Annotated in this window: 39 protein-coding genes; 24 read left to right on the top strand and 15 right to left on the bottom strand. The window is 67.2% G+C overall.

The features are described from left to right. Nucleotides 1-303 precede the first annotated feature (303 nt). Together ACOZHM_RS17295 and ACOZHM_RS17290 are read right to left on the bottom strand one after the other, a co-directional pair. Nucleotides 304-1,728 (bottom strand): amino acid permease, encoded by a 1,425-nt coding sequence (locus tag ACOZHM_RS17295; RefSeq protein WP_421570560.1) that lies wholly within the window; start codon nucleotides 1,726-1,728, stop codon nucleotides 304-306. 4 nt (nucleotides 1,729-1,732) lie between these two features. Continuing rightward, nucleotides 1,733-3,208: an amino acid permease gene (locus ACOZHM_RS17290; protein WP_421570559.1), complete on the bottom strand. Its 1,476-nt coding sequence runs from the start codon at nucleotides 3,206-3,208 to the stop codon at nucleotides 1,733-1,735. Between the two features lie 213 nt (nucleotides 3,209-3,421). Here ACOZHM_RS17290 and ACOZHM_RS17285 point away from each other — a divergent pair, with 213 nt between their 5' ends. Then, nucleotides 3,422-4,006: an NUDIX hydrolase gene (locus tag ACOZHM_RS17285; protein WP_421570558.1), complete on the top strand. Its 585-nt coding sequence runs from the start codon at nucleotides 3,422-3,424 to the stop codon at nucleotides 4,004-4,006. On the opposite strand, the gene serA is transcribed toward ACOZHM_RS17285, so the two are convergent. Further along, a complete protein-coding gene (gene serA / locus ACOZHM_RS17280; RefSeq protein ID WP_421570557.1) occupies nucleotides 4,007-5,248 on the bottom strand; it encodes a phosphoglycerate dehydrogenase in 1,242 nt (413 codons plus the stop codon). 209 nt (nucleotides 5,249-5,457) lie between these two features. On the opposite strand from serA, the gene ACOZHM_RS17275 reads away from it, so the two are divergent. From ACOZHM_RS17275 to ACOZHM_RS17260, 4 genes are all read left to right on the top strand, one after another. Continuing rightward, complete coding sequence (locus ACOZHM_RS17275) at nucleotides 5,458-6,846, top strand: FAD-binding oxidoreductase (RefSeq protein ID WP_421570556.1); 1,389 nt, start codon at nucleotides 5,458-5,460, stop codon at nucleotides 6,844-6,846. 62 nt (nucleotides 6,847-6,908) lie between these two features. Next, the gene (locus tag ACOZHM_RS17270; RefSeq protein WP_421570555.1) at nucleotides 6,909-7,205 is read left to right on the top strand and encodes a DUF2388 domain-containing protein; all 297 of its coding nucleotides are present in this window, start codon (nucleotides 6,909-6,911) and stop codon (nucleotides 7,203-7,205) included. Further along, nucleotides 7,205-8,995 carry a DUF4105 domain-containing protein gene (locus ACOZHM_RS17265; protein ID WP_421570554.1) on the top strand — a complete coding sequence of 597 codons (1,791 nt, stop codon included), beginning with the start codon at nucleotides 7,205-7,207 and terminating at the stop codon, nucleotides 8,993-8,995. Before ACOZHM_RS17270 ends, ACOZHM_RS17265 begins: the two co-directional genes overlap by 1 nt. Before the next feature lie 152 nt (nucleotides 8,996-9,147). Further along, entirely contained in the window at nucleotides 9,148-9,879 is a 732-nt protein-coding gene (locus ACOZHM_RS17260) for an MliC family protein (protein ID WP_421570565.1), read from the top strand. 18 nt (nucleotides 9,880-9,897) lie between these two features. Here ACOZHM_RS17260 and ACOZHM_RS17255 read toward each other — a convergent pair whose 3' ends face one another. From ACOZHM_RS17255 to ACOZHM_RS17225, 7 genes are all read right to left on the bottom strand, one after another. Beyond that, nucleotides 9,898-10,440 carry a hypothetical protein gene (locus ACOZHM_RS17255; RefSeq protein WP_421570553.1) on the bottom strand — a complete coding sequence of 181 codons (543 nt, stop codon included), beginning with the start codon at nucleotides 10,438-10,440 and terminating at the stop codon, nucleotides 9,898-9,900. Then, nucleotides 10,437-11,003 (bottom strand): elongation factor P-like protein YeiP, encoded by a 567-nt coding sequence (gene yeiP / locus ACOZHM_RS17250; RefSeq protein WP_421570552.1) that lies wholly within the window; start codon nucleotides 11,001-11,003, stop codon nucleotides 10,437-10,439. The genes ACOZHM_RS17255 and yeiP overlap by 4 nt, the downstream gene beginning before the upstream one ends. Nucleotides 11,004-11,041: 38 nt before the next feature. Next, entirely contained in the window at nucleotides 11,042-11,812 is a 771-nt protein-coding gene (locus ACOZHM_RS17245; protein WP_421570551.1) for an SDR family NAD(P)-dependent oxidoreductase, read from the bottom strand. Between the two features lie 76 nt (nucleotides 11,813-11,888). Beyond that, on the bottom strand, nucleotides 11,889-14,453 hold the full coding sequence (locus tag ACOZHM_RS17240; protein WP_421570550.1) for a sensor domain-containing protein: 2,565 nt from the start codon (nucleotides 14,451-14,453) through the stop codon (nucleotides 11,889-11,891). Beyond that, the gene (locus tag ACOZHM_RS17235) at nucleotides 14,450-15,343 is read right to left on the bottom strand and encodes a hydroxymethylglutaryl-CoA lyase (protein ID WP_421570549.1); all 894 of its coding nucleotides are present in this window, start codon (nucleotides 15,341-15,343) and stop codon (nucleotides 14,450-14,452) included. The genes ACOZHM_RS17240 and ACOZHM_RS17235 overlap by 4 nt, the downstream gene beginning before the upstream one ends. A 190-nt stretch (nucleotides 15,344-15,533) precedes the next feature. After that, a complete protein-coding gene (locus ACOZHM_RS17230; protein WP_421570547.1) occupies nucleotides 15,534-15,920 on the bottom strand; it encodes a VOC family protein in 387 nt (128 codons plus the stop codon). 13 nt (nucleotides 15,921-15,933) lie between these two features. Further along, the gene (locus ACOZHM_RS17225; protein ID WP_421570546.1) at nucleotides 15,934-16,722 is read right to left on the bottom strand and encodes an enoyl-CoA hydratase-related protein; all 789 of its coding nucleotides are present in this window, start codon (nucleotides 16,720-16,722) and stop codon (nucleotides 15,934-15,936) included. A gap of 115 nt (nucleotides 16,723-16,837) precedes the next feature. Between ACOZHM_RS17225 and ACOZHM_RS17220 the strand changes: the two genes are divergently transcribed. The 9 genes from ACOZHM_RS17220 to recJ all read left to right on the top strand — a co-directional run bounded on the left by ACOZHM_RS17220 (nucleotide 16,838) and on the right by recJ (nucleotide 28,232). Beyond that, nucleotides 16,838-17,092, top strand: a complete 255-nt coding sequence (locus ACOZHM_RS17220; RefSeq protein WP_421570544.1) for a FeoA family protein — start codon at nucleotides 16,838-16,840, stop codon at nucleotides 17,090-17,092. Next, nucleotides 17,089-18,942: a ferrous iron transport protein B gene (gene feoB / locus ACOZHM_RS17215; protein ID WP_421570543.1), complete on the top strand. Its 1,854-nt coding sequence runs from the start codon at nucleotides 17,089-17,091 to the stop codon at nucleotides 18,940-18,942. The genes ACOZHM_RS17220 and feoB overlap by 4 nt, the downstream gene beginning before the upstream one ends. Next, on the top strand, nucleotides 18,942-19,196 hold the full coding sequence (locus tag ACOZHM_RS17210) for a DUF6587 family protein (RefSeq protein ID WP_421570542.1): 255 nt from the start codon (nucleotides 18,942-18,944) through the stop codon (nucleotides 19,194-19,196). The genes feoB and ACOZHM_RS17210 overlap by 1 nt, the downstream gene beginning before the upstream one ends. 324 nt (nucleotides 19,197-19,520) lie before the next feature. Beyond that, nucleotides 19,521-20,249: a 4-hydroxy-tetrahydrodipicolinate reductase gene (gene dapB, locus ACOZHM_RS17205; protein WP_421570541.1), complete on the top strand. Its 729-nt coding sequence runs from the start codon at nucleotides 19,521-19,523 to the stop codon at nucleotides 20,247-20,249. A 226-nt stretch (nucleotides 20,250-20,475) separates the two neighbouring features. Next, complete coding sequence (carA, locus tag ACOZHM_RS17200; protein WP_421570540.1) at nucleotides 20,476-21,606, top strand: glutamine-hydrolyzing carbamoyl-phosphate synthase small subunit; 1,131 nt, start codon at nucleotides 20,476-20,478, stop codon at nucleotides 21,604-21,606. Nucleotides 21,607-21,674: 68 nt separating this feature from the next. Next, the gene (gene carB / locus ACOZHM_RS17195) at nucleotides 21,675-24,917 is read left to right on the top strand and encodes a carbamoyl-phosphate synthase large subunit (RefSeq protein ID WP_421570539.1); all 3,243 of its coding nucleotides are present in this window, start codon (nucleotides 21,675-21,677) and stop codon (nucleotides 24,915-24,917) included. Between the two features lie 8 nt (nucleotides 24,918-24,925). Next, nucleotides 24,926-25,390: a transcription elongation factor GreA gene (gene greA / locus ACOZHM_RS17190; RefSeq protein ID WP_313342909.1), complete on the top strand. Its 465-nt coding sequence runs from the start codon at nucleotides 24,926-24,928 to the stop codon at nucleotides 25,388-25,390. Nucleotides 25,391-25,397: 7 nt separating this feature from the next. Further along, the gene (locus tag ACOZHM_RS17185; RefSeq protein WP_421570538.1) at nucleotides 25,398-26,318 is read left to right on the top strand and encodes a phosphoglycerate mutase; all 921 of its coding nucleotides are present in this window, start codon (nucleotides 25,398-25,400) and stop codon (nucleotides 26,316-26,318) included. Between the two features lie 180 nt (nucleotides 26,319-26,498). Beyond that, entirely contained in the window at nucleotides 26,499-28,232 is a 1,734-nt protein-coding gene (recJ, locus tag ACOZHM_RS17180) for a single-stranded-DNA-specific exonuclease RecJ (RefSeq protein ID WP_421570537.1), read from the top strand. A gap of 21 nt (nucleotides 28,233-28,253) precedes the next feature. On the opposite strand, the gene ACOZHM_RS17175 is transcribed toward recJ, so the two are convergent. Continuing rightward, nucleotides 28,254-29,318 carry a DUF1176 domain-containing protein gene (locus tag ACOZHM_RS17175; protein ID WP_421570536.1) on the bottom strand — a complete coding sequence of 355 codons (1,065 nt, stop codon included), beginning with the start codon at nucleotides 29,316-29,318 and terminating at the stop codon, nucleotides 28,254-28,256. A gap of 149 nt (nucleotides 29,319-29,467) precedes the next feature. On the opposite strand from ACOZHM_RS17175, the gene ACOZHM_RS17170 reads away from it, so the two are divergent. The 6 genes from ACOZHM_RS17170 to ACOZHM_RS17145 all read left to right on the top strand — a co-directional run bounded on the left by ACOZHM_RS17170 (nucleotide 29,468) and on the right by ACOZHM_RS17145 (nucleotide 39,722). After that, nucleotides 29,468-32,404, top strand: a complete 2,937-nt coding sequence (locus tag ACOZHM_RS17170) for a VIT domain-containing protein (RefSeq protein WP_421570535.1) — start codon at nucleotides 29,468-29,470, stop codon at nucleotides 32,402-32,404. A 45-nt stretch (nucleotides 32,405-32,449) separates the two neighbouring features. Then, complete coding sequence (locus ACOZHM_RS17165) at nucleotides 32,450-33,370, top strand: LytTR family DNA-binding domain-containing protein (RefSeq protein WP_421570534.1); 921 nt, start codon at nucleotides 32,450-32,452, stop codon at nucleotides 33,368-33,370. 55 nt (nucleotides 33,371-33,425) lie between these two features. Next, a protein-coding gene (gene prfB, locus ACOZHM_RS17160; protein ID WP_421570563.1) for a peptide chain release factor 2 occupies nucleotides 33,426-34,551 on the top strand; the annotation gives its coding sequence in 2 pieces (ribosomal slippage) (nucleotides 33,426-33,500 and nucleotides 33,502-34,551; 1,125 coding nt in all). 95 nt (nucleotides 34,552-34,646) lie between these two features. After that, nucleotides 34,647-36,164, top strand: a complete 1,518-nt coding sequence (gene lysS, locus ACOZHM_RS17155) for a lysine--tRNA ligase (protein WP_421570533.1) — start codon at nucleotides 34,647-34,649, stop codon at nucleotides 36,162-36,164. 206 nt (nucleotides 36,165-36,370) lie between these two features. Continuing rightward, the gene (locus ACOZHM_RS17150; RefSeq protein ID WP_421570532.1) at nucleotides 36,371-37,510 is read left to right on the top strand and encodes an HD domain-containing phosphohydrolase; all 1,140 of its coding nucleotides are present in this window, start codon (nucleotides 36,371-36,373) and stop codon (nucleotides 37,508-37,510) included. A gap of 22 nt (nucleotides 37,511-37,532) precedes the next feature. Beyond that, nucleotides 37,533-39,722, top strand: coding sequence for an ATP-binding protein (locus ACOZHM_RS17145; RefSeq protein WP_421570562.1), 2,190 nt, complete (start codon nucleotides 37,533-37,535; stop codon nucleotides 39,720-39,722). Nucleotides 39,723-39,789: 67 nt separating this feature from the next. Here ACOZHM_RS17145 and ACOZHM_RS17140 read toward each other — a convergent pair whose 3' ends face one another. After that, nucleotides 39,790-40,659 (bottom strand): crotonase/enoyl-CoA hydratase family protein, encoded by an 870-nt coding sequence (locus ACOZHM_RS17140; protein ID WP_421570531.1) that lies wholly within the window; start codon nucleotides 40,657-40,659, stop codon nucleotides 39,790-39,792. A 488-nt stretch (nucleotides 40,660-41,147) separates the two neighbouring features. Between ACOZHM_RS17140 and ACOZHM_RS17135 the strand changes: the two genes are divergently transcribed. From ACOZHM_RS17135 to ACOZHM_RS17120, 4 genes are all read left to right on the top strand, one after another. Next, nucleotides 41,148-41,678 carry a hypothetical protein gene (locus ACOZHM_RS17135; RefSeq protein WP_421570530.1) on the top strand — a complete coding sequence of 177 codons (531 nt, stop codon included), beginning with the start codon at nucleotides 41,148-41,150 and terminating at the stop codon, nucleotides 41,676-41,678. A 590-nt stretch (nucleotides 41,679-42,268) separates the two neighbouring features. Further along, the gene (locus tag ACOZHM_RS17130; protein ID WP_421570529.1) at nucleotides 42,269-42,664 is read left to right on the top strand and encodes a hypothetical protein; all 396 of its coding nucleotides are present in this window, start codon (nucleotides 42,269-42,271) and stop codon (nucleotides 42,662-42,664) included. A gap of 80 nt (nucleotides 42,665-42,744) precedes the next feature. Further along, nucleotides 42,745-43,230, top strand: a complete 486-nt coding sequence (locus tag ACOZHM_RS17125) for a hypothetical protein (RefSeq protein WP_421570528.1) — start codon at nucleotides 42,745-42,747, stop codon at nucleotides 43,228-43,230. 229 nt (nucleotides 43,231-43,459) lie between these two features. Then, entirely contained in the window at nucleotides 43,460-44,023 is a 564-nt protein-coding gene (locus ACOZHM_RS17120) for a hypothetical protein (RefSeq protein WP_421570527.1), read from the top strand. 190 nt (nucleotides 44,024-44,213) lie between these two features. Here the strand turns inward: ACOZHM_RS17120 and ACOZHM_RS17115 are convergent, their stop codons facing one another. The 3 genes from ACOZHM_RS17115 to ACOZHM_RS17105 all read right to left on the bottom strand — a co-directional run bounded on the left by ACOZHM_RS17115 (nucleotide 44,214) and on the right by ACOZHM_RS17105 (nucleotide 47,060). Next, nucleotides 44,214-45,890, bottom strand: a complete 1,677-nt coding sequence (locus ACOZHM_RS17115) for a long-chain fatty acid--CoA ligase (RefSeq protein ID WP_421570526.1) — start codon at nucleotides 45,888-45,890, stop codon at nucleotides 44,214-44,216. Nucleotides 45,891-46,029: 139 nt separating this feature from the next. Further along, on the bottom strand, nucleotides 46,030-46,689 hold the full coding sequence (locus ACOZHM_RS17110) for an AAA family ATPase (protein WP_421570525.1): 660 nt from the start codon (nucleotides 46,687-46,689) through the stop codon (nucleotides 46,030-46,032). After that, nucleotides 46,689-47,060, bottom strand: coding sequence for a type II toxin-antitoxin system Phd/YefM family antitoxin (locus ACOZHM_RS17105; protein ID WP_421570524.1), 372 nt, complete (start codon nucleotides 47,058-47,060; stop codon nucleotides 46,689-46,691). The genes ACOZHM_RS17110 and ACOZHM_RS17105 overlap by 1 nt, the downstream gene beginning before the upstream one ends. Nucleotides 47,061-47,254 lie beyond the last annotated feature (194 nt).

The following is a 47,254-nucleotide window of genomic DNA, read 5'->3' as shown; positions in this document are numbered from 1 at the left end:
CTCTTCCCCTTGTTGACGCCCCCCGCCCCCCGGGGGGGGGGGGGGGGGGGGGGGGGGGGCCCCCCCCCCCCCCCCCCCCCCCCCCCCCCCCCCCCCCCCCCCCCCCCCCCCCCCCCCCCCCCGACACATTGAGGCGAGTGCCAGCATTTTGGGTGAGGTGGAAAAAGCAGAGCCGGCCTTTGGCCGGCTCCCGAGCGTGATGACCAACGGTATGCGTGGCTCCTGCCACGCACCCTTCGGGCCGTCGCTCTGCGACGTTGAAAACGGCTCCTGCCGTTTTCTGCATCACCTAGCGAGTGTGCCTTAGCCGCGCAGGCGGCTGTGCTTCATGCTGTAGCCGAAGTAGATGGCGAAGCCGACGACGGTCCAGACGCCCATCAGCATCCAGTTGTGCAGGGTCATGGCCGATAGCAGGGCCAGGCAGCTCAGGACGCCCAGGCTGCAGATCAGCCAGGCCGCCGGGATGCGGAACGGGCGGGGCAGGTCGGGCTGGGTGCGGCGCAGGATGAGGACGCCGGCACAGACCGCCGCGAAGGCGATCAGGGTGCCCATGGAGGTCAGCTCGCCCAGCACGTCCAGCGGGAACAGCGCCGCCAGCAGCGCGATGCCGATGCCGGTGATGACGGTGTTGATGTGCGGGGTGCGGTACTTCGGGTGGATGCGGGTGAAGACCGGCGGCAGCAGGCCGTCGCGGGCCATGATCATGAAGATGCGCGGCTGCGCGATGACCATCACCAGCACGACGGAGGACAGGCCGATCAGGGCGCCGATCTCCACCACGACCCGCAGCCAGCCCAGGCTGGGATGCGCGGCCACGGCCGTGACCACCGGCTCGTCGGTGCCCAGCATGGTGTACGGGACCAGGCCGGTCATGACCGCCGCCATGGCGATGTACAGCACGGTGCAGACCACCAGCGACAAGAGCATGCCGATCGGCATGTCGCGCTGCGGGCGGTGCGATTCCTGGGCGGCCACCGACACCGCTTCGAAGCCGATGTAGGCGAAGAACACCATCGCCGCGCCACGCAGGACGCCCTCGAAACCGAACTTGCCCGGGCCTTCGTTGGCCGGAATGAACGGGGTCCAGTTGGCCGGGTCCACGTACTTCCAGCCGACCGCGATCACCAGCACGATCAGGCCGGTTTTCAGGATCACCATCGCCATGTTCATCGCCGACGACTTGCTGATGCCCACGTAGCAGAGCCAGGTGAGCAGCAGCACCAGGATCGCCGCCGGCAGGTTGGCGATGGCACCGGTGGGGCGCAGCTGCCCATCCAGCGGGGCACTGACCAGCGCCGAGGGCAGGTAGATGTCGAAGTGGCTCAGCAGGCTGAGGAAGTAGCCGGTCCAGCTGACCGCCACCGCCGAGGCAGATACCCCGTATTCCAGCACCAGCATCCAGCCGATGAACCACGCCGCCAGCTCGCCGAAGGTCGCGTAGGTGTAGGTGTAGGCACTGCCGGAGACCGGCACCATGGCGGCGAATTCGGCATACGCCATGGCGCAGAACGCGCAGCAGATGGCCGCCAGCACGAACGACAGCATGATGGCCGGGCCGGCGTGATTGGCCGCGGCCTGCCCGGTGATGACGAAGATGCCGCCACCGATGACCGCGCCGATGCCCAGCGCGGTCAGGCCCCAGGGGCCCAGGGTGCGGCGCAGGCTCAGCCCGTTGGCGTCTTCATGGGCGGCGTGCGGGTGCTTGGTGGCCCACAGTTGTTTCAGCATGGGATCACGACACCTTGTTGAGCTTGCTGTGGCGGATGCCGTAGCCGAAGTAGATCAGCAGGCCCAGCACGGTCCAGCCGACGAACAGGTGCCAATGCACGACGAACGCCTGCCAGAACAGGAACAGGCAGGACAGCGCGCCCAGCGGGCAGATCACCCACACCAGCGGCACGCGGAACGGACGGGTCAGTTCGGGGCGCGTGTAGCGCAGGACCAGCACGCCGATGCAGACCGTGGCGAAGGCCAGCAGGGTGCCCATCGAGACCAGCTCGCCCAGTACGTTCAGCGGCATCAGGCCGGCCAACGCGGCGGCGAGAACGCCGACCACGATGGTGGCCCAGTACGGGGTGCGGAAACGCTTGTGCACCTTGCCGAACAGCTTCGGCAGCAGGCCGTCGCGCGAGATCGTGTAGGCGATGCGGGTCTGGCCCATCATCATCACCAGCACCACCGAGGACAGGCCGGCGATGGCGCCGATCTCCACCGCGGTCTTCAGCCAGGACAGGCTGGCATACGGTTCGAGCGCGGTGGCCACCGGCTTGTCGGTGCCCAGCAGGTGGTACGGCATCATGCCGGTCAGCACCGCGCACACGATGATGTAGACGATGGTGCAGACCGCCAGCGAGCCCAGCAGGCCGATCGGCATGTTGCGCTGCGGGTCCTTGGTTTCACCGGCGGCGGTGGAGACCGCGTCGAAGCCGATGTAGGCGAAGAACACGATGGTGGCCGCGCGGAACACGCCGCTCCAGCCGAACTCGCCCGAGACGCCGGTGTTTTCCGGGATGAAGGGGGTCCAGTTGGCGACGTCGATGTGCTGGGCGCCAAAGCCGATGAACAGGCAGATCACGGTGACCTTGATCGCCACGATGATCGCGTTGATGAAGGCCGATTGGGTCACGCCCACGTACAGCAGGCCGGACACCGCCGCCACGATCAGCACCGCCGGCAGGTTGAACAGCTTGCCGGAGGCGATGAACTCATGGCCGGTCCAGGCGATCGGCGCCGAACTGAGCGCGTCAGGGAAGGGCATGTGCAGCGTGGTGGTGATGAAGCTGATCAGGTACGCCGACCAGCCGACCGCGACCGAGGCCGAAGCGAACAGGTATTCCAGCACCAGGCACCAGCCGATGAACCAGGCCATGCCTTCGCCCAGGGTGGCGTAGGAATAGGAATAGGCGCTGCCGGAGACCGGCATCATCGCGGCGAACTCGGCGTAGCACAGGCCCGCCAGGGCGCAGGCGAAGCCGGCGATCACGAAGGACAGCATCACGGCCGGGCCGGCATGGTTGGCGGCCGCCTGGCCGGTCAGCACGAAGATGCCGGCGCCGATGACCGCGCCGATGCCGAGCATGATGAGGTGTTTCGCCGTGAGGGTCCGTTTCAGTGTGGCTTCGCCGTCCAGGCTGCCCTCGACCGGTTCACCGGCATCCACGTGTCCGGCAGGTTCGACCGGTTTGACCCTCAACAGAGACTTCAGCATGCAATGCTTCCCGTAGAGCGGGGCTCGGCCCCGCTGAAAATGGTGAACAAAAAGGTAGGTGAACGATGCGTTGCCGCGCACCTTGATGAACCGCCGCGCCGCCCCCAATGGGACGACCCGCTGTACCTTAGCCAAAGCTTAAGCCCGCGCACAAGCGCAAATGCAGCATCGGCCAGCGATAATCGACAAATCCCGCCTTCTGCCACGCCTACCATGTCCCCAAACCCTGAATCCGTTGTAGGGCTTGACGCCGAGCTGCGCACCCAGCTGGCCGATTACGCCGCCCGCCACCCGCACGACGCCGCGTTGGCTGACGAATTCGGCACACTGCTGGACGATCCTGAGAACCCCTTCCTGCGCAGCCGCCTGTCCGGCCACTTCACCGGCAGCGCGTGGCTGGTCAGCGCCGACGGCGCCCGGGTCCTGCTCACCCACCACCGCAAGTTGAACCGCTGGCTGCAGCTGGGCGGGCATGCCGATGGCGAGCGCGACCTGGCCCGGGTGGCGCTGAACGAGGCCGAGGAAGAGTCCGGGCTGACCGGGCTGGTGCTGGAGGACGGGGCGGTCCTGTTCGACATCGACAAGCACTGGATTCCGGAGCGCCACGACGTGCCGGGCCACTGGCACTACGACGCCCGCTATGTGGTGCGGGCGCTGGGCAGCGAGGCCTTCGCGATCAGCGAGGAGTCGCTGGCGCTGGCTTGGCGCGAGGTGACCGATGTGGCCAACGCCGCCATCGAAACTCCGGACGGCGACGATTCGCTGCCGCGCATGGCCAAGCGCTGGCTGGCGCGCTGATCAGTACAGCACGCGCGTGCGCAAGGTTCCCGGAATGGCCGCCAGTTCTTCGCGAACGGCGGCGGCCTGTTCCTCGCTGGCGGTGATGTCGATCACCACGTAGCCCACCTTCGGGTCGGTGCGCAGGAACTGGCCGTCGATGTTGACGTTGTGGCGCGAGAAGGTCTCGTTGACCCGCGACAGCACGCCCGGCACGTTCTGGTGGATGTGCAGCAGGCGCAGGCTGTCTTCGTGCTCGGGCAGGGTCACTTCCGGGAAGTTGACCGCCGACAGCGTGCTGCCGTTGTCGCTGTAGCGCACCAGCTTGGCCGCCACTTCAATGCCGATGTTGTCCTGCGCTTCCAACGTGCTGCCGCCGACGTGCGGGGTGAGGATCACGTTGTCGTGCGCGGTCAGCGGCGACACGAAGGCGTCGCCGTTGCCCTTGGGTTCGACCGGGAACACGTCCAGCGCGGCGCCGCCGATGTGGCCCGAACGCAGCGCCGCATCCAGTGCATCGATGTCGACCACCGTGCCGCGCGCGGCGTTGATGAGGTGCGCACCGGCGCGCATGCGGGCCAGCTGCGGCGCGCCGATCAGCCACTGCGTGGCCGGCGTCTCCGGCACGTGCACGGTGACGATGTCGGCACGGGCCAGCAGGTCGTCCAGGTCGATGGCGGCGCGCGCATTGCCCAGCGACAGCTTGGTCTCGATGTCGTGGAAGATCACCTGCATGCCCATCGCCTCGGCCATCACGCCGACCTGGGTGCCGATGTGGCCATAGCCGATGATGCCCAGCGTCTTGCCGCGCACTTCGTGGCTGCCTGCAGCGGATTTCGACCAGCCACCGCGATGGCATTCGGCATTCTTCTGCGGAATCCCGCGGGTCAGCATGATCGCTTCGGCGATCACCAGTTCGGCCACGCTGCGGGTATTGGAGTAGGGCGCATTGAAGACCGGAATGCCGGCCAGCTCGGCCGCCTCCAGGTCCACCTGGTTGGTGCCGATGCAGAAGCAGCCGACCGCCATCAGGCGCTTGGCATGGGCCAGTACCTCGGCGCTGAGCTGGGTGCGCGAGCGGATGCCCACGATGTGGGCCTCGGCGATGCGGGCCTTGAGCTCGTCCTCGGGCAGCGCCTTGCTGTGCAGTTCGATCTGGGAGTAGCCGGCGGCGCTGAAGACATCGATCGCAGACTGGCTCACCCCCTCCAGCAACAGCACGCGGATATCCTGCTTGGGGAATGAGGTCTTCTTCGGCGACATGGGCGAGCGGCAGCATGTTGGACGGGAGCTGCCCACTATGCCAGATCGGGCCCGGGATGGTGCGGTGCGCCATGGGGGGGCGGACGGTTTCAGATGGTACTAACGTCGCACCACTAACAACGTCGCACCACTAACAGTGGCGCGCTACCCGGTCGCACGACCAACAGGCGTGCGCTACCCTTGGCGATTACCCCGCCGCCTTTGCTCACATGACCGACCCGCGCCTTGAATTGCTCCTGCAGGACTGCCCCGGGCTGCGGCTCACCACCGAGCCGGCCGAGCTGGAACACTACGGCCGCGACTGGACCCGGCGCTGGACGCCGGCGCCGCTGGCGATCGCGCTGCCAAACAGCGTCGAGCAGGTTCAGGCCATCCTGCGCTGGGCCAGCGCGCAGGGCGTGGCGGTGGTGCCGTCGGGCGGCCGCACCGGCCTGAGCGGCGGCGCGGTGGCGGCAAACGGCGAGCTGGTGTTGAGCCTGGAGCGCATGAACAAGCCGTTGGCCTTCGATGCGGTGGACCGCACGCTCACCGTGCAGGCCGGCATGGCGCTGGAGGCGGTGCACAACGCGGCGCGCGAGCACGGGCTGATCTACCCGGTCGACTTCGCGGCGCGGGGTTCGTGCTCGATCGGCGGCAACATCGCCACCAATGCTGGCGGTATCCGCGTGATCCGTTACGGCAACACCCGCGAGTGGATCGCCGGGCTGAAGGTGGTCACTGCCAGCGGCGAGCTGCTCGAACTGAACAAGGGGCTGATCAAGAACTCCAGCGGCTACGACTTCCGCCAGCTGCTGATCGCCTCGGAGGGCACCCTGGGCGTGATCGTCGAGGCCACGCTGAAGCTCACCGATCCGCCGCCGGCCAGCAACGTGATGCTGCTGGCGCTGCCCTCGTTCGAGGTGTTGATGCAGGTGTTCGCCGCGTTCCGCGAGCGCATGCAGTTGCAGGCCTTCGAGTTCTTCACCGACCGTGCGCTGGAACACGTGCTGGCGCATGGCGCGCAGGCGCCGTTCGCCGAGGTCCACCCGTTCTACGTGGTGACCGAGTTCGCCGCAGGCGACGAGGCGCAGGAAGCCGCCGCGATGGCCGCCTTCGAGGCCTGCCTGGAACAGGGCTGGGTCAGCGATGGCGTGGTCAGCCAGAGTGACGCACAGGCCGCGCAGCTGTGGCGCCTGCGCGAGGGCATCACCGAGGCCGTGGCGCGCTACAAGCCGTACAAGAACGATGTGTCGGTGCGGATCTCGGCCATGCCCGCGTTCATGGCGCGCACCCAGGCGCTGATCGGCGAGGCGTACCCGCACTTCGACGTGGTCTGGTTCGGCCACATCGGCGACGGCAACCTGCACATCAATGTGCTCAAGCCCGACGCCACCGATGACGCGCAGTTCCTGCAGCAGTGCGAGCACGTGACCAAGCTGCTGGCGCAGGTGCTGAAGGACTTCGATGGCAGCATCTCCGCCGAACATGGCATCGGGCTGGTCAAGAAGGGCTACCTGGACAGTACCCGCGGCGAGGCGGAAATCGCGCTGATGAAGGCGGTCAAACGCGCGTTTGACCCCCAAGGGCTGCTGAATCCCGGCAAGGTATTCGACCTGTAGCAGGCGACAGAAATTCACGCAGCCGATACGCTCTGCGCTTTCCTGTCTTGAATGACCCGAACATGATGCGATCGATCCTGCTCCTCGCCGTGCTTGCGCTGCCGCTGTCCGCCCTCGCGTCCAGCTTCGCCGGTTCTTCGGCCGGTTCCGCCTCCGGCGCGTCGTCGGCCGGCTCGTCCAGCTCGGACGACGACAAGGTGGTGGTCGACGCCCGCGAAGATGCGGCCGCGTTCGTGGCGACCGACGGTGCCATCCGCGGTGCGCGCCTGGAGGCGGCCCTGCTGCACCTGCGTGAAACCGGCGCCGCCCAGCGCGATGCCAGCGACATGCAGTTGGCCCAGGCCCTGCTGGCCCGCTGATGCGACCCCGCCGCTGGGCCCTGCGCCGATGCGCGGCGGTCCTGGCGGCATTGCTGGCCGCCCCGGCCGCCCATGCCGCCCTGCAGCTGCAGTTGCAGGCGGACGGTCTCGGCCCCGAGCAGGTCACGAAGGCCAACGCCGTGCTGGACGCGGCGCCCGCGCTGTTGCCTACGACTTGGCAGGCACGCTTCGCCGCTCCCGTAATGCTGTCATGGTCGGACCGGCTGCCCGATGCCGTGCACGGACGTGCCCGGCAGGGTGCCATCACCCTGCGCCGCAGCCTGCTCGACGAGGTAGAGCCCGGCCAGCCGCTGCCGCGCGCGGTGCAGGCCGCGCTGATCCATGAGCTGACCCACGTGCTGGATCGCGCTCCCGGCGGTCGCTGGTCGTACAGCGCACGCTGGCGCGACCTGGCCGGCTGGCAGCAGCGTCCGTGGCGGCTGGGCCGCGGCGCGAATGCATTCACCGAGCGCAGCCCCGATCCCTACGAACGGCACAACCCGGCCGAGTACCTGGCGGTCAATGCCGAGCATTACCTGCTCGACGCCGATTACGCCTGCCGGCGCCCGGCGCTGGCGGCGTGGTTCGCCGAGCACATCGGCCCCGGACCGCAGTCGTCGTGCGACCCGCGTGTCGCGCTGGTGCAGGCAGGCGATGTCACCGGCGAGGCGTCGTTGCTGGAGTTGGATCCGCAGCGGGTGTACGCGGTGGACTACCTGCTGGCCGAAGGCAACGATCAGCTGATGAGCCGTTGGGGCCACAGCATGCTGCGGCTGGTGATCTGCGCGCCCGGACGGCCGCGCGGTCCGGACTGCCGGCTGGATCTGGCCCACCACCGGGTCTTGTCGTTCCGTGCCTTCGTCGGCGACGTGCAGATCTCCAGCTGGCGCGGGCTGACCGGCGCGTATCCGTCGCGGCTTTTCGTGCTGCCGCTCAACCAGGTCATCAACGAATACACCCAGCTGGAGCTGCGCGGCCTGGTGTCGGTGCCGCTGGCGTTGCAGCCGGACGACATCGCCACGCTGCTGGAACGGGTAGGGCAGGTGCATTGGAGCTACGACGGGCGGTACCGGTTTGTCAGCAACAACTGCGCGGTGGAAACCGGCAAGCTGCTGCAGGAAGGCGTGCCGCGTTGGGCCGACCCCGGGCTGAACCGGCTCAGCCCGACTGGCCTGCTGCGTCGGCTGGAGCGCCAGGGTCGCGCCGATGGCACGGTGCTGGACGATCGGCGCGAGGCGATGCGCATGGGGTACTACTTCCCCTCGGCGCAGGCGCACTACCAGCAGCTGTTCGATGTAGCGCGCGCGGAGCTTGCACTGCCGACCGCGCAGGTGACCGCGTGGTTGCAGCTGCCCGCTACGCAGCGTGCGGCATGGGCAGAACGCGGCGGGTTACGCGCCACCTCGGCGCTGCTGCTGCTGGAGCAGGCGGCGCGCAACCGGGAAGAGCTGCGCGCGCGCGACGGGCTGAAGCGAGCATTGGACGATCCACGCGGTGACGGCGATGCCGCGCACGCGGCATTGCTGGCCTTGCTGGATGACGCCGGCCAGCTGGTCAATCCGGCCGGACTGGTTGGCGGTGATGGATATGGGCTGCCGATGGTGCAAGAGCGGGTCATCGCTGCCGACGCCACACGCCAGATCAGCGCGCGTGGCATCCCGGCGTGGACGGCATTGCAGGCGCAGTTGCGCGCGCAGCTGCCGGCGCACCAGCAGCAGGAGCTGACGACCATCGATGGCACGCTGGTGCGTCTCGGCAATCGAATGCGCCAGCTCGCGCGGGGACCGTAGAGCCACGCCCTGCGTGGCTGCGCGGTGCCCGGCGAAAAACAGCCACGCAGGGCGTGGCTCTACGGCGAAACATCAAAACCGCGTTTCACCCCCGCTAACATGGCGGGCGCTAGCATCTCCGGTTGAACCAGAACATCGGCAAGGAGTCGAACATGCGTGCATCTCCCTTGATTCTCAGCGTCGCCATCGTCACTGGCCTGGCAGCGTGCCAGCCGGCTCAGCAGGCGGAAAGCGCGAACCCAGGCGCCTCGGCGACGGGCAGCGAAGCGCCGCCGCCCGCGGCTGCTCCCACCTCCGACGAACGCGTCTATGCGTTCCAGTGCGGCGATCTCGTGGTGCGGGCGACCTATCGCGGGCAGGACTCCGCCACCGTGGTGGTGGGCGACCGCACTTTCGTAATGGCCAATGAAACCGCCGCCTCAGGTGCGAAATACGGCGACGGGCAGGGCAACACGTTCTGGACCAAGGGCACCACCGAAGGCACGCTGGCGCTCAAGGGCGAGCCCGACCGCGCCTGCACGGGGTCCGGCAAGGAAGGCGAGGTCGCCCTGGCCACTACTGATGCCGCGCCGGCGTTCCGGGCGACCGGCAACGAGCCCGGCTGGCTGGCCCAGGTCAGTGCCGGTCCCAAGCCGCAGCTGCACGTGGAAACCGGCTACGGCGAGCAGAAATTTGAGGTCGCCGCACCCACCCAGGGCAAGGATGGCTGGTCGGGCAAAGCCGCCGACGGGACGGACATCAACGTCAGCTTCCAGCGCACGGTGTGCGAGGACAACATGAGTGGGCAGAAATTCGGCGCCACCGTGATGCTTACTGTCGGTACCCGTCAGTACCACGGTTGCGGCGATTTTGCCGGTGCCCCAGCGCTGGCGGCCAGGCCGTAATACCTTGCCCGCGCAGGCTCAGTCCTGCGCGCGGCACGGATCCGGCGCGACCAGGGTGAAGAGGTCGTAGCGGTTGCCGATGTCGATCAGCGCGCCGCGGATCGAGCAGTCGTCCCGGTGCTGTTCAAACAGGTCGGCAAAGCGCTGCTCGCGGCCGTCGCAGTATTCGGCACTGGCCTGTTCCAGTTCTGCACGGCGTGCATCGTCGTAAGGCTCTTCACCGGCGAAATGCTGGCAGGTGTTCTCGCGCGCCAGGAAGGTGCGGACGTCGGCGGGCAGGGTGCAGTAGAGGCGGATGTCGTCCAGATCGTAGACGTCCTCCGGTATTTCGCAGCCGGCTTCGGCGCGGGCGCGTTGCAGTTCCTCGAACGGGTCGGGTGTGTCGTCGGCTGCCGCGGTAACGGTGTCTTCCGGCGCTGCCGCAGGTTGCGTCACTGCAGCAGGTTCAGGCGCGGGTGCGACCGCAGCGGCGGCAGCAGGATCTACCTGCTGCTCGGCTGCGCGCGGCGAACACGCCGCGAGCAGGACGAGCAGCATTGGCAGCGCCAGGCGCAGGTTCAATCCGCGCGGCCGGCGAATTCGCCGGTGGCGGTGTTGACCAGCACGCGTTCGCCGTTGGCGATGTACTCCGGCACCATGATCTCGATACCGGTGCTGAGCTTGGCCGGCTTCGGGCGCTTGGTGGCGGTGCCGCCCTTCAGTTCCGGCGGGGTCTCGATCACTTCCAGCACCACGCTGCTCGGCAGCTGCACGGCGACCGGCTGGTCATCGATGACCTGCACGTAGATGCCGGTCAGGCCGTCGGTGATGTAACCGGCGTCGTCGCCGATGACGTCCGCATCCAGGGTGTACGGGGTGTAGTCCTCATCGTCCATGAAGACGAACGCATCGCCATCCTTGTACGAATAGGTGGACTGGCGGCGCAGCAGTTCGACTTCCGGCAGGTTGTCGTCGGCGTCGAAGCTGGCGTCGAGCTTGTTGCCGCCCGGCACGCTGTACATGATGAAGCGGAAGCGGACGTTGCCGCCGCGGCCCTGCGGCGAGCTGCGTTCGATGTCGCGGATCTGGTAAACGCCGCCGTTGTATTCGACGACGTTGCCTTTCTTGATGTCGTTGGCTTTCATGGGAATGAAGGTCGGTTCGTGGGAAGTGGGGTGCTTGCTTACTTGGGTGCCAGGCGCACCGCACCGTCCAGGCGGATGGTTTCGCCGTTCAGGTAGGTGTTGCCGAGGATGTGTCCGACCAGGCTGGCGAAGTCGTCCGGCTTGCCGAGGCGCGGCGGGAACGGAATCGAGGCGGCCAGCGACTCCTGCACGGCCGGCGGCATGCCGTCGACCATCGGGGTCCAGAAGATGCCCGGCGCGATGGTCATCACGCGGATGCCGAAGCGCGACAGCTCGCGCGCCATCGGCAGGGTCATGCTGACCACCCCGCCTTTGGAGGCGGAATAGGCGGCCTGGCCGATCTGGCCTTCGTAGGCGGCCACGCTGGCGGTATTGATGATCACGCCGCGCTCGCCGTCTTCGCCCGGCGTGTTGTGCTGCATGCGGTTGGCCGCGGCCTTGGCAACGTTGAAGCTGCCCACCAGGTTGACCATGATGGTGTTCTGGAAGGTGGCCAGCGGCATCGGCGCCTCTTTGCCCAGCACGCGGCCGGCGCCGAGGATGCCGGCGCAGCTGACCACGGCATTGAGGCCGCCCAGGAAGTCGTGTGCGGCATCGATCTGCGCGGCGACGGCGGCTTCGTCGCTGACGTTGGTGCTGAAGTAGCGGGCATTGGCATCGCCCAGTTCGGCCACCGCGGCGGCACCCTTGTCGTCATTGAGGTCGAACAGGGCCACCCGTGCGCCCTGGGCGACCAGGTACTGGGCGACCGAAAGCCCAAGGCCGGAAACGCCACCGGTGACGACGGCGCGGACAGAAGACAGCTGCATTGCACGATCCCGCTGGTTCAAGAGCCGCCGATTCTAGCGGATGCGGGCCGTTTCGCCGTTGTGCAGCGCGTGCGCCTTATTGCCGCTGGGCCAGGCGACGGGCGAAGTCGTCCGCGGCCAGCCCGGGGGCGAACAGGAAGCCCTGGCCGACGGTGACCCCCAGGGTGTGCAGGAAACGGCGCTGCTCTTCCGATTCGATGCCCTCGGCCACCAAGCCAAGGCCGAGGCTGCGCGCGATGCCGCAGACGGCCTCGCAGACCGCCACGTCCGAGCGGTTGCCGGGCACGCCCTCGACGAACAGCTGGCTGAGCTTGAGCCCGTGGATCGGCAGCCGGCGCAGGTAGTTCAGGGCGCTGTAGCCCTCACCGAAGTCGTCGATGGTCAGCAGCACGCCCATCTCGCGCAGCCGCGCGAAGGTCTGCAGGGTGTCGGGGGCGTCCTCGATCAACACCCGTTCGGTGAACTCCAGCTCCAGCGCGCTGCCGGGCAGCCCGTACTGGTCCAGGATCTGGCGGACATTGCGCGCCAGGTCCTCGCCGACGAACTGGCGGTAGGAGACGTTGACCGCCACGCGCACGATGCCGAGCCCTTGATCCTGCCATTGGCGGATCTGCCGGCAGGCCTCGTTCAATACCCACAGCCCGATCCGCACGATGTCGCCGGTGCTTTCGGCGTGGCCGATGAAGATGTCCGGGCGCAGCTCGCCCAGCTGCGAGTTGCGCCAGCGGATCAGCGCCTCGGCGGCGACCAGCTGGCCGGTGCGCAGGTCGACCTGCGGCTGGTAGACCAGATGGAACTCGTCGTCGTCCAGCGCGCGGTGCAGCTTGCTTTCGATCTGCAGGCGGTCGTGCTGGCGTTGGGCCAGTTCCGGCGAGAACACCTGCCAGCCGTTGCGCGTGCGGCGCTTGCAGTCGTACATGGCGATGTCGGCGTTCTGGATCAGCTGCTGCGGGCGCAGCCCGTCCTGTGGCGCGCGGGCGATGCCGATGCTCGTGGTCACCGCGAACTCGTCGCTGCCGAAGCGGAACGGGGCGGAGAAGGCGCGGGTGATGGCCTCGGCCAGGCGCTCGGGCTGGTCCGGCACGTCGCGGGTATCGCAGACCACCAGGAATTCGTCGCCGCCGAAACGGGCGACCAGCCCCTCGGTGCCGATCGCGGTGGAAATGCGCCGCGTCGCATCGATCAGCAGCTCGTCGCCGGCATTGTGGCCGAGCAGGTCGTTGACCGTCTTGAAGCGGTCCAGATCGATGTACAGCACCGCCACCCGGCAGTGGGTGGGGCTGGCCATGCGCGTGGCCAGGTCGGTCAGCACCGCGTCGCGGTTCATGATCCCGGTCAGCGGGTCGGTTCGCGCCTGGATGCGCAGGGTTTCCTCGGCGTGCTTGCGCGAGGTGATGTCCTGCACCGTGCCGGCGATGCGCGCGGCGTCCACGTCGCCGGCCTCGGCCTCGCCGATCATGCGCACCCAGAACGAATGGCCGTCGCTGCGCTGCCCCTGCAGTTCGAGCTCGAACGGCACCTGCCGGTCGATGACGTCCAGCAGTGCCTGCTGCAGCTGCGAGCGGTCGTCCAGGCGCAGGCAGTCCATCAGGTGCGCCATGTCCTGCAGCGGCGGGTCCTGGCCAAGGATGCGCGCGGCCTCGTCGGTCAGGTACAGGCGCTGCAGGCCGCGATCCCATTCCCAGCCGCCGATGTGGGCCAGCGACTGCGCGCGGTCGAACAGGGTGTTGTTGCGCTTGAGTTCGGTGATGTCGCTGAACAGCCCGAACACGTGGTCTGGGCTGTCGCGGCCGGTGCCGTAGACCGGCACGTTGGTGGTGGAGATCCAGATCATGCGCCCGCGCGGGCGGTGGTACAGGCCGACGATGGTGCTGCGGACGATGCGCCCGCGCTGCAGCGCTTCGGCGGCGGGCCACTGTTCGCGCGTCAGCGGGTGGCCGTGCTCGTCCACGCTGATCCAGTCCTCCGGGGCCAGCAGGTTCTGCAGGCTGCCGCCGTTGGACTGGCTGCCGAGGATGCGGTGCGCGGCGGGATTGGCCGACACCACACGCAGGTTGCGATCGAACAGGATCACGCCCTTGTCGATGGATTCCATCAGCAGGCGGTAGCGCGATTCGGCCTGCCAGCGGCTGCTCAGGTCGCGTGCCACGGCCACGATGCAGTGCTCGCCCTGGTGCTCGAAGCCGGCCGAATGCACCTCCACCGGGAAGCGGCTGCCGTCGCCGCGCATGTTGGTGACCTCGATGACGTAGGTCTCGCCGCGCCGCAGCGCTTCCCAGACCGGGTCGAGGTGGTCGCTGGGCAGGTCCGGGTTCAACAGCTCGATGGGTTGGCCGATGATGTCGTCGCGGGCGCGGCCGTAGGCCCGTATGCCCGCCTTGTTGAGGTCGAGCACCACCCCGGTCTCGCTGAGGATGCTGACCGGGTCGGGCACCGCATCGAACAGCGCGGCATACCGGCGCAGCGCCAGCTGGCGTTCGTCCATCGCCTCCTGCAGGGCCTGCTGCACATCGCGCAGCAGGGCGTGCACGTCTTCGCCGGGCGGCTGCGCCAGCGCCTGTTGCAGGGCCGCCAGCGCATGCAGATGCGCGGCGAGGTGGTCACCGACCGCGGCATCCTTGCGCGGGCGGCGGCGACTCATGTGGTGGCCAGTGCCTTGCCGGCCTTGCTGCCGGTTTCGCGCCCGAGCCGTGCTGCCAGCCAGCGGCCGGTCGCGGCCAGCGCCGGCAGGTCGATGCCGGTGCGCATGCCGATGCCGTGCAGCAGGTACACCACGTCCTCACTGGCGACATTGCCGCTGGCGCCCTTGGCATACGGGCAGCCGCCGGCGCCGGACACGGCCGAATCGACTACGCGCACGCCTTCGTCCAGGCAGGCATCGATATTGGCCAGGGCCTGGCCATAGGTGTCATGGAAGTGCACCGCGAGCGCGGCCATCGGCAGCTCGGCGGCCACGGCACGCAGCATCGCCCGCGCCTTGCGCGGCGTGCCGACCCCGATGGTGTCGCCCAGCGAGATTTCGTAACACCCCATGTCGTGCAGCGCGCGTGCCACCCGGACCACCTCGCTGACCGCCACCTCGCCCTGGTAGGGGCAGCCGAGCACGGTGGACACGTAGCCGCGCACCTTGACCCCGTCGGCACGGGCGCGTTCGAGGATCGGCGCGAACCGGGCCAGCGACTCGTCGATGCCGGCATTGGTGTTGGTGCGGTTGAAGGTTTCCGAGGCGGCGGTGAACACCGCCACTTCCTCCACGCCCACGGCACGGGCGCGGTCGTAGCCCTGCTCGTTGGGCACCAGCACCGGATAGGCGATGCCGGGCACGCGCTCGATGCCGGCATAGACCTCGGCGGCGTCGGCCAGTTGCGGCACCCAGCGCGGGCTGACGAAACTGGTGGCTTCGATGGTGCGCAGGCCGGTGAGCGACAGTTGGCGGATCAGCTCGATCTTGTCGGCGGTGGCCACCGGCTGGGCTTCATTCTGCAGCCCGTCGCGCGGGCCGACCTCGACGATGCGGACGAAATCATCCATGGCCATGCTCCCCGGAGACGGGAAGACGCACGGCCAGCAGCGGACGGGTGGGGGATGGAATCACGGACGTTCCTGGGGGAAAAGGGTGGCCCACGGTCCCCGGCGGGCCACGAAAGGGAGATACGCGGGTTCGGCGGCAAAGCGGCCAGCCCCCTGTCGTGCAGCGGCGCCCGGGGACGGGCGCTGGCGGTCATGCCGGGCGGTGGCAGACCGCCTCGATGTTGTTGCCGTCCGGGTCCAGTACAAAGGCCCCGTAGTAGTCGGGGTGGTAGTACTCGCGGATGCCGGGCGGCCCATTGTCGCGACCGCCGGCCGCCAGTGCGGCGCTGTGGAAGGCATCCACTTCGGCGCGGCTGCCGGCGCTGAAGGCGACATGGACCCCGCCGTGGGCGCCGGGCGTGCTGCCGATCCAGAAGTCCGGCTTGCCGGTGCGTCCGAACCCGGCGTGGTCGTCGGCGCCGGTCTGCGCGGCGCTGACCTGCATCACCACCTGGATGCCGAGCGGCGCCAGCGCCTGCTGGTAGAAGGCAAGGCTGCGCGCGAAGTCCGCGCAGCGGATACCGATATGGTCGAGCATGGGAGATTCCTTCTCAGTCCTGGGTAACCCAATGGGGGGCGCGCTTGTCCAGGAAGGCGCCGAGTCCTTCCTGGCCTTCGGCGGAGACCCGCAGCCGCGCGATCAGCGTGGCGTTGTCGCGATCCAGCGCGTCGCGGTCGCGGCCCACCGTGACCCGGCGGACCAGGTCCTTGGCCGACGCCGAGGCGATCGGGCCCGCCTTGTCGAGCAGCCCCAGCTGGCGCTGGACGGCTTCGTCGATCCGTTCAGGCTCGATCAGCTGGTGCACGAGCCCGATCCGCAGCGCGGTCTCGGCGTCGAAGTGCTCGCCGGTGGCGAACCAGCGGCGGGCCTGGCGGGGGCCGATCGCGTCGATGACGTAGGGCGAGATCACCGCCGGCAGCAGGCCCAGCCGGCTTTCGGTCAGGCCGAAGCGGGCGGTGGTGCTGGCAATGGCGATGTCGCAGCAGGCGACCAGGCCGACCCCGCCGCCGAAGGCCGCGCCGTGCACGCGGGCCACGGTCGGCTTGGGCAGTTCATCGAGGGTGCGCATCAGACGGGCCAGGGCGAGGGCATCCTGCCGGTTGTCTTCCTCGCTGGCGGCGGCCATGCCGCGCATCCACTGCATGTCCGCGCCGGCCGAGAACGAGGCGCCTTGGCCGGCCAGCACGACCGCGCGCACCTGGTCGTCGCGCCCGGCGGCCTCCAGCGCGGCGGTCAGCTGCGCGATCAGCCCGGCGTCGAAGGCGTTGTGCAGGGTGGGGCGGTTCAGCCACAGGGTCAGCACCGAAGCGCTGCGTTCAATCCTCAAAGCGTCACTCATGGGGGGCCTGCGGTTGCTTACATGTATGGATCATAGCGGGCCGTGGCGCCCGGGCCATGACGCGGCGCGGCGATGCTAGAATTGATAACCATTCTTATCGACACGAAGGCGACCCGTGACGTTGTCCGATCTGCCGCTGCACGGTTCCGCCCTGGTGGAGGGTGTGCAGGAACTCCATGCAAACGATGCCATCGCCCGCCGGCTCAAGGAGCTGGGCTTCGTGAAGGGTGAGGATGTGCGTCTGGTAGCCCGTGGTCCCATCGGCGGCGAGCCGCTGCTGGTGCAGGTCGGGTTCACCCGTTTCGCCCTGCGGCGTACCGAAGCGTCACGCATCCTGATCAGCGCGCACGCCGCCGGAGCAGGCGCATGAGCGCCGCCAGCCTGCGCATTGCCCTGGTGGGGAACCCCAACAGCGGCAAGACCGCGCTGTTCAACCAGCTCACCGGCAGCCGCCAGAAGGTGGCCAACTACACCGGCGTGACCGTGGAACGCAAGGAAGGCCGCCTGCGCGCGCCGTCCGGCCGCGAATTCGCCGTGCTCGACCTGCCGGGCGCCTACAGCCTGCAGCCGGCCAGCCTGGACGAGGCCATCACCCGCGACCTGTGCCGGGGCTTCTACCCGGGCGAGGCCGCGCCGGACGTGCTGCTGTGCGTGATCGATGCGACCAACCTGCGCCTGCACCTGCGCTTCGCGCTGGAGCTGCGCGAGCTGGGCAAGCCGATGATCGTGGCGCTGAACATGGTCGACGCGGCCGAGCGTCGCGGCATCAAGATCGACGTGCGCGCGCTGGAACAGGCGCTGGGCGTGCCGGTGGTGGAAACCGTGGCCGTGCGCCGCAACGGCGCCAAGGCGCTGGTCGAGCGGCTGGATGCCATGGTGCCGCACCTGGACGCGCCGGTCGCGGCCGTCGCAGGGGAGGCGGATTACCACGCCCAGGTGCGCGACATCCTCGCCGCCGCGGTGAGCATGCCCACCCGTACCGCCAAGATCGACGACGCGCTGGACCGCTGGCTGTTGCACCCCGTGTTCGGGCTGCTGACGCTTGTAGTGGTGATGTTCCTCATCTTCCAGGCCGTGTTCGCCTGGGCCACCCCGATGATGGACGCCATCGAAGCCGGCTTCGGCTGGCTGGGCGAAACCGTCGGCGCCACGCTGCCCGCGGGCCCGCTGACCAGCCTGCTTACCGACGGCATCATTGCCGGCGTGGGCGGCGTGGTGGTGTTCCTGCCGCAGATCCTGATCCTGTTCGCCTTCATCCTGGCGCTGGAAGAGTCCGGCTACCTGCCGCGCGCCGCGTTCCTGCTCGACCGCATGATGGCCTCGGCCGGTCTGTCGGGGCGTTCCTTCATCCCGCTGCTGTCCAGCTTCGCCTGCGCCGTGCCGGGCATCATGGCCACCCGCAGCATCCAGGACCCGCGCGACCGCCTGGCCACCATCCTCGTCGCCCCGCTGATGACCTGCTCGGCGCGCCTGCCGGTGTATGCCCTGCTGATCGGCGCCTTCATCCCGCAGAAGACCCTGTGGGGCTTCGTCAGCCAGCAGGGCCTCGTGCTGTTCGGCCTCTATGCGGCCGGCATCTTCAGTGCGCTGGCCATGTCGTGGGTCATGAAGAAGTGGCGCCGCGACAAGAGCGAGCATCCGCTCATGCTGGAACTGCCGTCCTACCGCATCCCGCACCCGCGTGATCTGGCCGTGGGCCTGTACGAGCGCGGCATGATCTTCCTCAAGCGCGTGGGCGGCATCATCCTCTCGCTGACCATCCTGCTGTGGGTACTGCTGTCGTTCCCGGGTGCGCCCGAGAACGCCACCATGCCGGCGATCGACTACAGCTTCGCCGGTCAGATCGGTCACGCCATGGCGATCATCTTCGCCCCGCTGGGCTTCAACTGGCAGATCTGCATCGCCCTGATCCCCGGCATGGGCGCCCGCGAAGTCGCCGTCTCCTCGCTCGCCACCATCTACGCCCTCTCGGCCGCCGATGACGACGCCGCCATCCAGGCCCTGACCCCGGTCGTCGCCAACGGCTGGTCGCTGGCCACCGGCCTCTCCCTGCTCGTGTGGTTCATCTACGCGCCCATGTGCATCTCCACCCTGGCCACCATCAAGCGCGAGACCAACTCCTGGAAGCAGGTCGGCTTCGCCACCTTCTACCTCTTCGCCGCCGCCTACATCGCGGCGCTGGTCACCTACCAGGTGACCGTGGCCCTGGGCGGCGGCTGATGACCACCGGCCTGCTCCTGCAGTACATCGTCGTAGCGCTGATCGTCCTGCTCAGCGCCTGGGTAGTGCTCAAAAAGCAGTTCCCCGGCACCGTGCGCAAAGCGCGCGGGGCACTAGCGCTGGGGCTGGTCAAGCCGCAGCGCGCGAACTGGATGCAGGCGCTGGGCCGAAAGATCGCACCACCCGCTACCGGCGGTGGCGGTGCATGTGGTGGTTGCGACAACTGCGGACCAACCACGCCAAAGCAACACTGATCAGCGGACGCAAACCGCTTTTGGTTTCCGTCACTGACACACTGTCGAGGGCGGGGGCGGGGTAGGTTTGCGGGGGTATGAGCCGCATGGATGCGGCGACTAAGCCCCCATGGGTGAAGGCGCACTGCTTGCGAGGCACTGCCTCGCGTGCGACTGAACGCACAACCGCTGGCGGTTGGGCCGGGGCCCGGAGGGCGGTTTACGGCGTCCCCCGCAGACCTGCCCCGGCTCCGCCCAGCCAGGAAGTAGCGCAGAGCCGATGCTTTTGACGTTGATGTCGATGTCGACGTTGCCCAAACGAAGCCCTTTCGCTAGCCTGCGGGCATGACTACTCCCCCCATTCGTTTGCTCATCCACGGCGCCTCCGGCCGCATGGGCCAGGCCCTGCTGCGCCTGGCTGCCGAGCGCGACGACCTGCAGGTCGTCGCCGCCGTCACCCGCCGTTCTCCCGCCCAGCGCGTCGTCGAAGGCGTGCCGCATTTCGCCGCCAGCGAACTGCACGGCGCGCCGCAGTTCGACGTCGCCATCGACTTCAGCCTGCCCGAAGGCTTCGATCCTGTGCTGGCCCTGTGCGTCGAGCGCGGGGCAGGGCTCGTCTCGGGCACCACCGGCATCAGCGAAACCCAGCGCCAGGCCCTCATCCAGGCGGCCACCCGGATCCCGCTCGTCTGGGCGTCCAACTTCAGCCTCGGCGTTGCCGTCCTCGACGAACTGGTCGAGCGTGCCGCCGCCGCCCTCGCGGGCTGGGACTGCGACATCGTCGAATCCCATCACGTGCACAAACAGGACGCCCCGTCCGGCACCGCCCTCACCCTCGGCGCCGCCGCCCAGAGGGGTGGGGCGCAGCCGCATTACGCCAGCCTGCGCGCCGGCGACATCGTCGGCGAACACCTCGTCCAGTTCACCGGCCTGGGCGAGCGCATCGAACTGACCCACCGGGCCACCAACCGCGATATCTTCGCGCGGGGCGCCCTGTTCGCCGCCACACAGCTGAACGGGCGTGCGCCCGGCAGCTACCGGGTCCGCGACCTGCTGGCGGGCAGCGCAACCTGAACGGGTGCGCCGGTCACGCCTGAACCCAGGCGCGACCAGACGCTGCCGTACGCCGGCGATTGCATGTAAACGCTGGCGTTGGAGGGGGCTTGCCTTTACAATTCCCGCTCGCCGAATCACGACAGCCGGACCGGTCCCGCACCGCAGTCCGCGCTTTTTTGCAACCGCTTTTCCGTGAAGCGTGGCGTGACTTCGGTGACCCCTCGGTAGCCAAAGTGAGATTCCCGTGACCCAAGCCGCAATCCTCGTCCTCGAAGACGGCACCGTATTCGAGGGCGAATCCGTAGGCGCGCCCGGCCTGTCCGTCGGTGAGGTGGTGTTCAACACCGCCATGACCGGTTACCAGGAAGTGCTGACTGATCCCTCCTACGCCCGGCAGATGGTCACGCTGACCTACCCGCACATCGGCAACACCGGCATGACCGACCAGGACGACGAGGCCCACAAAGTGTGGTCGGCCGGCCTGATCGTGCGCGACGTGCCCCGCCGTCCCAGCAACTGGCGCAGCCAGGTATCGCTGCAGGACTGGCTGCTGCAGCGTGGCGTCGTCGCCATCTCCGGCATCGACACCCGCAAGCTGACCCGCATCCTGCGCGAGCGCGGCGCCCAGAACGGCGCGCTGATGGCCGGCGACGACATCAACGTCGACGTCGCCCTCGAAGCCGCCCGCAAGTTCCCGGGCCTCAAGGGCATGGACCTGGCCAAAGTCACGAGCACCGAGAAGTCCTACAGCTGGAACGAGGGCCAGCTCGACCTGGATTCCAACACGTTCGCCAGCGCCGCCCCGCAGTACAAAGTCGTGGCCTACGACTTCGGCGCCAAGCTCAACATCCTGCGCATGCTGGCCGAACGCGGCTGCGACATCACCGTCGTGCCCGCGCAGACCCCGGCCGCCGACGTGCTGGCGATGAATCCGGACGGCGTGTTCCTGTCCAACGGCCCGGGCGACCCGGAACCGTGCGACTACGCCATCGAAGCCATCAAGGTGTTCCTGGACAAGAAGCTGCCGGTCTTCGGCATCTGCCTGGGCCACCAGCTGCTCGCGCTGGCCTCCGGCGCCAAGACCGTCAAGATGGGCCACGGCCACCACGGTGCCAACCACCCGGTGCAGGACCTGGACGACGGCCGCGTCATGATCACCTCGCAGAACCACGGCTTCGCGGTGGATGAAGCCACCCTGCCGGCCAGCCTGCGCGTCACCCACCGTTCGCTGTTCGACGGCACCAACCAGGGCATCGCCCGCACCGACGTGCCGGCGTTCTCCTTCCAGGGCCACCCCGAAGCCTCGCCGGGCCCGCACGACGTCAGCCCGCTGTTCGACCGCTTCATCACCCTGATGGCGCAGGCCAAGGCCTGATTCGAGACGCCGCTGCCTTCGGCGCGGCGCTGCGACCCCCGACACGCTGTACTGACTTAGAGAAGATAATGCCCAAGCGCACTGACCTAAAGACCATCCTCATCATCGGCGCCGGCCCGATCGTCATCGGCCAGGCCTGTGAGTTCGACTACTCCGGCGCCCAGGCCTGCAAGGCCCTGCGTGACGAGGGGTATCGCGTGGTGCTGGTCAACAGCAATCCGGCCACCATCATGACCGACCCGGAGATGGCCGACGCCGTCTACATCGAGCCGATCAACTGGCAGACCGTCGAAAAGATCATCGCCAAGGAAAAGCCCGACGCGCTGCTGCCGACCATGGGCGGCCAGACCGCGCTGAACTGCGCGCTGGACCTGGCTGACCACGGTGTGCTGGAGAAGTACAACGTCGAACTGATCGGCGCCAAGCGTGACGCGATCCGCATGGCCGAAGACCGCGAGCTGTTCCGCGTGGCCATGGGCGAGATCGGCCTGGAATGCCCGAGCGCCGCGGTTGCGCACACGCTCGAAGAAGCCATCGAGATCCAGACCCGCGTCGGCTACCCGACCATCATCCGCCCCAGCTTCACCCTGGGCGGCAGCGGCGGCGGCATCGCCTACAACCGCGAAGAACTGATCGATATCGTGACCCGCGGCCTGGAACTGTCGCCGACCACCGAAGTGCTGGTGGAAGAGTCGGTGCTGGGCTGGAAGGAATTCGAGATGGAGGTGGTGCGCGACACCGCCGACAACTGCATCATCGTCTGCTCCATCGAAAACCTGGACCCGATGGGCGTGCACACCGGTGACTCGATCACCGTCGCCCCGGCGCAGACCCTGACCGACAAGGAATACCAGCGCCTGCGCGATGCCTCCATCGCCGTGCTGCGCAAGATCGGCGTGGATACCGGCGGCTCGAACGTGCAGTTCGGTATCAGCCCGACCACCGGCCGCGTGGTCGTGATCGAAATGAACCCGCGCGTGTCGCGTTCCTCGGCGCTGGCCTCCAAGGCCACCGGCTTCCCGATCGCCAAGGTCGCCGCCAAGCTGGCCGTCGGTTACACCCTGGACGAATTGAAGAACGAGATCACCGGCGGCCTGACCCCGGCCTCGTTCGAGCCGTCGATCGACTACGTCGTCACCAAGATCCCGCGCTTCGCCTTCGAGAAGTTCCCGGCCGCCGATGCCCGCCTGACCACCCAGATGAAGTCGGTGGGCGAGGTGATGGCGATGGGCCGCACCTTCCAGGAATCGCTGCAGAAGGCGCTCCGTGGCCTGGAAACCGGCAAGATCGGCCTCGACCCGACCGGCCTGGACCTGGCCAGCGAAGACGACATCACCACCCTGAAGCGCGAACTCAAGGCCCCGGGCCCGGAGCGTCTGTTCTTCGTGGGCGATGCGTTCCGCGCCGGCTTCAGCGTGGAAGAAGTCTTCGCGCTGTCGCACATCGACCCGTGGTTCCTGGACCAGATCGAAGAGATCATCCAGGCCGAAACCCAGCTGGCCGCCGATGGCCTGGACGCACTCGACGCCGCCCGCCTGCGCAAGCTCAAGCGCGCCGGCTTCTCCGATGCACGCCTGGCCGAGCTGACCGGCACCAATGAAGCGGGCGTGCGCGCGCTGCGCCGTGCGCTCAAGGTGCGCCCGGTGTACAAGCGCGTCGATTCCTGCGCTGCCGAGTTCGCCACCAGCACCGCCTACCTGTATTCGACCTACGAGGACGAATGCGAAGCGGCGCCGAGCAACCGCGACAAGATCATGATCCTGGGCGGCGGTCCGAACCGCATCGGCCAGGGCATCGAGTTCGACTACTGCTGCGTGCACGCCGCCCTGGCGCTGCGCGAAGACGGGTTCGAGACCATCATGGTCAACTGCAACCCGGAAACCGTCTCGACCGACTACGACACCTCCGACCGCCTGTACTTCGAGCCGCTGACGCTGGAAGACGTGCTGGAGATCGTCGAGCTGGAACAGCCGAAGGGCGTGATCGTGCAGTACGGCGGCCAGACCCCGCTAAAGCTGGCGCGCGCGCTGGAAGCCAATGGCGTGCCGGTGATCGGCACCTCGCCGGACTCCATCGACCTGGCCGAAGACCGCGAGCGCTTCCAGCAGCTGGTGGACAAGCTGGGCCTGAAGCAGCCGCCGAACCGCATCGCCCGCAACGACCAGGAAGCGCTGCTGCTGGCCCGTGAGATCGGCTACCCGCTGGTGGTGCGGCCGAGCTACGTGCTGGGCGGCCGTGCAATGGAAATCGTCTACGGCGAATCCGACCTGGCGCGCTATGTGCGTGACGCGGTCAAGGTCTCCAACGACTCGCCGGTGCTGCTGGACCGCTTCCTGGACAACGCCGTGGAAGTGGACGTGGACATCATTGCCGACAAGGACGGCAACGTGCTGATCGGCGGCGTGATGGAACACATCGAAGAGGCCGGCGTGCATTCGGGCGATTCGTCCTGCTCGCTGCCGCCGTACTCGCTGTCGGCTGAAACCCAGGCTGAGCTGCGCCGCCAGGTGGTGGAGCTGGCCAAGGCCCTGAACGTGGTCGGCCTGATGAACACCCAGTTCGCGATCCAGGCCGGCGAGAACGGCGAGGACATCGTGTACCTGCTGGAAGTGAACCCGCGCGCCTCGCGCACCGTGCCGTTCGTGTCCAAGGCCACCGGCATGGCGCTGGCCAAGATCGCCGCGCGCTGCATGGCCGGCAAGACCCTGGCCGAGCAGGGCGCGACCAAGGAAATCGTGCCGGAGTATTTCTCGGTCAAGGAAGCCATCTTCCCGTTCGCCAAGTTCCAGGGCGTGGACCCGATCCTTGGGCCGGAGATGCGCTCCACCGGTGAGGTGATGGGCGTGGGCCGCAGCTTCAGCGCCGCGTTCGCGCGTGCGCAGGAAGCCGGCGGCATCAAGGCACCGCCGCTGGGCAAGGCCTTCGTGTCGGTGCGTGACCCGGACAAGCAGCGCGTGCTGCCGGTGGCCAAGCTGCTGGTTGAGCGCGGCTATACCCTGGTGGCCACCCGTGGCACCGGCGCGTGGCTGCAGCAGCACGGCATGGACTGCGAGATCGTCAACAAGGTGGTCGAAGGCCGTCCGCACATCGTGGACTCGATCAAGAACGGCGAAATCGTGTATATCGTCAACACGACCGAAGGTCGCGCGGCGATCAACGACTCGTTCTCGATCCGTCGCGAGGCGCTGCAGCACCGCGTCACCTATTCGACCACCATTGCCGGCGCCAAGGCGCTGGTGCAATCGCTTGAATTCCGCGGTACCGGCCCGGTCTGGTCGCTGCAGGAACTGCACAAGGAGTTGAACGCATGAGAGCACCGATCACCCTGAAGGGCGCGCAGCGTCTGCGCGAGGAGCTTGACCACCTGAAGTCGGTCAAGCGCCCCAAGGTCATCGCGGCCATTGCCGAGGCGCGTGAGCACGGCGATCTCAAGGAGAACGCCGAGTACCACGCCGCGCGCGAGGAGCAGGGCTTCATCGAAGGCCGCATCAAGCAGCTCGAAGGCGAGCTGTCGCATGCCGAGATCATCGACATCACCAAGCTCAACGCCGGCAGCAAGGTCGTGTTCGGCGCCACCGTCGAACTGGCCGATGTGGAAAGCGACGAAGAGAAGCGCTACCAGATCGTGGGTGACCTGGAGGCCGACATCAAACTCGGCCTGGTCGCGATTTCTTCGCCGGTCGCGCGCGCGATGATCGGCAAGAACGAGGGCGACAGCATCGTGATCGATGCGCCGGCCGGGCAGCGCGAGTACGAAATCGTCAGCGTCCAGTACCTGGACTGAGCTGAACATGGCCACGGCAACCCTGTTGCTGCCGGCACGCAGCCGCTTCCCCGCGGCTGCGTTGCCCGATGACGTGGCCAAGGCGCTCGGCCGCGCCGAGCGCAGCCGGGTCGATGCCGGCGAGCGCGCCCAGCTGCAGCGGCACTTCCAGCTGCAGCCGGCCGATTGGCCGGTGGCCGCGTTGACCCGGCAGCTGGACGTGGGCGATGCGCGCGATGGGGTTTGGCTGCGTGCCGATCCCGCCAACGTGGTGCCGGACATGCACGGCGCGCGGATGATGGGCCACGGCGACACGCTGCGGCTCGAACCGGCCGACGTGGCCGCGTTGCTGCCGGCCTTGCAGCCGCTGTTTGCGGGGTATGGCTTTACGCTGGATGCCCCCACGCCATCGCGCTGGTACCTGCGGTTGCCACCGGGCACCACGCTGCCGGTGTTTGCCGCGCCGGATGACGTGCTCGGCGATGATCTGTTCGCCCACCTGCCCGAAGGCGATGCCGGGCGGCGCTGGCGTGCGTTGCTGACCGAAGCCCAGGTGGTGCTGCACCAGCACGACTGGAATGTGCAGCGTCTCGCGGCGGGCAAGCGTGCGGTGAATTCGCTGTGGTTCTGGGGCGGCGGCGAGTTGCCCCGCGCGGTGCAGACGGCCCACGCGCAGGTACGCAGCCGGGACGCGCTGCTGCAGGCCCTGGCCAAGGCGGCGGGGGTGCAGGCCGACGACGAGCAGCAGGTTGACGCGCTGGTGGACCTGCGTCAGCTGCGGTCGTTGGAGCAGCTGGGCAACGATGCGATCCGGCCGTTGCTGTCGGCACTGCAGCGCGGTGAACTGCGCCGCTTGGTGCTGGATTTCGAAGACGGCGCCCGGTTTGAGCTGGACAAGGGCCAGCGCTGGCGGTTCTGGAAGAAGCCGGTGCAACTGCACGAAGATTGACGGTAACCCGCGTAGAGCCACCCCATGGGTGGCTGTTGTTCGGCGGCACCGCGCAGCCACCCATGGGGTGGCTCTACCGCCACGACCAAGTGGCGACGCAAGGTGTAGCGTGTCTGCCATCTCGATTGACGCCGGGTATCATGATCGGCACCGGCGTTCGCGCTGTTCACCGAGCCCGCCTTGACCGCTTCCGATTCCCTCCAGATCCAACGCCGTCCCGCTGCCGCCCTTGGCGAGTGGCAGGGTGATATGTTGCCGCTGCTGCAGCGCCTGTACGCCGCACGCGGGGTCACCGACGCGGCCCAGGCGCAGCCGAAGCTGGCCCAACTCCATGCCCCGGAGCTGATGGGCAGCATGCAGGCCGCGGTGGACCTGCTGGCGGCGGCCATCGCCGCCGACGAACGCATCCTGGTGGTAGGGGATTTCGATTGCGATGGCGCTACCGCCTGCGCGGTGGGCGTGCGCGGTCTGCGCATGCTGGGCGCGCGCGACGTGGTGCATGCCGTGCCCAACCGCATGCTGCACGGCTACGGCCTGTCGCCCTCGCTGGTGGCCGAGCTGGCGCCGCTGCAGCCCGGGCTGCTGGTCACGGTCGATCACGGCATCGCCTGCCATGCCGGCGTGATCGCGGCCAAGGCGCTGGGCTGGAAGGTGCTGGTCACCGACCACCACCTGCCGGGCGAGCAGTTGCCGCCGGCCGACGCCATAGTCGACCCCAACATCAACGGCGATGCATTCCCGAGCAAGGCGCTGGCCGGCGTCGGGGTGATCTTCTATGTGTTGATGGCGTTGCGCCGGCACCTGCGCGTACAGGGCGCCTTTGCCGCCGGCACGGAGCCGGATCTGCTGACCCTGCTGGATCTGGTCGCGGTGGGCACCGTCGCCGATCTGGTCGCACTGGACGCCAACAACCGGGCGTTGGTCTCGGCTGGCCTGCGCCGGCTGCGCGCCGGTCATGGCTGCGTGGGCCTGCAGGCGCTGATCGAGGCCAGTGGCCGCGACGCGGCGCGGCTCAGCGCCACCGACATCGGCTTCGCGCTCGGCCCACGGTTGAACGCGGCCGGCCGGCTGGAAGACATGGCGCTGGGTATCGAGCTGCTGCTGACCGAGGACCGCGGCCAGGCGCGCGAGATCGCACAGACGCTGGAACAGATCAATGCCGAACGCCGCGCCGTGCAGCAGTTGATGACCGACGACGCCGAACTCGCGGTGGCGCGTGCGCTGCTGAGCACCGAAGGCGAACGCCCGATCGCGGCCTGCCTGTTCGACGCCGAATGGCATCCCGGCGTGGTGGGGTTGGTTGCCTCGAAAATGAAGGACCGCCTGCACCGGCCGGTGATCGCATTCGCACCGGCCGAACCGGGCAGCGATTCGCTGCGCGGCTCGGCGCGCTCCATCGCCGGTTTCCATATCCGTGACGCGCTGGCGCTGGTGAATGCCGCACATCCGGGGCTGATCGACAAGTTCGGTGGCCACGCGATGGCGGCCGGGCTCAGCCTGCCGCATGCACGGCTGGAGGCGTTCCAGCAGGCGTTCGTGGCCGTGGTCGAGGCCAGCATGGATCCGGCGGCGCTGCAGCAGTTGCTGATGAGCGATGGCGAGCTCGCCCCGGCCGAGCTGGATTTCCAGCACGCCGAAGCGCTTCGCCTGGCCGGCCCGTGGGGACAGGGCTTCCCGGAGCCGCTGTTCGACGGCCACTTCCAGGTGGCACGCTGGCAGGTGCTGAAGGAAAAGCACCTCAAGCTCAGCCTGCGCGTGCCCGGGCGCGCGGAGCCGATCAATGCGATTCACTTCAGTGGCTGGCGCGGCAACGCCCCGGCCAACCACGTGCACATCGCCTACCGTCTGGTCAGCGATGACTACCGTGGCGGTGGCGCGATCCAGTTGATCATCGAGCATTGCGCCGACGCGTGATGGATGCGCTCAGGCCGGCGATCAATGGGGTTCTTGAACCTTCGTGACCACGGTCGGCATCTCCCAGGCGCCGCCGGCGGCGACCAGGCGGCACAGGCCGGAGCGGGCCTCGGCGGTCTTGACGAAGCGCGTGCCGGTCCATCCCCAGCTGGCGCTGTACCAGCAGTCACCGAGCCCGCGGCCCTTCTGGGCTTCCTGGATCGTGCGCAGTTCGTCGTCCACGGCGGACGCCGTGACCAGCGTCGGCGCGTAGGGTGCACGGTCGTTGACCACCCAGTAGCCATCGCCGGTGTTGTACGCGCCGCGCCAGCAGCCCTGCGAGACCAGCAGCTTGTTCGCCGACAGGCGCTGCACGGTGATCGCCTGCGGACCTTCGTCGCCGAACATCGTGCCGTCGGGATGCAGTGCTTCGCATTCTTCAGCCGAGGTGGAGGCCGCCAGTGCCGCGCGCAGGGCGGGCGAATCGGCGAGCGCCTGGTCGGCGGGGCGGGTCGCTACGGTCCTGCCCAGCACGATCACCGGGACGGGCAGCGCAGGCAGTACCGAGGCTTCGGCGCGTGTGCCCTTGCGCACCAATGCGCCGGGCGTGCCGAGGCGCCCCTGGAATTCGTCCATCTTCAGCAGCACGGCCGACGCGCCGCGATCGGACACGGTCCAGCGCTTTCCGTCGTCGCCCACCACGACCACTCGGCTGTTGCGACTCAGCGACGCCAGCAGTGCGGCCACCTGTGCGGCTGAAAAATCCGCCGTGCCGGCGCCAGCGTCGTACGCCAGCTTTCCCAGCGCGGTGTCGTTGATCTGCAGCCGCAGCTGTCGGGGCAGGGTGGTCTCGTCGTACTGGCCGAGCATCAGCTCGGCCGTGACCGGCTGGTCGGGACCGCCGAGCCGGGTGAGCAGGATCGAGACCGGTTCGCTGTCGCCGTCATCGCGCTGGTAGCCCGCCGCCCGGCAGGTGCGGGTGTTGTCGCAGGCCAGGGTCCAGTCCTCGTGGCTGAAGTCGATGCCGGGCGTGACGGTGGCCGGGGGCGCGGCGTGTGCGGCCGGCAGCAGGCCGGCAAGCAGCAGGAGGGGCAGGGGCGTGCGCATGGGGGTTCCTTGTGGGACAACATTCCGTGGGGCTGGGATCGTGCCCCCGGAGGCCGCCGTTGTCCATGACCGCAACAGGTCGGTGATGGCGCAACCCCGTTTGCGGCGGTGGTGCGTTCAACCGTTCGTCATCGGATCAGGAGCGTCACATGGACAGCGTGCTGCGTGGTATCGGGCTGGGATTGTTGCTGTGGGTGGGTGGGGGCGTGGGCATGCAGACGGCAGCCGCGCAGCGCGTGGCCGAGCCGGTGCTGAAAGTGGCCGGGGCTGAACAGCCGGTGCAGCTGGAGCAGGCGCGCATCGACAGCCATGTGGCGGCCGGCCTGGCCGAAACCCGCATCGAACTGGTATTCCGCAACCCGAACCGCCGCGTGCTCGAAGGTGCGCTGGAGTTCCCGCTGGCCGAGGGCCAGCAGGTGACGGCGTTCGCGTTGGATATCGATGGCGTACTGCGCGATGCGGTGCCCGTGCCGAAGGCGCAGGGCCGCCAGGTGTTCGAGGCGATCGAACGGCGCCGGGTCGATCCGGGCCTGCTGGAGCAGACCGCCGGCAACCAGTTCCGCCTGCGCATCTATCCCATTCCTGCGCTGGGCACGCGACGGGTCGCGCTGACCGTACGTGAGGCCCTGCCGGTGAGCCGGGACGGCATGCGCTGGACGCTGCCGCTGCAGTTCGTAGGGCAGGCGAAGTCGGTACAGCTGCGGCTGGATGCGGTGGCGACCGGCGTGCCGGTAACCAACGGACCGCCAACGTTGGCCCTGGCGCTGCGCGACGGGGCCTGGCGTGCCGACTGGCAGGGCAGCGGTGACCAGCTGCCGGCACAGCTGGGCTGGACCCTGCCGCTGCCGCGCGGAGTGGATGCCGTGCGCGGTGCGTTCGACGGCGGGCAGTATGTGATGGTGCAGGTGCCCGTGCCGGTGCAGACCCGCCAGCGCACCTTGCCCCATCGCGTAGGGCTGCTGTGGGATGCGTCCGGTTCTGCACGCCAGCGCGACACCGCCGCGGAACTGGCCGTGCTGGAGCGCTACTTCGGCGCCATTGGCGACGGCGAGGTGCAGCTGACCGTGCTGCGCGACCGCGCCGAGCCGACGCGACGCTTCGCCATCCGCAACGGCGACTGGGGCGCATTGCGCCGGCATCTGGAGGGGCTGTCCTACGACGGTGCAAGTGCACTGGGCGACTGGAGCGCGCAACCCGACGTGGACGAATACCTGCTGGTCAGCGACGGGCTGGCCAACTATGGCAAGCGCGAGCGCCCGGCACTGCGCGCGAACCAGCGGCTGTATGCGCTGAGTGGTGCCGGTGCACGCACCGACAGCGACCGGCTGCGTGCGTGGACACGTGCAGGCCAGGGGCAGCTGCTGGTGTTGAACGGCAGCCATGACGTGGAATCCATGGCGGCACGCCTGCTGCGGGACAACCCGGGCAACGTCCAGGCGGAAGGCGATGGGCTGACCGACCTGATCGTGGACGCCGAACGCGCCGACCAGGGCTGGGTGCGCGTGCTGGCCCGCATGCAGCAGGCGAACCGCGTGCTGCGGCTGCAGGTTCCGGCCGCGGACGGTGCCCGCCAGACGTTGACGGTTCCGCTGGCGCAGGCCCGCGATACCGGCGGCGCGCTGGTCGCCCACGCCTGGGCAGACGCCCGGCGCCGGGAGCTGGCGTCAGACCCAGTGGGCAACCGTGGCGAAATCCAGGCGCTGTCGCAGCGGTTCGGGCTGGTCGGTGCTGACACCTCGCTGCTGGTGCTGGAAACGCTGGAGGACTACCTGCAATACGGCATCCGCCCGGCCGGGCCGCTGCAGCGGGACTACGACCGGTTGCACGCGGTGAAGGTGGAGGACGACGCCAGCGCCCGCCGCGCACGCCTGGACAAGCTGGCGGTGCAGTTCGCCGAGCGCGAACAGTGGTGGAACCGGACCTGGCCGAAGGGCGCCCCACCGTCGGCCGCTGTCAGCAAGCAGCGGGCGGCACCGATGGCCGCCGTGGCGCCTGCACCTGCATCTGCACCTGCGCCACCGGCGCCCATGATGCTGGCCGCCGAGAGCGCGCAGCGTGAGCAGGTAGACGCAGCATCCGTCGCACTGGACAGCGTGGTGGTGACGGGCGGGCTGCGCACGCAGTCAGCTGCCGCGGCCGATGCGGCGGTTGAAGCCAAGGCCGATGCGCGGGCCAACCAGGGCGCGCTGCGCATTACCGTGGCCGCGTGGGCGCCGGACTCGGCCTACGCACGCCGGCTGCGCGCGGCCCGCCCGGAGGCGGTGTACGCGCTGTACCTGCAGGAGCGTGACCAGCACGCCGACAGCAGTGCCTTCTACCTGGACGTCGCCGACATCCTGTTCGCGCACGGCCAGCGCGACCTGGCCCTGCGGGTGCTGTCGAACCTGGCCGAGATGCAGCTGGAAAACCGCCACGTGCTGCGCGTGCTGGGTTACCGGCTGATGCAGGCCAAGGCGCCGGCGCTGGCCGTGCCGGTGTTCCGCGACGTACTGGCGCTGGGCGAGGAAGAGCCGCAGAGCTTCCGTGACCTGGCGCTGGCGTTGGAGGCCGACAACCAACCGCAGGCGGCGTTGGCGGCGTTCAACGAGGTGGTGGTGCGGCCATGGGACGACCGCTTCGACGGCATCTCGCTGATCGCGCTGGACGAGCTGACCACCCTGGTGGCGCGCACCGGGGTGGATGCACGTGCGGTCGACCCGCGCCTGCGCCGCCCGATGCCGCTGGACCTGCGCGTGGTGCTCAGCTGGGACAGCGACAACAGCGACATGGACCTGTGGGTCACCGACCCCAATGGCGAGCGTGCGTACTACGGCAACCGCCTGACCTACCAGGGCGGGCAGATGTCGCGCGATTTCACCGGCGGCTACGGCCCGGAACAGTTCTCGCTGCGCCAAGCCAAGCCCGGCCGCTACAAGGTGGAGGCGAACTACTTCGGCAGCCGTGAGCAGCTGGTCACCGGGGCCACCACGCTGACCCTGCGCCTGAGCACGCACTGGGGCAGCCGCCGCCAGCAGGACCAGCAGGTGACGATGCGCCTGAAGGACAGCGCCGACACGGTGCTGGTGGGCGAGTTCGACGTGCGCTGACCCGCAGCCCGTAGAATCGGGCGCTGATTCCCCAGCGCCCGATGCATGGACCCGAACCTGCCCCACCGAAGTTCCCCGCGCTGGCGGCCCGCCAGCCGCCTGCTGGTATGGGCGGCCATCCTGCTCGGCAGCGCCGCGGCCAATGCCGTGGTCGAGGTGATGGACGCCCAGCGCCGTGGCGAGGCGCTGGCGCTATGGGAGCCGATGACCTGGGAGCTGAGCAGCGCCGGCATGATCCTGCTCACGCTGCCGCTGCTGTGGTGGGGCTGCCAGCGCTGGCCGCTGCATGCCGATACCTGGCGGCGGCGCCTGCCGCTGTACCTGGCGGCCAGCGTGGCCTGGTCGCTGCTGCACGTGGTCGGCATGATGCTGCTGCGCCACCTGGCCTATGCCAGCGTCGGCGAGCACTATGTCGACGGGTCGAGCTGGCCGACCCGGCTGCTCTATGAATACCTCAAGGACGTGCGTGCGTTCTTCAGCTTCGTGGCGATCGAGCACTTCTTCAGCTGGTTCGGTCGCCGCCGGCAGGGCGAGGCGCACCTGCTGGCCGCGCCGGAGGACGCGCCGCCGGTGGAGCCGGTGGACCGGCCCGAGCGCTTCCTGGTGCGCAAGCTGGGCCGTGACTTCCTGGTGGCCACCTGTGACATCGAATATGCCCAGGCCGCCGGCAACTACATGAACCTGCGTGTGCGCGGCCATGATTACCCGCTGCGCAGCACATTGGCCGCGCTGGAGGCGCGGCTGGACCCGGCACGGTTCGTGCGCATCCACCGCAGTTACCTGCTCAATCTGGCCGTGCTGGTGTCGATCGAACCACTGGACAGCGGCGAGGCCCGGGTTCACCTGGCCGACGGCACGGTGCTACCGTGCAGCCGCCGCCAGCTGCCCGGCCTGCGCGCGGCGCTGGGGCACGGGGGCGCTGCGGACGCGCTGCCGAGCGCCGCGCCGGCAGGTGCATCTACATGAACGGGCGCGCTGAGCTACAATTCGCGTCTTGTCCCAAGCCTTCATTACCGCCGATATGATCGAGCTCAATCCCGTGCGCCAGCGAATCACCGATCTCACCGATCGCGTGCTCTCGCTCAGGGGGTATCTTTGACTACGACGCCAAGAAAGAGCGTCTGGAAGAAGTAACCCGGGAACTGGAAAACCCCGATATCTGGAACAACGCCGAATATGCCCAGACCCTGGGCCGCGAGCGTTCCAGCCTGGAGAAGACGGTGGGCGGCATCGCCTCCATCCTCGACGGGCTGACCGAATCCGGCGAACTGCTGGAACTGGCTGAAAGCGAGCAGGACGAAGATACCGCCCTGGCCGTGGTCGCCGACCTGGACAAGTACCAGAAGCACGTGGAACAGCTGGAATTCCAGCGCATGTTCTCCGGCAAGATGGACAACGCCCCGGCGTTCGTCGACATCCAGGCCGGTGCCGGTGGCACCGAAGCCCAGGACTGGGCCGAAATCCTGCTGCGCATGTACCTGCGCTGGTGCGAATCGCGTGGCTGGAAGACCGAGCTGATGGAAGTCTCCGGTGGCGATGTCGCCGGCATCAAGTCGGCCACGCTGCGCGTGGAAGGCGACTACGCCTATGGCTGGCTGAAGACCGAAACCGGCGTGCACCGCCTGGTGCGCAAGTCGCCGTTCGATTCGGACAACCGCCGCCACACCAGCTTCACCTCGGTGTTTGTGTCGCCGGAAGTCGACAACAACATCGAAATCGACATCAACCCGGCCGACCTGCGTACCGACGTGTACCGTTCGTCCGGCGCCGGTGGCCAGCACGTCAACAAGACCGAATCGGCGGTGCGTATCACGCACATTCCGACCAACACGGTCGTGGCCTGCCAGACCGGCCGCAGCCAGCACCAGAACCGCGACAACGCGATGAAGATGCTGGCCGCCAAGCTGTACGAGCTGGAAATCCAGAAGCGCAACGCCGAACGCGACGCGGTGGAAGCCACCAAGTCCGACATCGGCTGGGGCAGCCAGATCCGCAACTACGTGCTCGACCAGAGCCGTATCAAGGACCTGCGCACCGGCATCGAGCGTTCGGACACGCAGAAGGTGCTGGACGGCGATCTCGACGAATTCGTCGAGGCCAGCCTGAAGTCCGGCCTGGAAGTCGGCTCCAAACGCCTCGACGCCTGACGGTCGGGCCGCCGCGTGCGGCCCGATCCGTTCCACCCCGGCATGCCCGGGTTTCGTAATCTCCTGTCCATATCCCCCAGACATAGACCCACGCCATGAACGATCAGACCGCCGCGCCGCAGACCCCCGTCGACGAGAACAGCCTCATCGCCGAGCGCCGCGCGAAACTGACCGCGCTGCGCGGGCAGGGCATCGCCTACCCGAACGACTTCCGTCGTGAGGACTTCGCCGGCACGCTGCAGGGCGAATTCGCCGATGCCGAGCAGTGGACCGCCGAGGCACTGGAAGCCACCGACCGCACCGTGAAGATGGCCGGCCGGCTGATGGCCAAGCGCGTGATGGGCAAGGCCAGCTTCGCCCAGATCCAGGACGAGTCCGGCCGCATCCAGCTGTTCCTCCAGGGCAATGCGCTGGGCGAGGTCTACACCGCCTTCAAGGGCTGGGACGTGGGCGACATCATCGCCGTCGAGGGCGGGCTGACCCGCACCAAGACCGGCGAGCTGTCGGTCAAGGCCACCAGCATCCGCCTGCTGACCAAGTCGCTGCGCCCGCTGCCGGACAAGTGGCACGGCCTGGCCGACGTGGAGCAGCGCTACCGCCAGCGCTATGTGGACCTGATCGTGACCCCGGAGTCGCGCGAGGTGTTCATCAAGCGCTCGCGGATCATCCGCGCCATGCGCGCCTGGCTGGACAACCGTGACTTCCTGGAAGTCGAAACGCCGATGATGCATTACATCCCCGGCGGCGCCACGGCCAAGCCGTTCACCACCCACCACAACGCGCTGGACCTGGACCTGTACCTGCGCGTGGCCCCGGAGCTGTACCTCAAGCGGCTGGTCGTGGGTGGCCTGGAGCGCGTGTACGAGATCAACCGCAACTTCCGCAATGAAGGCGTCAGCACCCGGCACAACCCGGAATTCACCATGATGGAGCTGTACGAGGCCTACGCCACGTACAACGAAGTGATGGACCTGACCGAAGGCGTGATCCGTGACGTGGCCAGCAAGGTGCTGGGCACCACCACGGTGGAGTGGGACGGCGCCACCATCGACCTGGCCCCGGCGTTCCGCCGCTGGCGCATGGACGAGGCAGTGCGCCACCACAACCCCGAGATCAGCCTGGCCGACTGCACCGACCGCGACGCGCTGGCCGCCCATTGCGAGCGCCTGAAGATCCGCATCAAGCCGTCCTACGGCTGGGGCAAGCTGCTGCTGGAGATCTTCGAGGCCACCGTCGAGCACACCCTGGTGCAGCCGACCTTCATCACCGACCACCCGGTCGAGGTCTCGCCGCTGGCCCGTGCCAATGACGACCAGCCGGGCTACACCGACCGCTTCGAGCTGTTCATCAACGGCAAGGAGCTGGCCAACGGCTTCTCCGAGCTGAACGACCCGGAAGACCAGGCGGCCCGCTTCCAGGCCCAGGTGACGGCCAAGGAAGGCGGCGACGACGAGGCCATGCACTACGACGCCGACTACATCCGTGCGCTGGAGTATGGAATGGCGCCGACCGGCGGCCTGGGTATCGGCATCGATCGCCTGGTCATGCTGCTCACCGGCAGCAGCTCCATCCGCGATGTGCTGCTGTTCCCGTACATGCGCCCGGAAAACTGAGACGTACGTCAGGGTAGGGACCGCGCCGGTCCGCCCGGCGGGGTTCCGCTTGCGTGGCCGTGGGGGTATGGTTTCAACGTGGCCTATAGAGGCGCCTAGGCGCGATAGGTCACGCGTTTCATGATGGGTCCGGGGGTGGGCATGACATGCGCATCACAATGTGACCACGATCATGAACGGGGAGATCATGACCGGAGGTGGGTCCCATGCAAGGTGCCGGTATTCAGAGCGGCGGAGTATCCTTTCCGCAACATGTTCCAGTGTGGTCCAGGAAGACGACGGAAGCTGACTTGAATATTGTCATCGTTGACGATCAGACGTCCGCGCGCACGATGCTGAGGCATGTCATCGAGGACATCGCGCCGGAACTGAGCGTGCATGATTTCGGCGACCCGCTCACGGCGCTGGCGTGGTGCGAGGCGCACGGGGTGGACCTGCTGCTGCTCGACTACCGCATGCCGGAGATGGACGGGCTGGAGTTCGCCCGCCGGTTCCGCCGGCTGCCCAAGCACCGCGACATTCCGGTGATCCTGATCACGGTGGTCGGCGACGAGCCGATCCGCCAGGCCGCGCTCGAAGCCGGCGTGATCGATTTCCTGGTCAAGCCGATCCGTCCGCGCGAGCTGCGTGCCCGCTGCTACAACCTGTTGCAGCTGCGCCAGCAGTCCGAGAACGTCAAGCAGCGCGCTCTGTCGCTGGAGCAGCGGCTGTTGGCGAGCATGCACGAAGTCGAGGAGCGCGAGCGCGAGACGCTCTCGCGGCTGGCCCGTGCCATCGAATTCCGCGATGCAGGCACCAGTGCGTATCTCGAACGCATGGCGCATGTGGCGGGCCTCATCGCCGAGCAGCTCGGGCTGCCGGAGGAAGAGGTCAAGCTGATCGAGATGGCCGCCCCGTTGCACGACATGGGCAAGATCGCCATTCCCGATGCGGTCCTGCTCAAGCAGGGCAAGCTCAACGAGGAGGAGCTGGCCATCATGCGCCGGCATCCGCGTATCGGTTACGAGCTGCTGAGTGGCAGCCAGAACCGTTTCATCCAGGTGGGCGCGCTGATCGCGTTGCGCCACCACGAACGTTTTGACGGCAGCGGGTATCCCGATGGGCTGGTTGGCGAGGCGATCCCGCTGGAAGCGCGGATCGTGGCGGTGGCCGACGTCTTCGATGCCCTGATCTCGCCGCGACCATACAAGGAAGCATGGACGATGGAAGCAACCCTGGCCTATCTCTACGCCCAGCGCGGGCGTCTGTTCGACCCGCGCTGCGTGGACGCGCTGCTGCGCGGCCGCGAGCAGCTCGACGAAATCTGCGCGCAGCATTCCACTGCGTCGTCCCGACCGGGGATGTGACGTGCACAGTCCGTTCCAGGCGATGAAGGAGCGGCTTGGCGCGCTCCCCGGCCTTGCGCTGCTGAAACGCCAGCTGGGCAATCGTTCCGACAGTGAGCATGGGCAGGCGATCGTACGCATCGTCCTGATCGTGCTGATCCTTGGCTATGTGCTGATGCCGGGCGTGCGCAACGACCTGCCGCACCACCAGTACCAGGTGGTGCTGGGCATCGTGCTCACCGGGCTGGTGCTGTCGGTGCTGCTGTTCGCGTGGCTGCTGGCGCGCCCGCAGCGTTCCGACCCCAGGCGCGTGGCCGGCATGCTGGCCGATTACGGGTTGATCGCCGCCGGCATGGTGCAGATGGGCGAGCCGTTGTCGTGGGTCTACATCGTGGTGATGTGGGTCACCGTCGGCAACGGCATGCGCTACGGCAACAAGTACCTGTATGCCGCCGTCGGCATGGCGCTGGTCAGCTTCGGGGTCACCGTGCTGGCCACCGGCTACTGGCAGGCCAACGCGCGGCTGGGCTTCGGCTTGTGGCTGGGCCTGGCGGCGGTGCCGCTGTACTTCGCCAGCCTGCTGCGCCAGCTGACCCATGCAATGGACGAGGCGCGCCGGGCGAGCGAGGCCAAGAGCCGCTTCCTGGCCAACATGAGCCATGAATTCCGCACGCCGCTCAATGGGCTGTCGGGCATGACCGAAGTGCTGGCCACCACGCAGCTGGACGACGAGCAGCGCGAATGCGTCAACACCATCCAGGCGTCCTCGCGCAGCCTGCTCACGCTGGTGGAGGAGGTGCTGGACATCTCGGCCATCGAGGCCGGCAAGCTGCGTGTGGTGGCCGAGGACTTCTCGCTCGATGACGTGGTCCAGTCGATCGGGTTGATCCTGCTGCCGCAGGCGCGGCTGAAGCGGCTGGACTACCAGGTCAAGGTGGCGGCCGGCGTGCCCAAGCTGCTGCGCGGCGACCTGGGCCACCTGCGCCAGATCCTGCTGAACCTGGCCGGCAATGCGGTGAAATTCACCGAGCACGGCAAGGTCGAAATCCGGGTCTCGCAGGTGCGCGAAGAGGGCCACGACCTGGTCCGGCTGCGCTTCGACATCTTCGATACCGGTATCGGCGTCAATCCGGAAATGCGCGCGCGCCTGTTCCAGGCGTTCGAGCAGGCCGATGTCAGCCTGGGCCGGCGGCATGAGGGCAGCGGGTTGGGCACCTCGATCTCGCGCGGCCTGGTCGAGGCGATGGGCGGACAGATCGGCTATGTCGAGAACCCGCCGCAGGGCAGCTGCTTCTGGTTCGAACTGCCGTTCGCGCTGCCGCCCGTGCTCGCCGGTGAATTCACCCCGGCGGTATTCGGCGAGGGCCAGCAGGGTACGCCGGACAACGTGATCGCCTTCGCCGACCCGTTCCTGCGCCATCGTGCGCGGGTGCGCAGCATGAAGGTGCTGGTCGCCGACGACCACCAGGCCAACCGGCTGGTGCTGCAACGGCTGCTGCAGAAGGCCGGGCACAAGGTGGTCTGCGTCAACGGCGGTGAGGCCGTGCTCGACGCGATGGCCGAGAGCGACTACGACGTCGCCATTGTCGACCTGCACATGCCGGGCATGAGCGGCCTGGACATGCTCAAGGAACTGCGCGTGCTGCAGGCCGGCGGCGGCCCGCGCACGCCGGTGCTGGTGCTCAGCGCCGACGTCACCCCCGAATCGATCCAGCAGTGCACCCAGGCCGGCGCGCACACGTTCTTCGGCAAGCCGGTGGTGCCGGTGCGCCTGCTCGACACGTTGGCGGACATCGCCGTCAACAACGGCCTGCGTGGGCGTGCGCCAGTGGTGCAGCCGGCGCCGGTCGCCGCCGGCGTACTCGATACCGGCGTACTCGACGAGCTGGCCTCGCTGGGCATGGGCGACAGCTTCGAGCAGGAGTTCATCCGCCAGTGCCTGGCCGATGCCAAGCAGTGCGTCGCGGTGGCCACCGAGGCGGGCGAGCGCGGCGACTGGGTGCTCCTGCGCGAGCAGGCGCACGCCATCAAGGGCGTGGCCAGCAACCTGGGCCTGGTGCGCGTGGCCTACCGCGCCGGCGAGGTCATGCACATGGCCGACTGGCAGCTCAAGAGCGAATGGGGCGAGCGCATCAAGCTGATCCGCACCGCGATCAAGGAAGGACGCCAGGCGCTGGAAGAGCGCCCGCGCGGCGGTGCGTCGGCCGACGACGGCGGCATCGACCTCCGCTGAGCCTGCGACCAGAAAAAAGCCCGGTGCTGACCGGGCTTTTTATCGGATGCCGGGACCGCTGGCGCGGTCACGCCGCATCGGACTGGGCGCGACGCGTCTGTGCCTTGATGAGACGGTCCATGGTGCGCAGCGATTTGTCTTCCAGGGCCAGGGCCGAATCCACCCAGATCTTGGTGATCTCCAGCAGCTCGTCATAGCCCACGGCCTGGGCCAGGTTTTTCGCGGCGTTCATGGCCAGGTACGAGCGGGGGGTGCGCTGGTGCTGGCGGATGAGGTCCTCGACCGCCTTGACGCCCTGTCCCTTGGGCACCAGCACGTCGACCACGCCCATGGCGAACATCTCTTCGGACGAGTACACGCGGCCTTCGAGGATGATCTTCTCGGCGACCTGCGGGGCCACGCGCTTGCACAGGAACGAATACGCGCCCATGCCCGGGAACAGCCCGAACAGCACCTCCGGCAGGCCCATGCCGCAGCCTTCCTCGGCGACGATGGTGTGGCAGGCCAGGGCCATTTCCAGGCCACCGCCCAGCGCATCGCCCTGGATCAGCGCGATCGAACGCACATCGCCGCCGAAGCCGGTGTGCAGGTGGTGCACGCCTTCAACGCAACGCTGTGCATAGGACAGCAGCCGGTCGCGGTTGCCTTCGCGGATCAGCCGCGCGAACAGCTCCAGGTCGCCGCCCAGGTTGTAGGCGCTGGCGTCGGAGGCGAGCACGAAATGGCGCAGTTTGCCGCTGTTGCGCTCGGCGGGTGACAGGGTGATCTGGTTCATCACGCTCCACATTTCGTCGAGCATGTCTTTGCGGCAGCAGGGACGAATGCCGGTCGCGGCATCGGCATGCATGAACAACCAGTGGGCGGCGTTGTCGCCGGTGGTTTCAGTGCGGATGGTCGCGTAGCCGCGGGCATACGGGAGCTTTTCGATGGATTGCATGGTGATCACCTCGGCGGGTTGGCCTGCTGGGAGGACGGTGGGCGGCAGGCCTGACGGGTCCACACGCCGCGATGCTACACCGCCAGCCCGGGCTGGAATGCAAATGCCGTACACGGTCTCCATAAGGCCCCAAACTACCCGCCATTATCTCGTTCAGCCTTATGCCGCAGGCGTATCGGGCGGTTCACACCGCGCAGCGCGCCCAAGGCTGATGGTGGCGGGTCAATATAAGAATTCGACGAATTTCCGACTGCCGGCCTCGGATCCATGTCCTGTTTGGCTGCGCCGGGTAAAGGCACTTGTCCAACCCCTGACAATCTGAGATCAATACGTCGACAAAGGGGGGGGCATGGGCGTTGGATACGCGGGTCAGAAAGAGCGATGCGGCTGCACTCGACATCCTCCAACCGGCATGTGTGGATGGCGCGGCCAGGTACGCAGTCGCAAACTTCAAGAGACCATCCGAGACTGCATGCTGGAGACAGGCTTTGAAATTTCTTGCTCTTTTCGTTCTGGTGTTGGCGTCTTGTGGATGTGCCACAACCCCTCGCCCGGTCGGACACACTGACCGGCAGCGCGGTCTGCCGGAGGACTATTTTGACTCGCAGCAGGGTTGCTTTGCCGCGTGGCAGGATGTTCTCGACGACTGGGTAAGAGTCACCGGCGGGGTTCGTGGAACATTGCAGGAGACCCGTCGCATCACGGCGGCGGATGAACGCTCAGTGCTGTCGAGGACAATCCAGCGGGTTTGGCGGATGCAGGCCTATGGTGGGGGCCATGATCAAAGGTCCATTGTTCTTCAATTCTCCGACGCTCTGGACAAGATCGGTCCGAATGCTTCCCTTCCGCAGGAGTGCACCACGATCATCTGGTTGCAGCCTCTCCTGGTTGAGACGCCCGGGGTGTTCTCTGAGGGGGCGAGGGATAAGCTGCTGGAGGCTGCGCCTTCCGGGGCGCGAGAGGACACGCGGATTTTCTCAAAATGGCTGCTGTACGGGATCCTGACGGCTGAGCCATAGGTGCGATCGATCGATACCAGGGTGACGCCAGGGAACTTGGTCTGCGCTTGCAGGTTGCGTTGATCAGCCTGTCATGCCTTCTCGCTGCAATGTCAACGGAACCAGAATGCAGGGAGGCTGAAGAATTGCTCTTGAAGGTAATGAGGTCGGATGCTTACCCCACTGCAAAAAGGGTCGCCAGCAACGATCTGCACATCCTGCGGAAGGATGTGGCAGGAGCGGAGTTCTGTGAGCCATGGCTGGGAGCGGGAAAGTGAATGTAGATGGGGGCGAGGATTTCGTGAGCAGGCAGGCGCGTCGTAGGCGGTATATCAGGGTTACGTTCCGGGGAATCGACTGTCCTCCTGCGAGGGTCGAGGCGATTCTTGGGGTGCCGGCAAGTAGGTCGGGTGTTGCAGGCGAGCGGATCAAGCCAGGTGTCCAAGCTATGAACTTCAATCGGGCGATACGCCATGAGCAGTAGAGCAGTGATAGCAGGCATATATGCACTATCCATAGCCGCAGTTGGCTTGACTGATGCCGCATGGGCAGACGATCGATCAATTTGCCTACACAGCTTGTCTGCAACAACAAGTCCGATACTTTCGGGATTGAAAGAGGTCAAGGTTGACGCCAAGGATGCATCGTCTACGGAAGGAGGTGAGTGCCGACTCTATTTGAATTCTCGTGGAATTCTTGTTTACGTCGTCGCTACTCAATACGGAGAAACCGGGAAGAAAGTGACTTCAATTAAGTTGCTAAACGGCTCGGCCCGCTCATATTCGGCGACTGTTTCACGGTATCGATATGTAGAGCCAATCTACGCTGGAGCTGTCAAGGTTGCCGATGTGGAGACTTCAAGTTTTATCGTATGTGACGATGCTGTTGTAAAAGGAGTCGGCTCTCAAGGCATTTCGCAAGATATAACAGGTGTGGCGAAGTCGATTCTCTCTGAGGGTGTCGAAGCATATGATGCTATCAAGCCGAACAAAGGAGCATCTCCGTAGAAGTCTTCGACCTGCAGGGTGAGGGGTGAGTAGCTATGTAGATGACGGGGCGAAGGCTTGCCTAAACGAGGGTTATTGCAATGAATGCTAAGCTTGTTTTGGTTGTCATCCTTTCATTCGGATTAAGTTCTCAAGCAATGGCGGATGTTGTTGATTCTGGTGATGGATGCCATTTCTTGACGACGAGAAGTGCTGATGGATCCCCGATCAACGTGTGTAAAGAAACGTTCCCGGGCTTATGGGTTGGATTGGCTCGTGAAAAAGGTAGATACATTGAGATCACAGGGTACGTCGCCTATGCGTTTGGATATCCTTATATGTTCGCGTCCAAGGACATGTACCTTTATGCTGCCGGCAAGGGGGGCGTGAGGTTGAACGTACCCGTGCAGGAGAAGGAGCTGTTCGACCAGATGGTTGTTAAGGAGAAGCCTATTACTGTTACAGGACTCTATTCTCAAAACGCCAACAGGGCTAACGACAGGTCGCTGGGTGGAATAGATGTGATGCCGGGTCGTTTCTGGCTCGCTGCGATGCCGGACGAGCCACCTCCATCTTCTCAGGACTGAGGCGCTTACACGTGGTCCGTGCCTGCTTACCCCAAGTCGACACGGTCTTGAACGCTGCTACGCTGATGAAGGCCTACTGGGAGAAGAACTCTGAGGCCATACATCTATCAGATGCTTCCATCGGAGAAGTCGTGATGGATCCTCCTCTTCCAGAAGAGTGCGTTTCCATCACGTGGCTTCAGCCTCTCTTGGTTGAGACGCCTTCTCACAGGGGGAGACGATGCGAAAGGTGCATTCCGACTTCAAGCGCGCGGTGCGATTGCTGGACCAGGCGGAGGTGGCTCAAGCTCTGGCGTTAGGCCAGCAGCTGATTGGCTCGCTGGAAGAGTCCGATCGCCTGGATGGCTACCTGTGCCTTGGCTTTGTGTACGAGGACGGCGGCCCCGGATTTGCGCCTGATCTGGACAAGGCTCTCGACAGCTTCCGGCGAGCATCGTTGATCGCCCCCAACGCCATCACGTTTCTCAATCTGGCGCGGGTTTCATTGAAGCAGAAGGAGCATGCGGCTGCCCTTCGATTCCTTTACCTCTCCGCCGACTACGAGGTGATGCCGGAGACACTGCTGGGCTTCGGGCATTACTTCGAGGCGCATCTTCCTTCGGGTTCGGCGAAGGCGCGGGCCTATTACATCAAAGCCGCAATGCGAGGGCGTTTTGCGGGGTTCTTTGGTTACTCGCGGGTCGCCCGTGCCTCAGGGCAGGTTGTTCGCGCGTTCCTGATGGATTTACTTCGGATTGTGTTCGGTCCTTTCATCGCGCTCGCGATTGGTACGCGCGCCAGGTTCCAGTTCTGACCTTTTCACCATTGGGTGCGCTTGGTTCCGTCTGGAGATGGACCGGGCGTGTTCGCGGGTAACTGGCGAGTTTGGGTGTCAGTGATGTGAGTGCGTTGACACGCATGGCGTGTCACTACGTGGCGGCGTTGGGGGCCGGAAAGCAGAACGCCCGCTAGGCGGGCGTTCTGGGGTTCACTGTAGCGGGTGCTTACTCGGCCGGCGTATCGCGCAGCTCGCGGCGCAGGATCTTGCCGACGTTGGTCTTCGGCAGTTCCTTGCGGAACTCGACAATGCGCGGGTGCTTGTAGCCCGTCAGGTTGGCGCGGGCGTGTTCCTTGACCATTTCGGCGGTCAGGTTGGGGTCCTTCTTGACGATGACCACCTTGACGATCTCGCCGGACTTTTCATCCGGCACGCCGACCGCAGCCACTTCCAGCACGCCGGGCATCATCGCGATCACGTCTTCGACTTCGTTCGGGTACACGTTGAAGCCGGACACCAGGATCATGTCCTTCTTGCGGTCCACGATGTAGAAGAAGCCGTGCTCGTCCATGCGCGCCATGTCGCCGGTGTGCAGCCAGCCGTCGGCGTCGATGGCCTTGGCGGTTTCCTCCGGGCGCTGCCAGTAGCCCTTCATCACCTGCGGGCCGCGGATGCACAGCTCGCCGACGTCGCCCGGGGCCAGGGTGACGCCGTTGTCGTCCTTCACGCAGGCGTCGGTGGACGGGATCGGCAGGCCGATCGCACCGTTGTACTCGGCCAGGTTGAGCGGGTTGATGCAGGCCGCCGGCGAGGTCTCGGTCAGGCCGTAGGCCTCGACCAGGGTGACGCCGGTGGTCTTCTTCCAGCGCTCAGCCACGGCGCGCTGCACCGCCATGCCACCGCCCAGGGTGACCTTCAGCGAGGAGAAGTCGATCTCGTCGAAACCGGGGGTGTTGAGCAGGCCGTTGAACAGCGTGTTGACGCCGGTGATGGCGGTGAAACGGGTCGCCTTGAGCTCCTTGACGAAGCCCTTCATGTCGCGCGGGTTGGTGATCAGGTGGTTGCAGCCACCGAACTTCATGAAGACCAGGCCGTTCGCCGTGAGCGCGAAGATGTGGTACAGCGGCAGGGCGGTGATGATCCACTCCTTGCCCATCTCGATGCCCGACGCGGAGATCCACGCCGAGGCCTGCTGCATGTTGGCGACCAGGTTGCGGTTGGTCAGCATCGCGCCCTTGGCCACGCCGGTGGTGCCGCCGGTGTACTGCAGGAAGGCCACGTCGTCGTGGTCCAGCTCCACCTTCGGTAGTTTGTGGCCGCTGCCCAGCTTCAACGCCTGGTTGAAGCGGATCGCGCCGCGCAGGCTGTAGTTGGGCACCATCTTCTTGATGTACTTCAGCACGAAGTTCACCACCACGCCCTTCAGGCCGAGCATGTCGCCCAGGCCGGTGGTGATCACCTGCTTGATCTGGGTGTCGGCGATGACCTGCTGCACGGTGTCGCCGAAGTTGTCCACCACCACCAGCACGGCCGCGCCGGAGTCCACCAGCTGGTGCTTGAGCTCGCGGGCGGTGTACAGCGGGTTGACGTTGACCACGGTCAGGCCGGCACGCAGCACGCCGAAGGTGGCCACCGGGTACTGCAGGCAGTTGGGCATCATCAGGGCGACGCGGTCGCCCTTCTTGAGCTTGAGCTCGCCCAGCAGGTAGGCGGCGAACTGCTCGACCAGGGCGTCGGTTTCACCGTAGGTGAGCACCTTGCCGAAGCTGGAGTAGGCGGGACGGTCGCGGAACTTGGCCACCGACGTGTCGAACACGGCCGACACCGAATGGAACTCGTTGACGTCGATTTCGGCGGGTACGCCGTTGGGATAGCTCTGCAGCCAGGGACGTTCCAGACTCATATTCCCCCTCCAGGAAACGTTGATGGTGTCGTGCGATGACGGAGAGTATCCGTCGTTTCAGTCACCGGCAGCATACCGGTCCGAATGGAAAACGCGAAGGACTCGTGAAAGTCGCGTGCAGCCGGCGTGCACGTGAAGGTCACGAGGCCCCCTTGGCGATGGCTTCGTCGCACTGCAGCGCGGCCTCCATGAGCGGCACGGCCCAGGACGGGGTGCGGCGCAGCTGCGCGGCGTCGTCCGGCTCGGGCCAGGTCAGCCGGCCGGCCTCCATCTGCAGGACCAGCTGCGGGTCGGGCACGGCATCGCCGGGGGCGGTGTCGGTGCTGTTGTCGTAGACCTGCAGCTGCGCCAGCTGGGGCATGAGCGCGGCGAGGTTGTGCAGGGCCAGCGGGAAGCGGCGGCGGATGTCGGCCTCGCTGATCGGGTGGCCGCCGGCCTGCACCCGGGCCTGGACCCGGGCCAGGTGCTGTTCGGGCGAGGCCAGGCCGCAGTACCAGACCAGCACGTCGTGGCTGGTGCTGGCCTCGGCCAGCGTGGCGGCGATGGAGCGCCCGCCCAGGGTGGTCTCGAAAGCGTGGTTGCGGCCCTCGCGGATCGCCTCCTGCAGGCGCCGGAAGCCTTCGGCCCACGCCTGCGCGTTGGCCTCGGCCTGGGTCATGTGCAGTTCGGTGCGCAGCTGGCGGGCCCAGGCGTCCGGATTGAACCAGTCCAGTCCTGCCTCGCGAAGCAGGTGCCCACCGATGGAGCTCTTGCCGGCGCCATTGACCCCGGCCAGCACGAACAGGAACGGGCGGGGCATCAGTAACCGGTGCCGGCCTGGACCTTGCCCTTGAGCCGGGCAGGCTTGCGCAGCAGGGCGCGCGCCTTGCGGCCGGCGCCGGCCTCATCGAGGCTGGACAGCCGGGCATCGAAGCTGTCGCGCAGCTGCTGCAGGGCAGGGGCCTGCTCGCGCAGCGAGGCCAGGTTGCGCTGCAGGTCCACCACCTGGGCCTGCAGGGCCTGGTACTGCTCGGCGGAAATGATCACCGCCTGCGGTTCGTTGTGGTTGGTGACCAGCACCATCTGGCGCTCGCGCACGTCCTGCATGACCTTCCGCCAGTGCTCCTTCACCGCCGATGCCGTGGTGCGGGTCAACTCGGTGATCGGGTCGAACTTCAGGGCGTGCAGCATGGCGGGAATCCCGGCAGTGGCGATGGGGCCAGCATAGCGCGGATGGGATGAAAAGGTGGTTTTGGCAAAAATATGAAAAATATGCGGTTCAGGAAGGGGGGGCCGCCCCCCCCCCCGCCCCCCCCCCCCAACACAACCCCAAACACAGAAAAAAAAAAAAAAAAAACACAACAACCAACCCCCCAAAAAAAAAA

The sequence above is a fragment of the Stenotrophomonas sp. PD6 genome, from assembly GCF_049199305.1.
Taxonomy (GTDB): Bacteria; Pseudomonadota; Gammaproteobacteria; order Xanthomonadales; family Xanthomonadaceae; genus Stenotrophomonas.
Note: the sequence above shows the minus strand (reverse complement) of the source record. Positions and strands in the feature narration are given on the sequence as shown.

Excerpts from the sequence above, each read along its gene's own strand:
- carB (WP_421570539.1), top strand. The coding sequence starts at position 21,675 with ATGCCCAAGCGCACTGACCTAAAGACCATCCTCATCATCGGCGCCGGC.
- ACOZHM_RS17260 (WP_421570565.1), top strand. The coding sequence starts at position 9,148 with ATGCGTGCATCTCCCTTGATTCTCAGCGTCGCCATCGTCACTGGCCTG.
- dapB (WP_421570541.1), top strand. The coding sequence starts at position 19,521 with ATGACTACTCCCCCCATTCGTTTGCTCATCCACGGCGCCTCCGGCCGC.
- yeiP (WP_421570552.1), bottom strand. The coding sequence starts at position 11,003 with ATGAAAGCCAACGACATCAAGAAAGGCAACGTCGTCGAATACAACGGC.
- ACOZHM_RS17235 (WP_421570549.1), bottom strand. The coding sequence starts at position 15,343 with ATGGATGATTTCGTCCGCATCGTCGAGGTCGGCCCGCGCGACGGGCTG.
- feoB (WP_421570543.1), top strand. The coding sequence starts at position 17,089 with ATGAGCGCCGCCAGCCTGCGCATTGCCCTGGTGGGGAACCCCAACAGC.
- ACOZHM_RS17105 (WP_421570524.1), bottom strand. The coding sequence starts at position 47,060 with ATGCTGCACGCCCTGAAGTTCGACCCGATCACCGAGTTGACCCGCACC.
- ACOZHM_RS17210 (WP_421570542.1), top strand. The coding sequence starts at position 18,942 with ATGACCACCGGCCTGCTCCTGCAGTACATCGTCGTAGCGCTGATCGTC.
- ACOZHM_RS17145 (WP_421570562.1), top strand. The coding sequence starts at position 37,533 with ATGAAGGAGCGGCTTGGCGCGCTCCCCGGCCTTGCGCTGCTGAAACGC.
- ACOZHM_RS17165 (WP_421570534.1), top strand. The coding sequence starts at position 32,450 with ATGGACCCGAACCTGCCCCACCGAAGTTCCCCGCGCTGGCGGCCCGCC.
- ACOZHM_RS17290 (WP_421570559.1), bottom strand. The coding sequence starts at position 3,208 with ATGCTGAAGTCTCTGTTGAGGGTCAAACCGGTCGAACCTGCCGGACAC.
- ACOZHM_RS17225 (WP_421570546.1), bottom strand. The coding sequence starts at position 16,722 with ATGAGTGACGCTTTGAGGATTGAACGCAGCGCTTCGGTGCTGACCCTG.
- ACOZHM_RS17115 (WP_421570526.1), bottom strand. The coding sequence starts at position 45,890 with ATGAGTCTGGAACGTCCCTGGCTGCAGAGCTATCCCAACGGCGTACCC.
- ACOZHM_RS17170 (WP_421570535.1), top strand. The coding sequence starts at position 29,468 with ATGGACAGCGTGCTGCGTGGTATCGGGCTGGGATTGTTGCTGTGGGTG.
- ACOZHM_RS17265 (WP_421570554.1), top strand. The coding sequence starts at position 7,205 with ATGCGACCCCGCCGCTGGGCCCTGCGCCGATGCGCGGCGGTCCTGGCG.
- serA (WP_421570557.1), bottom strand. The coding sequence starts at position 5,248 with ATGTCGCCGAAGAAGACCTCATTCCCCAAGCAGGATATCCGCGTGCTG.
- ACOZHM_RS17175 (WP_421570536.1), bottom strand. The coding sequence starts at position 29,318 with ATGCGCACGCCCCTGCCCCTCCTGCTGCTTGCCGGCCTGCTGCCGGCC.
- ACOZHM_RS17240 (WP_421570550.1), bottom strand. The coding sequence starts at position 14,453 with ATGAGTCGCCGCCGCCCGCGCAAGGATGCCGCGGTCGGTGACCACCTC.
- ACOZHM_RS17270 (WP_421570555.1), top strand. The coding sequence starts at position 6,909 with ATGATGCGATCGATCCTGCTCCTCGCCGTGCTTGCGCTGCCGCTGTCC.
- ACOZHM_RS17230 (WP_421570547.1), bottom strand. The coding sequence starts at position 15,920 with ATGCTCGACCATATCGGTATCCGCTGCGCGGACTTCGCGCGCAGCCTT.
- ACOZHM_RS17295 (WP_421570560.1), bottom strand. The coding sequence starts at position 1,728 with ATGCTGAAACAACTGTGGGCCACCAAGCACCCGCACGCCGCCCATGAA.
- ACOZHM_RS17125 (WP_421570528.1), top strand. The coding sequence starts at position 42,745 with ATGAATGCTAAGCTTGTTTTGGTTGTCATCCTTTCATTCGGATTAAGT.
- ACOZHM_RS17275 (WP_421570556.1), top strand. The coding sequence starts at position 5,458 with ATGACCGACCCGCGCCTTGAATTGCTCCTGCAGGACTGCCCCGGGCTG.
- ACOZHM_RS17285 (WP_421570558.1), top strand. The coding sequence starts at position 3,422 with ATGTCCCCAAACCCTGAATCCGTTGTAGGGCTTGACGCCGAGCTGCGC.
- lysS (WP_421570533.1), top strand. The coding sequence starts at position 34,647 with ATGAACGATCAGACCGCCGCGCCGCAGACCCCCGTCGACGAGAACAGC.
- ACOZHM_RS17150 (WP_421570532.1), top strand. The coding sequence starts at position 36,371 with ATGCAAGGTGCCGGTATTCAGAGCGGCGGAGTATCCTTTCCGCAACAT.
- ACOZHM_RS17110 (WP_421570525.1), bottom strand. The coding sequence starts at position 46,689 with ATGCCCCGCCCGTTCCTGTTCGTGCTGGCCGGGGTCAATGGCGCCGGC.
- ACOZHM_RS17185 (WP_421570538.1), top strand. The coding sequence starts at position 25,398 with ATGGCCACGGCAACCCTGTTGCTGCCGGCACGCAGCCGCTTCCCCGCG.
- ACOZHM_RS17140 (WP_421570531.1), bottom strand. The coding sequence starts at position 40,659 with ATGCAATCCATCGAAAAGCTCCCGTATGCCCGCGGCTACGCGACCATC.
- ACOZHM_RS17245 (WP_421570551.1), bottom strand. The coding sequence starts at position 11,812 with ATGCAGCTGTCTTCTGTCCGCGCCGTCGTCACCGGTGGCGTTTCCGGC.